The following is a 49441-nucleotide window of genomic DNA, read 5'->3' as shown; positions in this document are numbered from 1 at the left end:
TGTTCGAGACCTACCTGCGCGAGGTCCTATGCCCCACGCTTTCGGAGGGCCAGGTGGTGGTGATGGACAACCTCTCTGCGCACAAGGGAGAGAGGGTCAGGGAGCTGATCGAAGGGAGGGGCTGCGAGCTGATCTACCTGCCGCCGTACTCGCCGGACTTCAACCCCATCGAGCAAGCCTTCAGTAAGCTCAAGGGCTACCTCAGAGAAGCGTGCGCCCGTAGCCATGAGACACTCATGGAGGTCATCGGCGAAGCCCTGCGTACGATCAGCGCTTCGGATGCCGAGAGCTTCTTCGATCATTGTGGCTACCGCACAGTGGTTCAATCTCTATGACAGCTGCTCTAGTCTGCATACGATGTATGTGGACAAACCCATGCGTGCCCACGGGCTCATGCAGGCGATCGCGCGGGTGAACCGGGTGTTCAAGGACAAGCCGGGCGGACTCATCGTGGACTACCTCGGCCTCGCCCACGAGCTGCGCCACGCGCTTGAGACTTACACCCAGAGCGGAGGCACCGGGGAGACCGCTATCGACCAGCAAAAGGCGGTTGACAAGATGCTGGAGAAGTACGAGGTGTGCTGCGGGATCTTCCACGGCTTCGACTGGTCGAAGTGGACGATGGGGACACCGGCGGAGCGCCTGGGACTTTTGCCCCAGGCACAAGAACACGTTCTCGCGCAAGAGGATGGCAAGGAAAGGTTCCTCAACGCCGTGCAGGAGCTCTCCAAAGCCTTTGCGCTGGCCGTTCCTCATGAGGCAGCAATGCGCATCCGGGACGACGTGGCCTTCTTCCAGGCGGTACGGTCCGCACTGGCAAAGCGCGCTCCGGGAGAAGCCCGCGCTGATGAGGAACTGGACCACGCCGTGCGCCAGATCGTCTCGCGGGCGCTCGCTCCGGAAGGCGTGGTCGACATCTTCGCCGCCGCCGGCATCGAGAGGCCGGACGTCTCCGTTCTCTCCGAGGAGTTTCTGGCCGAGGTGCGCGGCATGCCGCAGAAGAACCTGGCCGTCGAGATGCTGAACAAGCTGCTCTCTGGCGAGATAAAGACTCGTCGGAGCAAGAACGTCGTGCAGGCTCGCTCCTTCGCCGAGATGTTGGAGCAAACCATCCGCCGCTACCAGAACCGCGCGATCGAGGCCGCGCAAGTGATCGAGGAGCTGATCAAGCTAGCACGCGAGATACGCGAGGCTGAAGCCCGTGGAGAAAAACTGGGCCTCTCCGAAGAAGAGCTGGCTTTCTACGACGCTCTGGCCGTGAACGAGAGCGCGGTGGAGTTTCTCGGGGATAAAGCCCTGCGAGAGATCGCCCGAGAGCTGGTGGAGACGCTTCGAAAGAGCGTGACGATAGACTGGACGATGCGCGAAAGCGTGCGCGCGCAACTGCGGGTGAAGGTGAAGAGGATCCTGCGCAAGAGGGGTTACCCCCCGGACGGGCAGGAAGCGGCTACACAAACGGTACTCGAGCAGGCAGAAACCCTCTCGCGGGAGTGGCTAGCGGCGTAATCCAAAAGGTGCAGCGTCACCCGCTGGCGGGACTTTAGGGGAAGCACGATGGAACTCTACGCCTGACCTCGGCCTTGTCTCTCTTTTGCGTTGTTAGGGTAACTTTACTGAGCTATTATCTGTTCCATGAACGGATATCCGAAGCTGGTGGGTCTCAGACGGGCGAGGGTTCGCAAGGCGCTCACCCAGGAGGATCTGGAGCGCATGACCGGCGTAGCCCGGGCGACGATAAGCGCTTTGGAGCTTGGCAAACGGCCGCCGCGGCCTTCTACGGTGAGAAGGCTGGCGGAGGCTCTCTGCGTGGAGCCGGAGGAGCTTATGGAGAGTCGGGAGGTGAGCAGGTAGTGGAGCGCTACATAACCGACGAGAGGGGCAACAGGACGGCGGTTGTGTTGTCCATCGAGGAGTACGAGCGTCTCAGGGAGGCTGCGGAGGAGCTGGAGGACATCCGTCTGTTCGATGAGGCCAAGGAAGCCGTAGAGCGCGGAGAGGACGAGCTGGTTCCCTGGGAGGAGGTTCGGGATCACATCGGTGAAGAACGGTGAGGTACCGGATCCTCATCAGCAGACGAGCCAGCCGTTCTCTGATGAGAAGGATCCACCCCGATCACGCTGAGCGCATACGAGAGGCCATAGACCGTCTGGCAGAAGACCCGAGACCCCATCCTCAGAGCAAACAGTTGGCCGGGAGGGAAGGAAGAAGGCTCAGGGTAGGGAATTACCGGGTGCTCTACGAAGTGGACGACGAAGAACGCGAGGTGCGGATACTCGAAGTGTGGCCCCGGCAACAGGACTACAGGAGCTGAGCCCCTGATGAACAGGGCTCTTCCTTCTCTACGCACAACACGACCCTAAGGAGTGGCATTGGGCAAGCGCGGTAACGGAGAGGGCTCGATAACCCGCCACAAGAAGAGCGGGCTGTACATGGCCCGCTACACGGTGCAGACGGCCGCTGGGCCGAAGAGAAAGACGATCTACGGCAAGACGCGTGAAGACGTCGCCGACAAGCTAGCCGAAGCCCTCGCCAACCGCAGCAAGGGCCTTCTCTTCGACGCCGGCAATATGACGCTGGGCGAATATCTCGGGCGGTGGCTTACCGAGTGCGTTCGAGAGACGGTTAGAGAGTGTACCTACAGGCGTTATGAGAGCATCGTTCGCGTGAATCTGGTGCCGGATATCGGGCGCATCAAACTCAAAAGCCTTACCCCCGCTCATGTACGGGCTTTTTACCGTGAGAAGCTCGACGGCGGGCTATCTCCTCAGACCGTGCTGCACATCCACAGGGTTCTCAGCAGAGCCCTGAAGCAAGCTGTAGATGACGGCCTCATACCACGCAATCCTACTGGGTCTGTGAAGCCGCCGCGGCCCCGCAGAGACGAGATACGTCCTCTATCCGCGGATCAGGCGCGGAGGTTTTTAGACACCGTTTCCGGAGAAAGGCTCGAAGCTCTGTACGTACTGGCCGTCACCACTGGTATGCGGCAGGGGGAGCTTTTGGGACTCAAATGGGAGGACATCGACCTCGACGCCGGGACGCTTTCGGTGCGCCGGACTCTCTCGGAGGTGCGTGGAGGACGGAAGTTCGAAGCGCCCAAAAGCGGTAAGGGGCGCCGCATCAGGCTCAGCGGACGCGCCATTACTGCCCTCAGAGCGCATCGCAAGGCTCTGCTTGAGGAGAGGATGCAGAGGGCCGGGCTCTGGCAGGAGCAGGATCTTGTGTTTCCCTCAGGCGTCGGCACCCCTATGAGCGGCCGCAACCTCTACCGCGAGTTCAAGACCCTCCTCAAGCGTGCTGATCTGCCGGACATTCGTTTTCATGACCTGCGGCATACGTGCGCTACGCTCTTGCTGAGACAGGGCGTAAACCCTAAGTTCGTCCAGGAGCTTTTGGGCCACGCAGATATCAGCCTCACCCTCAACACTTACAGCCACATATTGCCTGATATGGGCGATGCCGCCGCCAGTGCCATGGACGCCGCTTTGGGGTAGAAAAACCCGCGTTGGTGTAGTGGTTGGTGTACCATGGGCCCGGTAAGTGACCAGGACTCTTTCTTTTGTCGCGATTTGCAGGCAAAAAAGAAGTGCGCCTGGAAGGATTCGAACCTCCGACACGGGGTTTAGGAAACCCCTGCTCTATCCCCTGAGCTACAGGCGCACGACGAACCAACGCCCTCCGACGAAGCATTTTACCCCACGCTGGCGGCTGAGCAACCCCGGGAAGACGCTACCCTTCGTAGTAGGCGTAGATGGCACGCTGCTGGGCCTCGTCTGGTGCCTCCGCCTGATCGAAGAGCGGGGATTTCTTTATCTTCTCGAAGTCCAGCGCCAGGACCACGCCCTCGCTGCCCTTGACGTCGCTGATCTTCTCGAAGGGGATTATGAAGTGGCGCTTCGGTGAGCCCAGAAGCCCCCCACCCGAGCTCACGTTCAGAAAGCGCGCCTCTCCCTCCCGGTCCACGTAGAGGTCTTCTACCTTTCCCACCTGCTCTCCACCCCTGTCGTAGACCTTGTGTCCCCGGACGTCCCGGAAGGGATCCTTCAGCGTGGCTTCTTCCACGCTCAGCCTGCCCAGCTCCGTCGTCTTCTTCTGCCGGCTCTCTTCGTCCATGTCGCTCCTTCCCTGCTCTCTTTCCGAAGGTTAACGCCCGGTGACGTCTCCCGGCAACCTTGAAAACATAGCAACAAATAATATTTCCTAACGAACGAACCCTTGAATCGAGTGAGTGAGACGGTACCATTAATCACTCATATGCTGGGGATTGCCTCTTCATGCTTTCGAGTACGGGGCATCCCGGCGATGTACCGTGGGCGGAAGATGCTCCCGGTAAGCAACTGGCGGCTAGCAAAGGAGCTGACCACGGAGGGTAGCATTACCGGAAACGAGGCGGTGATCCGGGCGGAGAAGCTGACCAAGGTCTTCGGCCGTGGGGCTTCCGAGGCGCTGAGGCTGCGCCGGGAGGGCAGGAGCAAGGCGGAGATAGAGAAGGCTACCGGGGCCACGATCGGGGTCCTGGAGGCGAATTTCGAGGTTTATCCCGGTGAGATCTTCGTGATCATCGGGCTTTCTGGTAGCGGTAAGTCCACGCTTCTGAGGCTGCTGAACCGCCTCATAGAGCCGACGGAGGGTGAGGTCTATCTGGATGGCAGGCCGACCTCCCGGATGAGCGCCCGGCAGATAAGGGATCTCAGGCGCAAAAAGATGGGGATGGTCTTCCAGCATTTCGGGCTTCTTCCGAACCGCAGCGTGCTGGGCAACGTTGTCTTCGGGCTGGAGGTGCAGGGGGTCTCCGCGTCGGAGAGGGAGAGGCGTGGTTTGGAGGCTCTCGAGATGGTCGGGCTCGAAGGGCAGGGAGAGAAGAGGATAACCGAGCTCTCCGGCGGGATGCAGCAGCGGGTGGGGCTCGCGCGGGCGCTCGCGACCGAGCAGGAGATCCTTTTGATGGACGAGCCCTTCAGCGCGCTCGACCCGCTGATAAGGCGGGAGATGCAGAACCTCTTCCTGGACATCCAGGGGGAGATAAAGCGCACGGTGGTCTTCGTGACCCACGATCTCGACGAGGCGCTGAGGCTGGGCAACCGGGTTGCGATCATGCGTGATGGGGAGATCGTCCAGATGGGCAACCCCGAGGAGATCCTGACCAACCCGGCCAACGAGTACGTCGAGCGCTTCATAGAGGACGTGGACTACACCAAGGTGCGAAAGGTGGAGGTCGCGATGGTCGACCCCAAGGAGGTCGCCTACCGGAGCGAGGGGCCGCGGGTGGTCCTGAGGAGGATGCAGAAGGCGGGCCTCTCGACGATCTTCGTGCTGGATTCCGAGAGGAAGCTCGTGGGATTGTGCGAGGCGGAGGCGGTCTCCAGGCTCGCGCAGAGGGGAGAGGGTTCGCTGGAGAGCGCGATAGATCGGGACGTCTGCCGGGTCGAGCTCGGCACGCCGCTGCGCAAGGTTCTGCCGCTGTTCGTCGGGGGCAACCTGCCGGTGGCGGTCACCGACGAGCGGGAGCGCCTGATGGGCGTGGTGGTCAAGGGCTCGCTCATAGCCGCGCTCACCACCGAGAGCGAGGTGGAGGAGGCTCAGGAAGAGGTGGCTCCCGAGGCCGGCGATGATTCTGCCGGGCTCTCGTCCTCGGCGGCCGCCGAGGAAGGGGCTTCCCGCTGATGATCGCCTTACTGCAGCAGGGGAGTGGCTACGTGCCGCGCATCCCCATAGGAAGTTGGGTATCCGACTTCGTCAACTACGTAACCAACAACTTCAGCGGGTTCTTCGACGGGCTCTCCAAGGTGCTCGGCGGGCTGGTCGGCGCCTTCGATTTCGTCCTGACCATCCTGCCGCCCTGGGCGATGGTCCTCATCTTCATGGCCATAGCGCTGTGGCTCGGCGGATGGCGGGTGATGCTGCTCACGCTGGTGGGGTTCGGGCTCATCCTCGGGATGAAGCTCTGGGACGACGCGATGACGACGCTCGCGCTCGTGACGGCCTCGACGGCCGTGGCCCTCATCATCGGCATCCCGGTCGGGATACTCTCGGCGCAATACAGGAGCGTGGAGACGGTGGTGCGTCCGATCCTGGACTTCATGCAGACGCTGCCGGCCTTCGTGTATCTGGTGCCCGCGATCATCCTGCTCGGGCTCGGCAACGCGCCGGGGCTGCTCTCGGTCGTGATCTTCGCGATGCCGCCGGCGGTGAGGCTCACGCTGCTCGGGCTGCAGCAGGTGCCCAAGGAGACGCTCGAGGCCGCGAAGGCTTTCGGTTCGACCCGCTGGCAGACGCTGGTGAAGGTAGAGCTGCCACAGGCGTTCACCACGATCATGGCCGGGGTCAACCAGGTGATCATGCTCGCGCTCTCGATGGTCGTGATAGCCGCCCTGATCGGGGCCGGGGGCCTCGGGACCGTGGTCTACAAGGGCCTTAGCACGCTCGATGTCGGCACCAGCTTCGAGGGCGGGCTCGGGATCGTGATAATAGCGATCATTCTCGACCGCATCACCCGGAACATCGGGAGGGGACGGCAGAAGTCCGGCGGCAAGGGCGGGCTCGCCTGAGATTCGAGGGTGGAGGGTCTCTGTAGGGCCGGGGGATTCCCCGGGCGCCGCTTCCCCGTTTTCAACTGCAGGCGAACGGAAGGAGGGTCTGCGTGACCCAGAAGAGGCCGAACATAGGGTTCGGGAGGAGGATGAGCCGCAGGGAGGCGCTGGGCCTCGGAGCCGCGGGCGCCGGTGCGATCCTGCTCGGCGGCTGCGGTGGAGGGGCAGGCTCCTCCGGCGGGACCTCGGGTTCGTCGGGGACGGGAGGGGCCCTGGGCTCGAACAAGAACAAGAAGATCACCTTCGGTAGCATAGGCTGGACCGAGGACGTGGCGCTCTCCAACCTCTCCAAGGTCGTGATGGAGAAGGATCTCGGCTACGGCAGCGTCGACATCAAGGGCCCGCTCGAGCTGGGGCCACTGTTCCTGGGGGTAGCGGGTGGTGGGCTGACGGCCTTCCAGGACGTCTGGATGCCGAACAACAAGAACTACCTCAACAGCGCCAAAGTCAAGCCCAAGGTCGAGCTTCTGCCGCCCTGGTTCGAGGGTAAGACGAAATACGGGCTCGCGGTGCCCATGTACATGAAGAAGAAGGGCATAGTGAGCATCGCGGACCTCAACAAAGCCGGGACTAACGTGATCACCGGCATCGAGCCGAGCGCTTCTTTCATGCCGGTGATCCGGAACAAGGTGATCCCCGGCTACAACCTGCACATGAAGCTCGTCACCTCGAGCACCGCGGCGATGCTCGCCGAGCTGCAGAAGAAGTACAGCGCGAAGCAGCCGATCGTGATCCCGGCCTGGTCGCCGCACTGGATGAACAAGAAGTACGACCTCTGGTACCTCAAGGACCCCAAAGGTCTGGAGAAGCCCTTCAGCAACTCCTCCAAACTCCAGACGGTCGTCAACAAGAACCTGAAGAACGACGATCCGGTGACCTACGCCTTCCTCAAGGCGGTGAGGCTCACTGCGGATCAGGTAAACTCCCTGGAGCTGGAGATAAAAAAAGCCGGCTCGGACAACCCCATAAAGGGCGTGAACAACTGGCTCGCCAAGGGTAACCACAAGGTGGTCGAGCCCTGGATAAAGGCCGCCAGGAAGGCGGCCGGACAGGCCTGATAGTATTTTTCCCGCGCGGCGGGGTCGTGAGGCCCCGCCGCGCGTTCCTTTGTCTTGAATGTCTCTGGCAGTCTCGTGGAAGGAGGTTCATGCAGGACGAAGCACACGAAAGAGGGATGAGCCGCCGGGAGTTCCTCGGGCTCGGGGCGGCCGGAGCCGGGGCGGTTCTCCTCGGGGGCTGCGGGGCGGCCTCCGGTGGAGCCGGCAAGACCCTCAAGGTGGGCAACATCGGCTGGGACGAGGATGTTGCGGTCGCGAACCTGACCAAAATCCTGCTGCAGGAGCACCTGGGCTACGGCGAAGTGACGCTGAAGACGCTCGAGGCCGGGGCGCTGTTTCAGGGGGTCGCGGGCGGAGACCTCGATACCTTTCAGGATGTGTGGCTGCCGAAGACCCACGCCAGCTACTGGAAGAAGTTCGGCGATGAGGTGACCCGGCTTCCATCCTGGTACGAGGGAGCCGGCACGCTCGGTCTCGCCGTCCCGGATTACGTCGAGGCCAAGAGCATCGCCGACCTGAACAAATACAGGAGCCGATTCGGCGGCAGGATCACCGGCATAGAGTCCGGGGCGGGGGAGATGTCCATCGTGCAGAACAAGGTCATCCCCGCCTACGGCCTGAACTACAAGCTGGTGGCCTCGAGCACCCCCGCGATGCTCGCCGCGCTCAAGAAGGCCATATCGGCCAAAAAGCCCATCGTCGTCACGCTGTGGAAGCCGCACTGGGCCTTCACCGCCTTCCCGATAAGGTACCTGGAAGATCCGAAGGACGCTTTCGGGAAGCCGGACCACATCTACACGATAGTCCGCAAGGGGCTGAAGAAAGACCAGCCCGAAGCCTACGCGTTGCTCGATGCGATGAAGCTCTCTCCAGAACAGCTAGGCAAGCTGGAGCTCTCCATCCGCAAGCACGGCCAGAACACTCCGACGAAGGGCGTCAGGGCGTGGCTCAAGGACAACCGGCGCGTCGTCGACCCCTGGATAAAGGCGGCGAAGAAGGCCGGGAAGGGCTCCTGAGCGAGGGAGGGGTTCGCCCCTCCCTACCCGATATCCGCCACAACCGTCTTCAGCTCGGTGAAGGTCTCCATCGGATGGCGTCCACCCACCCTCCCTATCCCCGAGCGTGAGCCGGACCTCCCCCCGAAGGGGAGGTGGCTCTCCCAGTGGTTCGAGGAGGCGTTGATGTTGACCCAGCCGGTGCGCACCGCCTCGGCGAAGCGCAGCCCCCGGGCGAGGTCCCGGGTCCACACCGAGGAGAGGAGCCCGTAGGGCGAGCGGTTGACGACGTCGAGCGCCTCCGACTCGTGGGTTATCGTCGCGACCGGGACGACCGGGCCGAAGGTCTCCTCGCGGGCTATCTGCATCTCTTGCGTGACGCCGTCGAGCACGGTCGGCCGGTAGTAGAGCCGGGTCGGAAACCCTTCGGCGCGGCCGCCGCCGCAGAGCAGCCGGGCGCCCTTCTCCAGCGCGTCCGCGATGTGACGGTCGGTCTTCTGCGCGGTGGGCTCGTTGTTGAGCGGGCCCATGGTCGTCGCCGGGTCGAACGGATCGCCGAGCCTGACCTTTCGTGTGATCTCTGCTTCGAGCCTCTCCAGGAACTCCTCGCGCACCCGCTCGTGGACGAGGAAGAGCTCCCCGGCGGTGCAGCTCTGCCCGGCGCACAGGAACGCCGAGAAGATGCTCTCCCGGGCGGCTCGTTCTAGGTCGGCGTCCTCCAGCACGACGACGGGGCCGTTGCCGCCCATCTCCAGGAGCAGCGCCTTGCCGGCGGCGCGGCGCGCGACCTGCTCGCCGGTCGCGATCGAACCGATGAACGCGACGGCGTCGGTGCCGGGGTTCGCCGCGACCTCGTCGCCGACGACCGGGCCGTAGCCGGTCACGAGGTTGAACAGCCCTGGTGGCAGCCCCGCCTCGGCGATGCATTCGGCGAGCCTGACGGCGCAGATGGACGTGGAGGGGGCCGGGGTCCACACGACGGCATTGCCGGAGGCGAGGGCCGGGGCTATGACCTCGGCGGGCATGGTGTAGGGCCAGTTCCAGGGGGTTATCGTCCCGACGACCCCGCGCGGGACGCGGTAGAGGAAGATGCGCTTGTTACCATCGACCGAGGGTGGCATCGCGCCGTCGAGCCGGGTCGCGTCCGCGGCGGCCATCCTGAAGTAGACGACGAGCTCGTCCACCTCGTCGTACGCCTCGGCCTCGAGCGGCTTGCCCTGATCCAGCGCGAGGATGCGGGCCAGGTCTTCTCTGCGCTCCTCGATGGTATCTGCGATCCTCTCCATCGCCCGCGCCCGCTCGAAGGCGGAGCGCGCGGCCCAGATGGGCCACGCCTTTTGCGCCGCCTCGACCGCCCGGCGCACGTCCTCGCGGGTACCCTCGGGGAAGGTGCCTATCTCCTCGCCGGTCGCGGGGCTCGTGGCGGGGATGCGGGATTCGGTGGCCCCGCCGGTCCACTCGCCCGCGACGTACATCCGGTAGTCTTCCGTCTTCTTTTGGGTGTACATCATTCCCTCCCGGAGAACGCCCGGCGGTAGATCTCCTCGTAGTCGGAGACGTCGAGCTCGCGTGGGTTGCCGATCGTCTGGGGGTCTTCGTGGGCTATCTGCGCGAGCATCGGGATCTCGTCCTCCGAGAAGCCCATCTGCTGCAGGGTGGGGATCCCCACCGCCTCGGTGAGCCTGTAGATCTCCTCGACCCCGGCGCGGGCGGCCTCTTCCTCGGTGAGGCCGTCCGTCTTCACGCCGAGCGCCCGGGCGATCCTGGCGTAGCGTCCGGGCGCGGCTTCGGCGTTGTACTCGCAGACGGGTCCTAGCACCCGGGCTGTGAGCGCGCCGTGCGGGCACTCGTGGACGCCGCCCGCGGACTGGCTCATCGCGTGGGCGGCGCCGGCGCTCTCGGTCCCGTAGGCGAGCCCGCCGAAGTTGGCCGCGTAGGCCATCCCGGTGCGGGCTTCCAGGTTTTTGCCGTCTTGGCAGGCGGTCTCCAGCCAGCGGGCGCACAGTTCGATCCCGGCGATGCAGAAGGCGTCGGTGAAGGGCTGGTGGTAGTCGCAGGTGTAGCACTCGATGCAGTGTGAGAGCGCGTCCATCCCGGTGGCCGCGGTGATCGCCGGCGGGAGCCCGAGGGTGAGCTCGGGGTCGACGACCGCCACGTGCGCCCCGATGAGCGGGGTGCCTCCGACGTTGAACTTTATCTTCCTCTCGTGGTCGGTTATGACCGCCCACAGCGTGACCTCGCTCCCGGTCCCGGCGGTGGTCGGGACGGTGACGAGCGGCGGGATGCGGCGGGTGATTGGTTTTCTGCCGTACTCGTAGTCGAGGATGGAGTCTGCTCCATGGGCGAGCAGGACGCCCGCGGCCTTCGCCGTGTCCATCGAGCTCCCGCCACCCAGAGCCACCATCCCGTCGCAGCCCTCCTCCTGGAAGGCCTCTCTCGCTTCCGAGACGAGCTCCACGTCGGGGTTCGCCCTCACCCTGTCGAAGAGAAAGGCTCCCTCCAGGTGTTCGAGTGCCCTCTCGGCGAGCCCGGCCGAGACGACGCCGGGGTCGGTGACGAGCATCGGACGCCTCGTCCCGAGCTCCCGCACCAGCGCGCCGAGCTCGCCGATGGCCCCGGGGCCGTGCACGATCCTGGTCGGCACCTCCACGGACCTCACCTGTTCTACCTCTACGCTCATCCCGCCTCCTTGCTGATGTCTGCCGGGTATCTGCCGCCGGTGTACTTCACGAGCACCGCCCGTCGGGGGGTGAGGTGCTTCTCGGGGGTGCCCTGCTCCTCCAGGAACTCTATCGCCCGGGCGAGGAGATGCGTGCCTTCTCCGGTCGCCGTCTCCCAGATGTTGTGTCGCTCCGCCGGGTCCTGCGCGAGGTCGTAGAGCTCCGGGGTCTCCTGCGGGCCGCCGACGAGGAGCGAGCGCTCCCGGGTTGTCACGGTGAGCGGCATGTAGCTCGAGATGCGCCGGGGCCGCGAGTCTACGGCGACCGTGATCTCTCCCTCCGCGAAGTACAGCGGCCACGAGCTTACCACGAATGGCCGGTGTTCTTCCTTCTTGCCCTCCACGACGTCGAGGAAGGAGATGCCCCGCATCGAGGATGGCTTCTCCACGCCGACGAGATCGAGGATGGTAGGCGCGAGGTCCGGGGCGCAGGTGAGCGCGCTCCTCCTGCCCGGCGCAACCCCCGGCATCCTCACTATCAGGGGGATCCGGGTGACCTCGCCGTAGAGCGGCGACCAGCCGACCGTGAGCAGCCACGACCTTCTGAGCCAGTCGGGAAGCCTTGCCCCCTCCGAGATTTCGGCCTCCGGAGCGTGCACCCACTCGGCCTTGCCGAAGTAGCCGTGCTCTCCGAAGTAGAAGCCGTGGTCGGAGAGGAAGAAGACGACCGTCTTTTCCGCGATGCCCAGCACCTCGAGCTTCTCGAGCAGCCACCCCACCCACCTGTCGACCATCGTGACCTCGCCGCAGTAGGTGGCGTGCGCGAGCTCGACGTCGTCCTCTGTCAGCCCGGCCTCGCGCCACCTGCCGTAGGCCGGGTAGATCTTCTTCCCGTCGTAACCCGGACGGTAGAGCCGGGTGTAGTACTCCGGAGCGTCCCACGGCTCGTGCGGATCCCAGGTGTCCACGTACAGAAAGAACGGCTCCTCGTAATGCCGCTCCAGCCACCGCTCGGCTTCGGTCATCGTGCGCGCCACCATCCGGTCCGACTCGCGGCGCCAGCTCGCGCGAGCATCCGCCCTTTCCTCAGGTCGGGTGTCGTCCCCCTGCCCCCGCACCCAGATGAAGTCGTCGAACCCCCGGTCGTACCCGTAGCCGCCCCGGATGAAGAAGGGCGTGTCGACCACCCCCATAGTCGTGTACCCGGCGCGCGAGAGCACCTCCGGGAGCGTCGGCAGATGATGCGGCAGCGGTTCCCACCCCATGTGCGTGCAGGAAAAGGTTCCGGTCAGGATGTCCGCCCTCGCCGGCATCGTCGGAAAAGACGCCACCAGATGGTTCTCGAAGACCACGCTCGAGCGCGCGAAGGCGTCCAGATGTGGCGTGCGGATGTACGCGTTGCCGTAGATGCCCAGATGGTCCCTGCGGAAGGTGTCCGAGACCACCACGAGTATGTTCGGACGGGCCTGCATGGCTCTCTCCTCCTGATCTTTCTTCCAGCTTCCTGCGAAGCGCTTCGAGATCAGAGCGAAGAGGGCGGCGCCCGACGTCCTGCACGGTACTGTCCACCCTCGAGCTCACCCCAACTCCCGAACGCCCCGAACGACCACCACGGAAGCCCGACGAACAACCCGAGTAGAAAGAGACGCATCATCTGCTGCGAGGCCCGGCGCAGAAAGAGCAACCCCCATCGGAAAATGCGACCGACGGACCTTGCCCCGATTGCCCGGAGAAGCCCCTCCCGAATGCCAGCCCACCTCACCGCTTCGTTGCGCATGACGCTACCCTTTCTTGATGATGAAACAAATAGCACAGATGAGTGGCCGGTGCAACGTGCCTGAAGGTGCTCCGCCGGGCTTGTATACTGCGGCGGAAGCATTCTCGATGCATGGTAAGGTGGTTGCGCTGTACAGAACGGTTGTAGTATATAATACAAGAATCGCACGCCGGAGGGTTGCATGTTGGCGGCGAGAGGTGGGAATGGATGGGTGACATCCGAGCCGGGGTGGTAGAAGAAGCTCTGCGCGTGGTCGAAGAGGCGGGGCGCGGGGGGCTGGAGCTCAGGGTGCTCGGGGGGGTGGCGGTCAGGCTGCGAGCCCGGGATGGGTTTGCAACGGTGTTCGAGCGGGAGTATGCGGATCTCGACTTCATCGCACCGAAGGGGACCTCTGCGGAGGCGCAGCGTTTCTTCGAGGGGCAGGGCTACAGGCCGCAGCGGCGCTTCAACACCATCTATGGCAAGGAGCGGCTGTTGTTCTTCGACGAGGAGCACGGGCGGCAGGTGGACGTGCTCGTCGGGAGGTTTCGGATGTGTCACGAGATCCCGCTCGGGGAGAGGATGACGCTCGAGCCCTTGACGATCCCGCTCGCCGAGCTTCTGTTGAGCAAGCTCCAGATCGTGGAGCTCAACGAGAAGGATGTTCGGGACGCGCTCGCGCTGCTCTTCGGGCACCCGGTGGAGGACGAGGACGGCGATTCCATAAACGGGGCTCAGGTGGCGCGGCTGTGCGCCGCCGACTGGGGGCTCTGGCGCACCATCACGGCCAACCTCGAGGTGCTCGAGGAGCATCTCGGGCGCTACGGGCTCCCCGAAGAGGGCAAGGAGAGGGTGTTGCGGGGCATCCGGCGGCTCGAGGAGAGGATAGAAGAAGAGCCGAAGACCCTCGGCTGGAGGATGCGCGCCAGGATCGGGGAACGCAAGCGCTGGTACGAGCTGCCCGAAGAGGTAGCGGGAGGACCCTGAAAGACGATGATATCCAGGCTGTTTTCGAGGAAGCCGACGACCAGGCTCTTCTTCGCCACCGACATCCACGGCTCCGAGGTATGCTGGAGGAAGTTCCTCAACGCGGCGAAGCACTACAAGGCCGACGTGCTGGTTCTGGGGGGAGACATGACCGGCAAGGCGCTCGTTCCGGTCGTCCAGGAAGGCGGGCGCTGGCGTGCCACGCTGCTCGAGAACAAACGCGAGTTCGAGAGCGAGGAAGAGGTGGAAGAGTTCGAGCGGCTGGTGCGCAGGAGAGGCTACTACCCGTTTCGCACCACCCCGGAGGAGGTGGCCCGGCTCGAGGCCGACGACACGCTGCGCGAGAGGCTGTTCCACGAGCAGATGCTCGGGACCATCGAGCGCTGGATGCGCCTCGCCGACGAGCGGCTCGCGCGGGAGGGCGTGGAGTGCTTCGTCTGTCCGGGCAACGACGACCAGTTCGAGGTCGACGAGATCATCGCTTCCGCGGAGAAGGTCCACCTGGCCGAGGGGAGGGTGGTCTCCTTCGGGGAATTTCAGATGGTCTCGACCGGCTGGTCCAACCGCACGCCGTGGGACACATACCGCGAGGAGGACGAGGAGGCTCTGGCGAAGAGGCTGCGCGAGATGATCTCGCAACTCGAGGTGCCGCCGGAGAGGGCGATCTACAACTTCCACTGCCCGCCTTATCACTCGGGGCTCGACGACGCGCCGGAGCTCACCGAAGACATGAGGCCCAAAGACGCCGGGCGCTCCACTGTGCCGGTCGGATCTCGGGCGGTGCGCGAGGCGATAGAAGAGGGGCAACCCGCGCTCTCGCTGCACGGGCACATCCACGAGGCCCGGGGCAACACCCGCATCGGGAGGACGCTGTGCATCAACCCCGGCAGCTCCTACGAGCAGGGGCAGCTCCTTGGCGCGGTCGTCGACCTCGACGGGGGGAAGAAAGTGAAGCGGTTCGTGCTGACCAGCGGATAAGAAAGGATTTTGAGAGATGGCTAGCGAAGACACCGCCAAGCCGCAGACCTCGGGCGATCTCTTCCAGCGGAGGGCCACGGGGCTTTTGCGCGGCTGGTCCGTGTGGGACGCGTTCATCTACTCGGCGTTCTCGATCAACCTGATCACACTCGGGCTCTACATCTTCTCCTCGGCCCCGTTCATCCCCAAGGGCGGTTTGATCTGGGCGATAGTACTCTCGGGGCTCTATCTGGTGTTCCAGGCGATAACCTACGCCTCGCTGATCGCGGTGATGCCGCGGGCGGGCGGCGACTACGTGTGGACGAGCCGCATCCTCGGGGGCGGTCCCGGGTTCGTGCTCGCGGTGACGGGCTGGTGGTTCATCCTCTGGCACTGGGTGCCGATCTACGCGAACATCCTCAACATCGAGGTGTTCATCCCGCTCTCGACGATCCTCGGGCTCGGCGGGATCGCGGGGTTCTTCGCCACCAAGACCGGGCTCTTCGTCTCCTCGCTCATCGTCGCCGCGCTCGCCTCGCTCTACATCTCGCTCGGGATGCGCACCTACGCCCGCATCCAGAAGTACTGCTTCTACGGCGGGCTCGTCGGGCTCGCGGTGATGATGTTGGTTCTGCTCTTCCACTCGCACGCGGACTTCGTCTCGGCGTTCAACGCGCAGGCCAGGCAGCTCTACGGGGCTTCCGGGGACGCCTACCAGAAGACGCTTTCCGCCGGGAAGGTGCCGGGGGCCTCGCCGGGCGGCTCGGCGTTCTACCCGACGCTCCTGCTCATCCCGATGGTCGTCTTCTTCAACCTCTGGTCCAACTGGGGGGCGACGCTCTACGGCGAGGTGCGCGGGGCCTCGGACTTCCGCAAGAACATCTACGCTATGGGCGGGGCGCTGCTCGCGACGACGGTCGCGGCGGTCGTGTTGCTCCTGCTGTTCGCCAAGACCTTCGGGTGGGGCTTCTACTACGCGGCCAACAACGCCTACTGGTCCGGCAAGGGGCCCGTCTCCGACTGGCCCTACCCGGGGATGCTCGCGGCGTTCTTCTTCGACAACCCGGTGTTGCAGTTCATCCTGGTCGGGCTTCTGGCGCTGTGGTTCTTCGGCTGGGTGGGGACGGTGTTCCTCTCCTCGACCCGCGTCGTCTTCGCCACCGCCTTCGACCGGTTGCTTCCGGAGGCGGTCGCCAGGACCTCGCGCAACGGCGTGCCCTACGTGGCGCTGCTGCTGATGCTCGTCCCCTCTATCGTGGTGAGCTACTTCTACGCCTTCGGGAAGAACTTCGCCGGCTACACCCTGGACGCGACGCTCGTGATCTCCATAACCTTCCTCGGCTCCGCGGTCGCGGCGGCGATTTTGCCCTGGCGCAGACCCGAGATCTACAACGCCTCCCCGATAGCCCGCTACAGGATCTTCGGGATCCCCCTCATCACGGTCTCGGCCACGGCGTTCGCGGTCTTCCTGCTCTTCTGCCTCTACGAGTGGGTGGTCCGACCGGTCTACGCCGTGAACAGCACCTCGTCCATCATCTACATGCTCATCCTCTACGCCGTCGCGCTCGTGCTCTACGTGGGGTTCCGCATCTACCGCCGCTCGCAGGGGATAGACATGAGCATGGTCTACAGTGAGATCCCGGAGGACTGATGTCCGTCTCCCGAGAGGGATGAGGCTGCTCGTTGACGCCGGGCTCTATTAGCGGACCTCCCGACCGGACTTTACGCGGGCTGCGATGTGGTCCCCACCGAGGTGGTAGGCGAGGTAGCGCCAGTCCGGGTCGTCGAGGAGCAGGATGTCCGCCCGGTAGCCGGGGGCGAGACGGCCGATCTGCTGGTGAAGTCCGAGTACATACGCGGCGTTGACCGTACACGCCGCGAGCGCCTGCGCCGGGGTGAGCCCGAGCCGGGTGCACCCCAGGTTCATCACGACCGGGAGCGAGGAGCAGAACGAGCTTCCGGGGTTGAAGTCCGTGGCGAGCGCTATGATGGCCCCCTCTTCGACCAGGAGTTTCACCGGAGGGTTCGGCAAACCGAGGAAGAGCCCGCAGCCCGGGAGAAGCACGGCGGCTGTGTCGCTTCTTGCAAGTAGCCTCGCACCCTCGTCGGAGGTGCTCTCCAGGTGGTCGGCGCTGCGTGCCCCCATCTCGAGCGCGAGGGGGAGTGCACCGCGCTCTGAGAACTGGTCGGCGTGCATCCGGAGCACGAGTCCATGCTCCCGGCACGCCGCAAGGTAGGGCCTCGCTTCCGGAACCTCGAACGAACCACGTTCGACGAAGATGTCCGCCGCTCTGGCGAGCTCTGCGGCCGCGGGCAAGACCTCACGGATCACGAACCCGAGGTATCCTCTGGCATCCTCGAACTCCGGGGGGACGGTGTGGGCGCCGAGGAAGGTGGGGTGCAGGTCTACCGGGTGGCGCTGGTCTACTTCCCGGATCGCCCGGAGCATCCTGAGCTCGGTCTCTCGGTCGAGCCCGTAGCCGCTCTTCACCTCGGCGGTCGTCGTCCCGCAGCAGAGCATCCAGTCCAGATGGCGTTCGAGCGCCGCCTCGAGCTCCTGCTGCGTGCCCCGGCGGGTCGCTTCCACCGTCGATAGGATGCCGCCGCCGGAGGCCTGTATCTCCTCGTAGGTTGCACCTCGACAGCGCAGCTCGAACTCATCGGCCCGGCTGCCGAGGAAGACCGCGTGGGTGTGGCAGTCGACGAGCCCTGGGACGGCGGACTTCCCCCTGCCGTCTACCGTCCTCGTGTTCTTCTGCGGCGGAAAGTCGCGCAGCACCTCCTCAGGTGGACCTACCGCGAGGATCCTCTCTCCGGAGACGGCGATCGAGGCCGGAGAATGGACCTCGAGTTTTCCGAACTCTTCCCTTCCTCTCTGGGGGCCTTTCCCTGCCGGGGAGACGGCGGATGCGAGGTCGTGGATGAGGAGTGTGGGACGGGTCATCGCTCCTCCCTGCGGTAGACCTGCTTCCCGGCGACCCAGGTCGCCGAGACCACCGAGGCGTCCGCTCCGAAGACGAGCGCCGAGGTCAGATCTTCGGGTTCGATGTATGCCAGCGCCGGGTGGTCAAGATCTATCTCGATGAAGTCCGCCGGAGAGCCTGGCTCGAGCGCCTCCTTTTGCCAACCCACTTGCAGCAGCCACGCCGCCGTGGAGGGGTCGTCTTCTCTCACCAGCACGCCCCTCCTCTGTGAGATGCGGCGGGCGTTGGTCTCCAGCTCTCTTAGCTCTTCAAAGGGGTCTATCCTGACCTGCGAGTCGGAACCGATCGAGAGATCGATGCCCCGCTCGAAGATCTGCCGGGCCGGTAGAAAGCCGTCCCCGAGGTTGCCTTCGGTCGTGGGGCAGGCGCAAACCCGCGAGTCGTACTCTGAGAGCAGGTCCAGCTCGCGCTCGCTCGCGTGGGTGGCGTGGATCACGGTGGTGCGCGGTCCGAGGGATCCCGTCTTCACGAGTAGTTCGATCGGCGTCAGCCCGTGCTCTGTTTTGCACTCCTCTACCTCGCGCACCTGCTCGCAGGCGTGGATGTGGAGGGGGAGCCCGTGCTCTTTTGCGTAGGCTGCGAGGTCTTCCAACCATTCTCGTGGCACCGCGCGCACGCTGTGGGCGGCGATCCCCACCTCGAGGAGCGGCCTCTGCGACGCCCAGATCGACAGCTCCTCGACCCGTTTTAGGAAGACCTCCGGTTTCGGGTCTCGGAAGCGGGGGATGCCGCCGCGAGCGTAAGCTGCAGGCAGGAGGAGCAGCCTGATCCCTGCTTCCCCGGCCGCCTCCGCTACGACCTCCGCCGACGCTTTGGGGTCTTCGTAGAGCGTGCCGTCGGGCCGGTGGTGAAGGTAGTGGAACTCCGAGACCGATGTGTAGCCGGCGCGCAGCATCTCGCGGTAACAAGCGAGGGAGATCCCCTTAAGCTCCTGGAGCGTGAGGTCTTGCGCCAGACCGTACATGGTCTCCCGCCAGGACCAGAAGTCCCCGGTTCGCTCGGAGCGGCCGCGCAGCGCCCTCTGGAAGGCGTGACTGTGGTCATTGACGAAGCCGGGGGCGAGCGCACGACCCGGGAGGCGCTCCCCCTCCCCGGACGGGCCGAGCCGGGTTATGATCCCGCCCTCGAAGCTCACCCCAATCCCGGAGCGGACTCCGCGAGAGTCCAGGATGAGATCCGGAAGCAGCGTGGTGCTCAAGGTTGCTCCCGCATCGGCAGGCGCACGCCACGCTCGTCGGCCACCTCTACCGCACGCTCGTAGCCGGCGTCGGCGTGCCGGATCACACCGGTCGCCGGGTCGTTGGTGAGCACCCGCTCGAGCTTCTGCGCCCCGAGGCGCGTGCCGTCGGCAACGGTGACCTGCCCGGCGTGTATCGAGCGGCCGATCCCGACGCCGCCTCCGTCGTGGATCGAGACCCAGGCGGCGCCGCTCGCGACGTTTGCCATCGCGTTCAAGAGCGGCCAGTCGGCGATGGCGTCCGATCCGTCGCGCATCCCTTCGGTTTCCCGGTAGGGGGAGGCGACCGAGCCGGCATCCAGGTGGTCGCGTCCGATGACGATGGGGGCCGAGAGCTCCCCTCTCTCTACCATCTCGTTGAAGCGCAGCCCGGCGAGATGCCGCTCACCGTAGCCGAGCCAGCAGATCCTCGCCGGAAGCCCCTGGAAGCGCACCTTCTCTTCCGCCATTCGTATCCAGCGCGAGAGCGATTCGTTCTCGGGGAAGAGCTCCAGTACCGCCCGGTCGGTCTTCATTATGTCCTGTGCCTCACCGGAGAGCGCGACCCAGCGGAATGGTCCCTTACCCTCGCAGAAGAGCGGCCTTATATAGGCCGGGACGAAGCCGGGGAAGTCGAATGCCCGCTCGTATCCGGCCCTACGGGCCTCCTCGCGGATCGAGTTGCCGTAGTCGAAGACCTCGGCCCCCGCGTCCAGAAAGCCGACCATCGCCTCTACGTGGCGGGCCATCGACTCCCTGGCGCGCTCCACCAGGCCCTCAGGGTCGCGCCTTCTCTCCTCCTCCCACTCCTCGAATGCGATCCCGGTGGGCAGGTAGCGCAGCGGGTCGTGCGCGGAGGTCTGGTCGGTCACCACGTCGACCTCGAACCCGCGCCGCAATACCTCCGGGATCAACTCGGAGGCGTTCCCGAGCACGCCTATGGAGAGCGGTCGCCGCTCGTGCCTCGCCTCGTCGGCGAGCCGGAGGGCGTGGTCGAGGTCGTCGGCCTTGACGTCCAGGTACCCATGCTCCACGCGCCGTTCGATGCGCGAGGGGTCGCACTCGACGCAGATCGCCACCCCTCCGTTCATCGTTATCGCGAGCGGCTGGGCACCACCCATCCCGCCGAGGCCCGCTGTAAGCGAGACGGTGCCTTCGAGGGAGCCCCCGAAGCGCTTGCGGGCCACCGCGGCGAAGGTCTCGTAGGTTCCCTGCAGGATGCCCTGGGTGCCGATGTAGATCCAGGAACCCGCGGTCATCTGGCCGTACATCGTGAGCCCGAGCCGCTCCAGCCTGCGAAACTCCTCCCAACTCGCCCACTCCCCGACCAGGTTGGCGTTGGCGATGAGGACCCGCGGCGCCCACTCGTGGGTCTTCAGCACCCCGACCGGCTTCCCGGACTGCACGAGCAGGGTCTCGTCGTCCCGCAGCTCCTGCAGCGTGGCGATGATCGCGCGCAGGCAATCCCGGTTGCGGGCGGCCTTGCCCGACCCGCCGTAGACGACGAGGTCTTCCGGGCGCTCGGCCACCTCGGGGTCGAGGTTGTTCATGAGCATCCGCATCGCAGCCTCCTGCGGCCATCCCTTGCAGGAGAGTTCGGACCCTCTCGGTGCCCGGACGAATTTGGTCCGCTGGCTCATCTGTTTATTCCCTCCTAGCCCGTCTTGTACCGAAGAAGTTTCGGCAACAGCTTGATCAGGACCTCGAAGCAGCTCTCCACGTCTTTCCAGGCCACCTCCTCTTCGGGAGCGTGGCTCACGCCGTTGGTCGAGGGTACGAAGAGAAGGGCGGTCGGTGCGAGCTCCGCCAGGTGCTGGGCGTCATGACCGGCGAAGCTTGGCACCCGGGCGAACTTCACCCCGGCCTCCCGGCACGACGCCTCAACCGCGTCCACCACGTCCCGATCCATAATCTTTGGTTCGGCATAGGATAACTTCTTACAATACAACCCAACCCCGCGACGGGACGCGGCGTCTTCCGCGCCACGAAGCAGCCGCTGTGTCACTTTATCCCTCTCCGTGACATCCGTGGAGCGCAGGTCCACCCCCAACGCCACCTCTCCCGGCACGGCCGTCAGAGAGTTGGGGTGTACCTCTATCCTGCCGGCGGTGACGATGGTCGAGGAAGACTCCTTCGAGAGACGCTCGGCGAGCAGAACGGCTTCGGCGGCCGCGCACAGGGCGTCTCTGCGCTCCTGAGGAGGCAGCTCTCCAGAGTGCCCGGTGGCGCCGGAGAAGCGGAGCTCGTAGCGCACCGGACCGGCCACCACGGTTGCCACACCCAGCTGTGCACCAAGGTTGGCCAGATGGCGACGCTGCTCTATGTGAACCTCGGCGTGTGCTCTGAGCCTCCCGAGCACGTTCCTGTCCTCCAGACGTGGGATGTCGGAGAGTTTCTGCAGGAAGTCCGCCCTTGCCTCATGGGCGCTCACCCCCTTCGCATCCAGCATTTCGGCCAGATCCGCCTCCGAGAGCTTGCCGGCCAGCGAACGAGAACCCAGGGTTCCAGCGCCGAACCGGGGTGCCTCCTCGGCCGCACAGATCAGCACCCCGAAGGGGCCTCTGAGCTCCTCCGTTGCTTCGATGGCGAGCAGCGTGCCCAGGGCGCCGTCGAACCTGCCGCCATCTGGAACGGTATCTACGTGTGAGCCGCTGGTCACGAACGGGCCTTCGGCTTCGGGTAATCCCCAAAGGTTGCCGAAACGATCGAGCCTCGCCTGCAGGGAAGCTTCTTCCAACCAGCTCGCTACCAGGCGCATGGCCTCGGCTTCGGCCAGAGAGTAGGCTGGTCTGTTCGCTCCCGAAGATCCTCTGGCAAGCTCAAACAGCTGCTGTATCCGCTTCCGGAAGCGTTCCAGGTCCACTTACATGGTCCCTTCGGCCCGTTCGAGACCGGGATCTGTTGGGTTTTGAGTGATATCCGGCACCGTCCTGTCGGCCACCAGGTAGTAAAGACCACCGGCCAGGATGATCCCCACCAACCAGGAGATGTCCGCACCCCCCATGTATTTGGACAGAGGACCCGTATAGAGCGCAGAGTTCATGAACGGCACCTGGATGACTATGGTCAGGATATAGACGGCGATAGTCTTCCAGTTGATCGCCTTGTATATGCCGTTTTTCTTGAAAAGTTCGGGTATCGAATACGAGCCGTGCTTGACGAAGTAGAAGTCCACGAGGTTGATCGCCGTCCAGGGGATAAGGAAGAACGCCAGGAGGAGGATGAACTCCTCGAAGAGGCCAAGGAAGTTGCCCTGACCCCAGATCGCTATGGCGCTCCCAATGGCTGCGGCTACCGAGGAGATGATGATTCGCAGGGTTCTGCCGGCAACCCTCAGGTTCACAAAGGATGTTAGCGTGGTGGTAAGCGACATGAACGACCCGTAGAGGTTCATCACGTTCACTGCGAATATGCCTAGAGCTATGACTATGAGGATCAGCCAGGAGAAGGAAGCCCCCAACAAGTGACTCAAATATCCCGAAGTGTTGGCTGAGATCTCCTTGAGCGCGATCGTCCCGGCCATCGCCCCCATGATCATCATCCAGGAGGTGCCTATCACCGATCCCAGATACGTCCACCAGAAGGTGCTGCTTATCGAGGTGTCTTCCGGAAGATACCTCGAGTAGTCGGCTACGTACGGTGCGTAGGTGATCTGCCAGGTGGCCGGGATGGATATCGCCAGCAGGATGTTGCCGGCCGTTATGCCGTGTGCTGCGTAATGTTCCGGCAGGGAACCGATGAGTTTGATCGTCACGATCGCGAATATTACCGCGAATATATAGGCAACCACTCGGTCGTAACGATGCACCATGTCGTAGCCGAAGACGGCCAGAACGAGGGTGAGCGCGTTGCAGATTATTATGCCGGGCGCGATGGGGATGTGGAGCAGCCCCGCTATCGCCTGGCCACCGAGGACCGCGCTGCTGGAGAAGAACCCTATGTACATCAGGATAACGAGTATCAAGGGCAGAACGGCCCCGAACATCCCAAACTGTGCCCGGCTTTGGATCATCTGTGGAAGCCCCAGCTTGGGTCCCTGCGCCGAATGGTAGGCCATGAATATGGCCCCTATGAGGTTCCCGACGATGATGGTGATGATTGCCCAGGTGAGGTTGAGACCGAGCGATATGGCAATGATGCCGGTCGCCACGGCGGTCACCTGCATGTTGGCCGAAAACCATACCGTGAACAGAGAATTCGCCCGCCCATGGCGCTCGCTGCTCGGTATGTGCTCGATGCTTCTTCGCTCTATGTTCATAACGCCACTTCCTCCTCGCCCTCTTACTATGTTGTGAATAATATTATTCTTAAACGGCGTATGTCAAGCGCTTTTTGTATAATTTTATTTAGAGCTGGATCTCCAATTTGATAGGATCTTCGTCGTGTAGACATGAGATCATGGAGTTCTTGCATTGGGGAAGAAGGACGAGATGGAGGAGCGCATACCGGGTGAGCATACTGCCGTGGCAAGATCTCGGCTCAGCAAGCTGTCGGCTCTATTCAGCCAACGCAGGTTAACGCCGGCGCAACGTCGTATAGCGCGTTATATCATGGACCATCCGAAAGAGGCTACTTTCCTTTCTAGTTCCGAGCTGGCAATGCGGGTGGGGGTGAGTCAACCTTCCGTCGTGCGGCTCTCGGCGGCGCTCGGATTCAGTGGTTATACAGAGTTTCAAGAAGAGCTACGAAAGATAGCATTGAGCGAAGACGTTGAGAATAGAGAAGAGAATAAGTTTCAGGCCGCTGCTACGGCTGAGATCTCCAACCTGTATGCTCTCAGAGAATTTTTGCGAAACGAGAAGGTGATTCGCGAGGTAGGGGAAAGACTTTCTAGATCCCGGCCTCTCGTAGTGCTTGGATTGCGGGCTTCGGCGCCGGTAGCCGGCTATTTCGCATATTTCGCGTCCAAGATCCATCCCGAGGTGGTGCTTTTGACGACCGGCGGAAGCACGGCCATGGACCGTCTTGCTCACGCCAGCCAGGCGGGGGCCAGTTGGATGCTTTGTTTCCTGATGCCCCGGCATCCTAGAGAGACCCTTGAGATCATGCTGTACGCCAAGAGGTTGGGTATGAGCATGGCGACCGTAACGGATAGAGCTCCTGAGTCCATAGTCAGCGTGAGCGACATGATTCTGCCGGCGGAAGTTGGTACGAGGCTCGTCTTCGACTCACAGGCTGCAGCGATGGTGCTTGCAGGAGCACTGCTGGAAGCAGTGTCCGATGCGGCTCCACGCCGTTCTCAAAAGCGCCTGGAAGATTTCGAGCGGAGGGCGGCCGAGTTTAAGTGGTTTGTAACCGAGTAGAACGCCGGTGTGTTTTAGGGCAGGGTTTATCTTCACCTTCCATCTTTTCCGACAGGCTCGTCGGCTTTCTCCACGGCCTCGAGGAGTTCCCCCGAGCGGACTATCTCCGAGAGCCTCTTCAGGTGCGTGTGCAGCGGGAAGTCGTGCCGCATAAAGGGCACCTCTCTCCGAATGCGACGTCGGGCGGCCTCGGTGGCCGCTGCGGGTTTCAGGGGGGAGCGCAGATCGAGGGCCTGCGCGGCGCAGAGTGCCTCGACGGCCAGGATGCCACACAGGTTGTCCAGAACCCTGCGCAGCTTGCGCCCGGCGCTCCAGCCCATCGAGACGTGGTCCTCCTGCATCGCCGAGGTGGGGAGCGAGCCGGTACTCGCGGGACCGGCGAGACGGCGGTTCTCCTCGGCGAGCGAGGCGGCGGTGTAGTGGGCTACCATGAAGCCGGAGTCGGTGCCGGCGTGTGGGGCGAGAAACGGTGGGAGCCCCTGCGAGCGTGCGGGATCCAGCATGCGGTCGATCCTGCGCTCGGTGATCGCACCGACCTCCGAGGCCGCTATCGCGAGGAAGTCGAGCGCGAAGGCCACCGGTTCCCCGTGGAAGTGCCCGCAGCTCTCGACCGAGCCGTCCTCGAGCACGAGCGGGTTGTCCGTGACGGAGGAGAGCTCCCTCTCGGCGACCTCCCGGCAGAAGCGCAGCGTATCCCGCGCGGCCCCGTAGACCTGCGGGGTGCACCTTAGCGAGTAGGCATCCTGCACCAGGTGGGGCGAGGCGCGGTGGGAGGCGACGATCTCGCTCCCCGCGAGCAGCCGATATATGTGCCGGGCGCTCTCGAGCTGCCCGGGGTGGGGACGCAGCCGGTGCAACTCCTCCCGGTAGACCCTGTCGGTTCCCAGAAGAGCCTCGATGGACATCGCCGCCGTCAGCTCGGCCGTCTCCACGAGCAGGGTGAGATCTTCGAGGGCGAGCGTGAGCATCCCGAGCATCCCGTCGGTACCGTTGACGAGCGCGAGCCCCTCCTTGACCTCGAGGGAGACCGGCTCGAGACCGGCTCTGCGCAGCGCGTCGGCCGCAGGGGCCACCTCTTCGTCGTCGAGTACCCATCCTTCGCCCGTGAGGCACAGCCCGACGTGGGCCAGGGGGGCCAGGTCCCCGCTCGCCCCGAGCGAGCCGTGCTCGGGGACGGCCGGTACGATCCCGGAGTTGAGGAGCTCTACGAGCGCCCGGGCGATCTCCACCCTCACGCCCGAGTAACCCGCGCACAAAGTCTTTGCCCGGATCGCCATCATCGCCCGGACGACCTCCGGCTCGACGTACGGACCCATCCCTGCGGCGTGGCTCCGTAGCAACGCGTGCTGCAGCTGACGGCGCTCTTCTGGGGGGATGCGGGTTGTGGCGAGGGCCCCAAAGCCGGTCGTCACCCCGTAGACTGCCTCCTCGCCAGAGGCGATCCGCTCGACGCGCACCCGTGAGCTTTGCATCCTCTCGCGTGCATTTTTGGAGAGGGTAAGCCTCGCTCCGCGCCGGGCGACGTCCGCCACGCCCCCGAGATCGAGCGCCTCTGCAGCTATCTCTCGGGTGCCCGCAGATCTCCGGTCCATCCTCTGCAGGTCCTCCTTCCCCGATGCTCCCGCAGTAATTCTAAGCCCGTTCAGGGGATCGGGAGGGTGAGGCCGCCGTCGATGCGGATGGTCTGGCCCCGGATCATCTCGGCCTCCTTCGAGCAGAGGAAGAGCGCCAGGTTCGCCACGTCGTCCGCGGTGAGCATCCGGTGGTAGGGGAGCCGGCGCTCTATCTCGGCCCACTGCTCCTCTATACCGGGGAAATGCTTGTGGGCGTCGGTGGCTATCGCCCCGGCGGAGATGGCGTTCGCGTTGATGTTGCGCTCCGCTAGTTCGACCGCGAGGTAGCGCACGAGCGACTCCACGGCCGCCTTGCTCGGCCCGACGCTCCCGTAGTTCGGGAAGACCCGCTCCGAGCCGAAGGAGGAGAGCGCCAGGATCGCCCCGCCCTCTTCGGGCATGAGCCTCGAGGCGTGCTGGGCCCCGAGCAGGAGCGCCCGGGTGTTGACGTTCATCGTCCAGTCGAAGCCTTTGGCGTCTATCTCGCTCACGGGCCGGTTGCGCCCGGAGGCGGCGTTGTGGACGAAGACGTCGAGCCGGCCGAAGCCTTCCCCGACCTGATCGAAGAGATGCTCTATCTGTTCTTCCCTGGAGAGGTTCGCCCGCACGAGCAGCGCCCTGCGCCCGAGTCTCTCGACCTCCGCGGCGACCCCGCGGGCCTCCTTCGCGCTCCTGAAGTAGTGGACGACGACGTCCGCGCCCTCCCCGGCGAACCGGACGGCGAGCCGGCTCCCGATCCCGCGCGAGCTTCCCGTAACCAGGACGACCTTCCCCGCGTAGCGCTCCACTCTACACCTCCGGCCTGATCACGACGCGCCCCGTGCGCCCCGGCTGGCGGAAGACTTCCTCTATCTCCGCGAGCGGGCGCACCTCCGCGACCATCGCCTCCAGCAGGGCGGGCTCTATCCGCCCCGAGCCCGCCCACCCGACCAGCGTCCTCGCGTCCTCGACGGTCGCGGCGTAGCTCCCGGCGACCACGATCCCCCGCCTCACCCAGTGCGAGATGGGGGGGAGGGGGCCTCCTCCCTCGTCCTCCATCCCGACGACGCAGAGCCTCCCCCCCGGCCGCAGGAGCCCCATCGCGAGCCCGACGCTCCGCACGCTCCCGGCCGTATCCAGGACGACGTCCACCCCGCCGCCGGACCACCGCCGGACCTGGCGTACGAGAGAGCGCTCCGTCCCCTCCGCGGTACTCCACAGCTCCTGCGCCCCGAGGCGTTCCGCGAGCCCGCGCAGGACCCCATCCGGTTTCCTGCGGGTGACGAGGGCCGTGGCCCCGGCCCCCATCGCCCGGGCGCCCAGCAGTGCACCGAGCCCGAGCCCGCCGCCTCCGACGACGGCGACGCTCTCGCCCGCCTCGAGGTGCACGACCGAGCGCAGGGCGTGAAACGGGGTCGCCACCGCGTCCATGAGGAGCCCGGCGGCGAGGAGCGGGACGTCCTGCGGCAGCGGGATCACCCGGTCCTCCGGCACCGCGACCCGCTCGGCGTAGCCCCCGGGGCGGTGGTAGCCTATGACCTGCTGCGCCAGGCACAGGCTCTCCTGGCCGGACGAGCACAGCCGGCAGGAGCCGCACGGTACGATCGGGAAGACCGCGACCGACCTGCCGTCGACGTATCCCGAGATCTCGTGCCCGAAGACCGCGGGGAAGACGGTCCCGGTAGGAGCCGTCGCCCCGGCGGCGATCTGACGGTCCGACCCGCAGACCCCGCAGCCGGCGACCTCGACGACGATTTCCCCCTCGTCCGGTTCGGGTTCGGGTACCTCCCCGAGCCGGAATCCTCCCTCGGGGTCGAAGAGGGCAGCCCTCACCGGCTCTCTTCGCGCTCGCGGCGGCGCGCCTCGGCGAGGAGCCGCTCGGCGATCGTCATCTTCTGCATCTCCGCCGTCCCTTCCTCGAACCACAGCGAGCGGGCGTCGCGGTAGAGGCGCTCCACCGGGCTGCCGGAGAGGTAGCCCACGCCGCCGAAGGTCATGAGCGCGCCGTCGGTCACCCTGCCGACCATCTCTATCGCGTAGGCCTTCGCCCGCGCGGCCTCCCGGGCTATCTCCTCCCCCGCGTCGAACTTCCTGGCGGCCTCCAGGCACAGGAGGCGTCCGGCGGCGACCGCGACGTCCATCTCCGCCAGGCGCATCTGGATCGCCTGCCGGCTCGCTATCGCCTTTCCGAAGGTCCTGCGCCGGCGGGCGTATGAGACCGCCCGGTCGAGCGCCTCCTGCGCGAGCCCGACCGCGCTCTGGGCGATGCACGCCCGGCTCTGGTCCAGAAAGCCCCTGACAGCGACCTCGAAGCCGCCGCCGACCTCGCCGAGGACGGCCTCCTCCGGAACGGCGCACTCTTCGAAGGTGATCACGGCGTGGTCGCAGCCGTGGTCGCCCATCATCTCGGGCATCTCCTCGATGCGCATCCCCGGCTGATCTCTGGGGACGAGGAAGGCGGTGAGACCCGCCCTGCCGACCTCGGCGTCGGTCTTCGCGACGACGGCGAAGACGCTCGCGCGCCGGGCGAAGGTGATGAGGTGCTTTTTGCCCCGCAGGACGTAGCGGCCGTTCTCGTATGTGGCGGTCGTCTTCAGGTCTATCCCGGTCCCGGCGTCGGGTTCGGTGAGCGCGAAGGCGACGAGCTTCTCGCCGCGGGCTATCTGCGGGAGCCACTTTCGCCGCTGCTCCTCGCGGCCCTGGCCCACCGTGCGCCAGATGCTGTTGAACGCGTGGCAGGCCATCCGGATCGCACCGTGGCAGCGTGAGATCTCCTCCAGGATGGGGAAGTAGAGCGAGAGCGGAAGCCCTTCCCCGCCGGCCCACCGCGGCTGGGTGAGGCTGAAGAAGCCGAGCTCCCTGAGCCTCTCCCACAGCCCGTCGGGGATCTCACCGGTGCGCTCTATCTCTTCGCCCCACGCCTCGGCCTCCCCGAGCCGGAAGGCCCTGGCCCGCTCGCGCAGCTCCCCGGCCCGCCGGGCGAGGTCTTCGGTGGCCGCCTGGCTCAACGGCTGCCCGCCTCCACCACGAGCGGCATCTGCCTGAGGTCCTTGCGTTTGGTCTTGCCGGAGTGGGTCATGGGGAACTCCTCCATGAAGACGAGCCCGTCGGGGAGCTGGAAGCGCGCGAGACCCCGTTCCCTCAGGAACTCGTGCAGTTCCTCGAGCGAGAACTCCTCTGCGCCCTCGTTCAGGATCACGCACGCCACCGTGCGCTGCCCGAGCGTGGGGTCCGGCGCGCCGACGACGACGGCCTGGTCTATGGCCTCGTGCTCGCCGAGGACGTCCTCTATCTGCTTGGGGTCTATCTTGGTCCCGCCGCGGTTGATGATGTCGTCCGCGCGGCCCATGAAGGTGTAGCGGCCCTCCTCGTCTTTGCGCAAGAGATCCCCGGAGTGGAACCAGCCCTCCGAATCCCACCGCTCGGCGGCGGCCTTCGGGTTGTTGTAGTAGCCGGCGCAGAAGGAGGGGCCGCGGCAGAGCATCTCGCCCGGCTCCCCGACGGGCACCTCGTTGCCGTCGTCGTCCACCAGCCGCACCTCCATCCCCGGCAGCGGCCGTCCGACGGTCTTGCTTATCGCCTCTATCGGGTCGTCGGGGAGGGTGATGGACATCCCGAGCCCTTCGGTCCAGCCGAACATGCAGCTCACCGTGATCCCGGAGTCCTCCTGCAGACGCCGCAGGATGGGGCTCGGCACCGGCCCGCCGGCGTAGATGAACAGCCGGGCGTTCGTGGTGTCTATCTCCTTGAGGCGCGGGGCGTTGGCGACGTGGATGACGTGCGGCGGCGCCCCGACGAGGTAGGTCGGCTTCTCCTCCTCCATCCAGCGCATCACCCGCGAGGCTGCGAAGTGCTCCATCAGGAGCATCCTGCCCCCGGTGTAGACCGGGAGGTTCACCCCGACGAGCATCCCGGTCTGGTGGCTTATCGGGGCGAGACACAGCGTCGCCTCACCGGCTTTGTGCCCGTAGAGCTTCTCGTAGGAGCGGTCGCCGTAGATGTAGTTGGCGTGCAGGTGCAGCGTCTCCTTCGGCGAGCCGGTCGTCCCGGAGGTGAAGACCATCACGAACGGGTCGAGTGCCTCCGGCCGGTTGGCCCGCTCGACGTCCTCCGGCGGCCGCTCGCCGGAGGATCGTACCTCCTCGAAGGAGAGGACGTCCTTCGGGTAGTCCTCTCCGCCCTGCACGATGACGTGTTCGAGCGTGGGGCTGGCGTCGCGGATAGCCCGGGCGTTCTCGGCCGTCGGCTCCCCGCGATAGTTCTCGGTGACGACGAGTACCCTCGCCCCGGCCTTCTCGATGCTCTGGGCGACGGCATCCCGGCTGAGGTCCACCTGCAGCTGCACCCCGACCGCCCCGATCCTGACGGCCCCGTAGAGCGCGACGACGTAGTCGAGGCTCGTCGGCAGCTGCAGCGCGACCCGGTCGCCTTTTCGCACCCCGAGCTCGAGTAGCTTCGCCGCGACCGCCCCGGCCTCCTCCCACAGCTCCCGGTAGGTGAGGGTGCGCCACTCGTCGCGGTGGACGAAATCGGGGTACTCGCGCGCGTTGCGCTCCATCTTCTCGGCGAAGGTCTCCTCCGTCCAGTACCCGGCTTTCTGGTACTCCCGGATCCTCTCCTCGGTCAGGACCATCCCGGGGAAGCGCTCTACCATCTGCAAACCACCCCCTTGCGTCCTTACTGGAGCTGGGACTCTACGTAGTCCGCGACCCGCGAGACCGTCATCACCCGGTTGAACTCCGACTCGGGGATCTCGATCCCGAACTCCTCCTCTAGCGCGGCCGCGAGCTCGGTGAGGTCGAGCGAGTCCGCCCCGAGGTCGTAGACGAAGTTGTCCTCGTCTTTGACCTCGTCGGCCGCGACCTGCAGGTTCGCCCCCACAACCTCGCGGACCTTCTTCTCGATCCAGGCCCGATCCGGCCTCTGCTTCTCCTGTGCCAAGATGAACCTACCTCCTGCTTCGGCTCGTGCCCGCGGAAGACCAGCGGCCCTGCCGCCGGCCTCCCGTCTATTGAAGCAGATTACACCGGCGGGGAGCGGGGCACAAACGCTCTAGCCGCGCCCGACCCCGTACTCGAGCCCGTCGACGAGCGCCTGCCAGCTCGCCTCGATGATGTTCTCTCCGACCCCGACCGCGCCCCAGACCCGCTTGCCGTCGGTCGAGTCGATCAGGACGCGCGTGGTGGCGGCGGTCGCCCGGTGCTCGTCCAGGATGCGCACCTTGTAGTTGGAGAGGTGTATGCCCGCGAGCTGCGGGTAGTGGGGCTCTATCGCCTGCCGCAGCGCCCGGTCGAGCGCGTTGACCGGCCCGTTGCCCTCGGCGGTCGAGATGACCCGCTCCCCGCCGACGCGGAGCTTTATCGTCGCCTCGACGGTGGTCTCCCCGTCGGCGCGCTTCTCGGAGATGATCCTGAAGCTCTCCAGCTCGAAGAGCGGCTCGTGCTTCCCGGAGGTCCGCTCTATGAGCAGGGCGAGCGAGGCGTCGGCGGCCTCGTAGTGGTACCCCGCGTGCTCCCGGCGTTTTATCTCGGCGAGAACCGCAGAGACGTCCCCAACCTCGAGCCCGAGCTCTTTCGCCTTCGCCCGCAGCGAGTTCTTCCCGGCCAGCTCCCCGACCGGTGTGCGCCTGCGGTTGCCGACCGCCTCGGGGGGGACGTGCTCGTAGGTCGAAGGATCCCGCGAGACGCCGTCCACGTGCAGCCCGCCCTTGTGCGCGAAGGCGCTGTGGCCCACGTATGGCCGGTGGGCGTCCGGGGTGAGGTTCATGACCTCCGAGACGAAGTTCGAGACCTCGGTGAGCCGGGACAGGTTCTCCGGCGGGAGCACCTCGAGCCCCATCTTGAGCTGCAGGTCGGCTATCGTGGTGATGAGGTCACAGTTGCCGCAGCGCTCCCCGACCCCGTTTATCGTGCCCTGCACCTGCGTCGCCCCGGCCTCGACCGCAAGTAGCGCGTTCGCCACCCCGCATCCGGCGTCGTTGTGGGTGTGGATGCCTATCTCGACGTCGGAAAACTCCTTTACGGTGCGCGATACGATCGCCTTTAGCTCGGTCGGGAGCGTCCCGCCGTTGGTGTCGCACAAGACGAGCGAGGAGGCCCCGGCCTCGGCCGCCGCCCGGAGCACCGAGAGCGCGTGTTCGGGATCGTCGCGGAACCCGTCGAAGTAGTGCTCGGCGTCGAAGATGACCTCCTTGCCCGCCTCGACGAGGTAGGAGACGGTGTCCCTGATCGCCTCCAGGTTCTCCTCCGGCGTGATCCCGAGCACCTTCTCCACGTGCAGCCGCCAGCTCTTGGCGACGATGCACGCCGCCGGGGCGGAGAGGCGCGGCAGGAGCGAGACCGCCGGGTCGTCCTTGGCCCGGCTGCTGGCCCGGCGGGTGCGGGTGAAGGCGACGAGCCTCGCGTTCTCGAGCTCTGCGGCGTCGAAGTTCTCGAAGAGCTCCAGGTCCTTGGGGTTCGAGGCGGGGAATCCGGCCTCTATGTAGTGGATGCCCAAAGAGTCCAGGACGCGCGCGATGCGCAGCTTGTCCTCGCTGGTGAGGCTCACCCCCTCGCGCTGGGTGCCGTCGCGCAGCGTCGTGTCGAAGAGCTTTATGCTCATCGTGCCACCGCCTGCTTCAGGTGCCGGATCACGGCCTCCTTCGCCTCCTGCGTCGTCGCCTGTCCGCCGAGATCGGACGTGAGCACGCCCTCCTCCATCGCGGAGCGGACCGCTCCCTCGATCGCCCCGGCCGCCTCGGGGCTGCCGAGCGAGTAGCGGAGCATCATCGCCGCCGAGAGGATCGTCGCGTAGGGGTTCGCCCTGCCGGTCCCGGCGATGTCCGGGGCCGAACCGTGCACCGGCTCGAAGAGCCCCGGCGAGCCCTCCTCGCCCAGGGAGGCGCTCGGGAGCATCCCCATCGATCCGGGCAGCACCGCCGCCTCGTCGGAGAGGATGTCGCCGAACATGTTCTCGGTCAGGATCACGTCGAAGCGGGAGGGCTCGCGCACCAGGAACATCGCCGCCGCGTCGACGAGCAGGTTGTCGAGCTCCACGTCCGGGTATTCCTTCGCGACCTCCGCGACCACCCGACGCCACATCCGGCTCGTGGCGAGCACGTTCGCCTTGTCGACCGAGGTCACGCGCCCCTTTCGCAGCCTCGCGGCCTCGAATGCGACCCGCGCGACCCGCTCGACCTCCTCCCGGCTGTAGAGGCACAGGTCGCTCGCCCTCTCGGTCCCCTCCTCTTTCTCGCCGAAGTAGATCCCGCCGGTCAGCTCCCGGACGATGAGGAGGTCCACCCCCTCGACCAGCTCCGGCTTGAGCGGCGAGGAGGACAGCAGGGAGGGGAGGGCCGAGACGGGCCTGAGGTTCGCGAAGACGCCGAGCTCCCGACGCAGCGCGAGGAGCCCCGCCTCCGGACGTACCTCGGCCCCGTCGAAGTCCGGGTGACCCACCGCGCCGAGCAGCACCGCGTCGGACTCGCGCGCCAGACGGGCGGTCTCTTCGGGCAGGGGCTCCCCGGACGAGCGGATCGCGGCCGCCCCGATCTCACCCTCCTCGAAGGCGAGCTCCAGGTCGAAGGCAGAGGATGCCGCCTCGAGCACCTCGCGGGCCGCCCCGACGACCTCGGGGCCTATCCCGTCCCCGGGCAGCAGCAGTACGCGCCTCACCTCGCCGCCCATTCCGCCCCCACCCGGCTCGCCGCGTGGACGTTGACCGCCCGCACGTACGCCTTCGCCGCGCCCTCGACCACGTCCTGCGAGAGCCCGCGGCCCGAGTACTCGGAGCCGTCGATCTCCACCGTGACCCGCACCTCGCCGAGGGCGTCCTTCCCGCCGGTCACGGCGTCTATCCGGAACTCCTTCAGGCGTCCCCGGATCCCGGTCGCCGCGTCTATCGCCCGGAAGACCGCGTCGACCGGCCCCTCGCCCTCGGCCTCGGCTTCGAAGATGCCCTCGTCCTCGTGCGAGATCTTCACCGCCGCCCGGCTCTGGCGCCCGGTGGCCGCGACGACCCGCATCGACTCCAGGACGAACTTGCCGGTGAAAGAGCCCACCTCGTCCGCCGCTATCGCCTCGAGGTCGGCGGCCGTGACGGTCTTCTTGTGGTCGGCGACCTCCTTGAAGCGCTCGAAGGCCCGCTTGAGCGCCTCACCCTCGAGTGTGTAGCCGAGCTCGGCGAGCGCCTCCTTGAGGGCGTGCCGACCGGAGTGCTTGCCGAGGAAGATGTTGTTCCCCTCGATCCCGATGTCCTGGGGTTTCATGATCTCGAAGGTCCTGCGGTCCTTGAGCACGCCGTCCTGGTGTATCCCCGACTCGTGCAGAAACGCGTTGCGCCCGACCACGGCCTTGTTCGGCGGCACCTCGTAACCTGTTATGTTCGAGACCATCCGGCTGGTGTTGGCGAGCTGGCGTGTCTCCACGCCGACCTCGACGCCGTAGTGGTCGCGCCGGGTCACGAGCGCCATCACCACCTCCTCGAGCGAGGTGTTGCCGGCCCGCTCCCCGATCCCGTTGACCGCGACTTCGACCTGCGTCGCCCCGGCCTCGACCCCGGCGAGCGAGTTGGCTACGGCCATCCCGAGGTCGTCGTGGCAGTGCACCGAGAGGACCCTCTCCTCGAGATGCGGTACCCGCCGCCTGAGCTCGGTGAGGAAGGTCGCGAACTCCGGCGGGGTGGTGTAGCCGACGGTGTCGGCGATGTTTATCACGTCGGCCCCGGCCTCCACGGCCGCCGCGACCACCTCGGAGAGGTAGCCGATGTCCGTGCGGGTGGCGTCCATCGGGGAGAACTCGACCTCGGGGCAGAGGGACTTCGCGAACGCGACGGCCTCGGCGGCGCGGCGCAGGATCTCCTCGCGACTCGAGCGCATCTGGTGCTCTATGTGCAGGTCGGAGGTTCCAACGAACGTGTGCACCCGCGGCCTCTCGGCCCACCGCACGGCCTCCCAGGCTCGCTCGATGTCCGCCTGATGGATGCGGGCGAGCCCGGCTATCACGGGGCCTCTGACCTCCGAGGCGATCCGGCTCACCGCCTCGAAATCCCCCTCCGAGGTGATGGGAAAGCCGGCCTCTATCACGTCTACCCTGAGACGCCCGAGCTGGTGGGCGATCTCTACCTTCTCCTCGACGGAGAGCGAGATCCCGGGCGACTGCTCGCCGTCCCTGAGGGTGGTGTCGAAGATCTGTATGCGGCGCATCTCTTTCGCCTCCTGCTCTTTCGCTGGATCATCCTTGGTTCCTGTCGGGGGCTCGTCGGTGGAGGGTGGCCGCCTGCGCCCCCTTCTTCGGGGTGCCCGGCCCTAGCGGCCGGGGCTGGTAATTCGCCCGGCGGCCACCCTGGTTAGTCGCCGTAGGATGTCGAAAGAGATGCCCAAGAAGTCTCCCTCTAGCGGTGGCCTCTCATCTGGCGGCCCCGTGCACGACCTCGACCGGCACGGTCCAGCCCTCGTACTCGGGCCACTCGCCCCGGGCGGCCCGGAAGTACATCTCCTGCAGCCTCTCCGCCACGGGGCCGACCCGTCCGCTCCCGATGGGGTGGTCGTCTATCTCGACGACCGGGGCTATCTGGAAGCCGGTGCCGGTGAAGAAGACCTCCTCCGCAGCGTAGAGCTCGGTGCGCCCGACGTCGCGCTCGACGACCGGCATCCCGAGCTCCTTCTCGGCGAGCTCCATCACCGCCGCCCGCGTTATCCCCTCCAGGATGTCCGCGGTGGGCGGCGGGGTGATGAGGTTCCCCTTGCGCACGAGGAAGATGTTCGCCGCGCTCGCCTCCGAGACGTAGCCGCTCTGGGTGAGGAAGATCGCCTCGTCGTATCCCGCCCGGTGGGCCGCGTCCACCGCGAGCGCCGTGTTGATGTACGAGCCGGTGGTCTTGGCGCGCGGCGGGATCGCGTTGTCCGAGACCCGCCTCCAGGAGGAGACGCAGCACCTGAGCCCGGTGAGCTCGACGTAGTTCGCCATCGGGGCCGTGAAGATCGAGAGCTCCGATGGCAGCGCGAGCTTCACCCCGATCGACTCCGCCGCCTTGTACGCCAGCGGCCTTATGTAGGTGTCCTCGCGCGGGGCGTTGCGCCGCAGGATCTCGAGCGTGATCTCGCAGAGCTCCTCTACCGTGTGACCGCAGTCTATGTGCAGCAGCTCGCAGGAGTTGAGGAAGCGCTCGTAGTGCTCGCGCAGCTTGAGGACCTGCAGCGTCCCCCGACTCTCGTTCCAGTAAGCCCGGATGCCCTCGAAGACCCCCGTGCCGTAGTTGAGCGCGTGGGTGGCGGGGGAGAGCCGGACTTCACCCAGGCGCACGAACTCCCCGCCGTGGTAGATCCACTGCTCGTCCGAGACCTCGAACCCTTTCCTGCTCATCCCTTCTCACCCCCCGGCGCCCCGGTTCCTTCGGCGGCGAGCGCTCTCAACTGTGCCCCCACCTTCTCGACCTGCGAGGCCGCCTCCCGCCGGCGCATCGCGAGGAAGCTCGGGGTGCCGGCCTGGTTCTCGAGCACCCACTGCTTGGCGAAGCGCCCGCTCTGGATGTCGGAGAGGATCTCGCGCATCCTCTCCTTCACCGACTCGTCTATGAGCCTCGGCCCCGCGGTGTAGTCGCCGTACTCGGCGGTGTTGGATATAGAATAGCGCATCCGGGCGAGCCCGCCCTCGTAGATGAGGTCGGTGATGAGCTTGAGCTCGTTGACACACTCGTAGTAGGCGAGCTCGGGCTGGTAGCCGGCCTCTACCAGCGTCTCGAAGCCGGCCTTGAGTAGCGCCGAGAGCCCGCCGCAGAGCACCGCCTGCTCCCCGAAGAGGTCGGTCTCGGTCTCCTCGGCGAAGGTGGTCTCCAAAACCCCGGCCCGCGCGCACCCGATGCCCTTGGCGTAGGAGAGTACGAGATCGCGTGCTGTCCCGCTCGCGTCGTTGGCGACGGCGAAGAGCGCCGGCAGGCCCTTGCCCTCGGTGTAGAGCTGCCTCAGGACGTGACCGGGGCCTTTGGGCGCGACGAGCCCGAGGTCCACCTCGGGCGGTACCGAGACCTGGTTGAAGTGTACGTTGAAGCCGTGGGCGAAGAGCATCAGGTTCCCCTCTTCGAGGTTCGGCGCGACCTCGCTCTCGAAGACCCTGGGCTGCTTCTCGTCGGGTAGCAGGATCATCACGACGTCCGCCCAGCGGGTCGCCTCGGCGACGGAGGCCACCTTGAGCCCGTCGGCCTCGGCCTTCTTCCAGCTTCCAGAGCCCTCGTACAGCCCGACGGTCACCTCGCAGCCGGAGTCTTTGAGGTTCAGCGCGTGGGCATGCCCCTGGCTTCCGTAGCCCAGGACCGCGATGCGGCGGCGCCTTATCTCGTCCCCGATGTCCCCTTCACGGTATACGCGAGCCATCTGTACCTCCTCCCGGCCGGACCAGCGGACCGACCCTCAACACGACCTCTCCTCCACTCTTCCTGTCCTTGAGCCAGGACTCGACGCTCTGCGGCGTCCCGCAGGCGAGAACCAGCTCCCCGCAACTCGTGTGGGTTATGCCCTCCGCTGCGGGGCCGATCCCGCCGGAAGCCACGACCACCTCCACGGTCTCCCCGGCTACCGTCGCCTCCTCGACGTCCTCGAGCCCCGAGAGCAGCACGGCGTAGCGACGGGCCGCCTCCTCTCCGCAACCCAAAGAGAGCGCGGCGTGCGTCCTGCCCTCCCCGTCGCGGGCGAGGGTGAGGCTCTCCAGCGGCATCCTCTTGCCGGTTATCGTCGTGATAAGCCGCGAGATCGGGTAGACCCCGGCGGCGAGCCGGACCTCGAGGACGGTCTCTTCCTCAGGAGGCGTCATCTTCCTCGATCATCTCGGCGACGCTCATGCCGGCGGGGATCATCGGGTAGACGTTGGCCTCGGGGTCTATGTGGAAGTCGAGCACCACGCAACCTTCCTGTTCCTGCGCCCACCGGACGGCCTCCTCGACGTCGTCCCCCTCGCGCACCGTCCTGCCGGCGATGCCGTAGGCCCGGGCGAGGTGCTCGTAGTCGGGGCCGGTGATAGGGGTCTCCGAGTAGCGGCGGTCGTGGAAGAACTCCTGCCACTGGCGCACCATGCCGAGGTAGCCGTTGTTCATGATGGCGACCTTGATGTCGAGCCCGAGGTCGCGGATGGTCGCGAGCTCCTGCAGGTTCATCTGGAAGCCGCCGTCTCCGGCGACGACCCACACCGGCTCGCCGGGGCAGCCGAGCGCCACCCCCATCGCCGCCGGAAGCGCGAACCCCATCGTCCCGAGCCCCCCGCTCGTTATGTGGCTGTTGTGTCGGGTGAACTCGAAGAAACGGGCGGCCCACATCTGGTGCTGGCCCACGTCGGTGACGAGCCGCACCTCCTCCCCGGCGGCCCGCTTTATGGCGCGCAGGATCCTGATCGGCCCGAACTTTTCGCTGGCCTCCTCCTCCCGCGCCCTCTCCGGCCGCTGGCTCTCTTCTATCTCCTCGCGCCAGCGCGCCCGCTCGCGGAACCTCTCGTCGGGGATCTCGCGCAGGTGCGAGAGGACGCCGCGCAGCGCGAGCTTCGCGTCGGCGGTGATGCCCACCGTGGGCCTTATGACCTTGCCCATCTCCGAAGGGTCTATGTCGACGTGGACGACCTTCGCGTTCGGCGCGAATCGCTTCGGGTCGCCCGTGATCCTGTCGTCGAAGCGCATCCCCACCGCGAACAGCAGATCCGCGCGGTCTATCGCCCGGTTGACGCTCGCCGCCCCGTGCATCCCGGGCCACCCGATGTAGAGCGGATGGTCCTCGGGGATGGCGCTGATCCCGAGCAGGGTCGTCACGACCGGGGCGCCGGTGCGCTCGGCGAGCAGCATCAGCTCCCTCTCCGCCCCGGAGAGGATGACGCCGTGCCCGGCCAGGATGATCGGCCGGCGGGCGTTGCGCAGCAGGAGCGCGGCGGCCTCGAGCGCGGGCTCCGTGATCGGCGGCGGCGCCTCACGCAGTCGGCGGTACCAGTTGCCGCCCCCGCAGGTGGCGAGCTGCACGTCCTTCGGCACGTCGACCAGGACCGGCCCGGGCCGCCCGGAGCGGGCTATGGCGAAGGCCCGCCGGATCGTCTCGTAGAGCTCTTCGGGCTCCTCGACCAGAAAGCAGTGCTTGGTGAAGGGCATCGCCATGCCCATCACGTTGGTCTCCTGGAAGGAGTCCTTGCCCATCGCTCCCCGGCCGACCTGCCCGGTTATCGCCACCACCGGCACCGAGTCCATCTGCGCCGTCGCGAGCCCTGTGACCAGGTTGGTCGCCCCGGGGCCGCTGGTCGCCACGCACACCCCGACCCTCCCCGTCGCCCGCGCGTAGCCGTCGGCAGCGTGCGCGGCGGCCTGCTCGTGACGCACCAGCACGTGCCTGAGCGGGTACTCGGGGAGCGCGTCGTAGAACGGCATGATCGCCCCGCCCGGGTACCCGAAGAGATGCTCGACCCCCTCGTCGAGCAGCGCCTCACACATCGCCTCGCTGCCGGTGCGGGGCCTGTACTCTATCTGATGGGCGGTATTCTCCACGGTGCTCCTGTTCTCTTTCGTTTTCTCGGCCTTGCTCGTTGGTTTTGGGAACCCTTCGGCCGGAGGATGGAGCAGGGTGCTCCCCGCCGGCTCTCTAGGCGGACCGGAGGACGCCGCTCCGGCCCGCCCGGCTAATTAGTCGTAGGACGGACGGAGCGGACACCGTGGATACTCGAGGATGGATGGGCGGGGCGAGCCAGAAGACGGAGGCGGGCCTGTACCCCTCCGCCGCCTGCAACCTTTGAAGCGTTTCGCTCAAAGTATCCCTTCGCTCGCCTGCAACCTTACCGTAAAACTGTGCGAAGGATAGAACAGCTTGTAGCAGTTTGTCAAGCGGATGGGGTGAACTTCGGAAGATTGGAGATGGCCGGGCGGGGGAGGGGTGCGTCCCGGCCACCTTCTGGGCGTAATGTTACGGCGTGGCGGGGCTTTTCACATCCCCCGACCGGAGGATATTCTGGAGTTCGGGACCCACCGGACAGCCCTCATCCTACGGCACGGGTTCGAGCACGGGGGAGCCTACCTCGCCCGGGGGTTCCACCCGGGCTCCGGCGAGGTCCACCTCCAGCGCCCACGCTCGTGCTTCGACGCCCCTTTTGCCGAAGGCCGCGCGCATCGCGGAGGCCACCCGCACGGCCACCTCCTCCGGGACGAAGGCTATGACGGTCGGTCCCGAGCCGGAGAGGGAGGCGCCGTAGGCCCCGGCTTCGAGGGCGGCTTCGATGACCTCCTCGAGCCCCGGGATGAGGTGCGCGCGGTAGGGCTGGTGCAGCCGGTCCTGCATCGCGACCCGCAACAGATGGTACTCTCCGGTGGCGAGCGCCCCGAGCAGCAGCCCGGAGCGCCCGACGTTGAAGACCGCGTCGCGGTGGGGGACCTTCTCCGGGAGGGCCCGCCGGGCGGCGGTCGTCGAGACGGTGAAATCGGGCACCGCGACGGCCGCCCGGAGGCCTTCGGGCTCGAGCCGGACGCTCTTTATCCCCTCCGGGGTGAGGGTGCCGATGACGAGCCCGCCGAGCAGCGCGGGTGCGGCGTTGTCCGGGTGACCGTCGAGCTCGCAGACCAGGTTCAGGAGGTCCGGGGCGGCGAGCGCCCGCCCGAGCAGGTCGTTCGCCGCCACCGCTCCCCCGACGAGCGCCGCGGCGCTCCCGCCGAGCCCCCGCGAGGGCGGGATGTCGTTGTGCTGCACGAGGTGGAAGTGCAGCTCGGCCTCGTCGGCCATCTCGGCGACGAAGCGGGCCGCGCGATAGGCCGGGTGCTCGGGGCCCTGCGGGATCATCCGCGCCCCCTCCCCGTGCACCTCGACGACCGGCTCGGGGGAGATGTCCAGGCTGATCCTGGTGCCCAAAGAGAGCGCGAGCCCCACGGCGTCGAAGGCCGGGCCCAGGTTGGCCGAGGTCGCGGGTACCCGGACCGAGATCACGCGAGCACCCTCCCCACGCGCCGGACGACGGCCTCGAAGCTCGCCGCCACGGGCTCCGGGAGCCGCGCCCGTTCGACCACCGCCTGCGGGTCCTTGAGGCCGTGACCGGTCAGCACGCAGACGACGGTCCCCTCCGGGGCGCGTCCCTCCCGGGCCAGCTTGAGGAGGCCCGCCACCCCCGCCGCCGAGGCCGGCTCGCAGAAGACGCCCTCCTCGCGGGCGACGAGGTTCTGGGCAGAGAGGATCTCCTCGTCCGTGACGCTCTCGATCGACCCTCCGGACTCCCGCGCCGCCGCGAGCGCCCCCTCCCGGCTCGCGGGGGAGCCGATCCTGATCGCGCTCGCCACCGTCTCCGGGTTCTCGACGTCGTGCCCCAGGACGAGCGGGGCCGCTCCGGCAGCCTGGAAGCCGAGCATCCTCGGGGTCTTCTCCGCCCGGCCCGCCTCGCGCCACTCGACGAAGCCCTTCCAGTAGGCGGTGATGTTGCCTGCGTTCCCGACCGGAAGCGCGAGCGCGTCCGGCACCCGGCCCAGCGCCCGCGCGATCTCGAAGGCCGCCGTCTTCTGACCCTCGATGCGGTCGGGGTTCACCGAGTTGACCAGCGCGATCTCCTCCACCTCCTGCGCGAGGCGGCGGCAGATGGCGAGCGCCGCGTCGAAGTTCCCTTCGATCTGGATGATCCGTGCCCCGTGCGCCAGGATCTGGACGGACTTGCCCGAGGCTATCTTCCCGGCCGGGACGACGACGAAGCACGCCATGCCCGCCCTCCCCGCGTAGGCCGCCGCGGAGGCCGCCGTGTTGCCCGTCGAGGCGCAGACGCAGGCCTCTCTCCCGGCTGCCTTCGCCCGGCTCATCGCCACGGTCATCCCGCGGTCCTTGAACGAACCCGTCGGGTTAGCACCCTCGAACTTGAGGTAGACCTCCGCTCCGACCCGCTCCGAGAGACGCGGCGCCGGAACCAGGGGGGTCTCCCCCTCGCCCAGCGTGACCACCGCTTCGTCCGGTATCTCCGGCAGCCACCCGCGCCACGCGGCGATCACGCCGCCTCTTCTGTCGGATTCTCTCTCGATGCTCAAGCGTTCCCCGCCTTTCCGAGATGGGATCTCACGCAGCCGCTCACCGGGGTGCCCCGAGGAGACATCGTCCGGGGCCCGTGGTGGTTCGCGGCCGGTGGGGGGCGGGAAACATACGACCGGGAAAGTAGCATACCGGGAGAACCCCTTTCAAGGTGTGCCGGGGCTGCGAGAGACCCGCTCGTGCGCTAGCATGGGCGGCCATGGAGGTGTACGGGTGAAGGGCATAATCCTGGCCGGGGGATCGGGGACGAGGCTCTACCCGCTGACCCACGTCGTCAGCAAGCAGCTTCTGCCGGTCTACGACAAGCCTCTCGTCTATTATCCTCTCAGTACGCTGATGCTCGCAGGGATAAGGGAGATCCTCGTGATCTCGACCCCGCAGGACCTGCCGCGCTTCCGCCAGCTCCTCGGGGACGGCTCGCAGTGGGGCATCACGCTCAGCTACGCCGAGCAGCCCCGTCCGGAGGGGCTCGCGCAGGCGTTCATCATCGGGCGCGGGTTCGTCGGGGACGGGCCGGTCGCGCTCATCCTCGGAGACAACATCTTCTACGGGCAGGGTTTCGGGAGCACGCTGCGCGAGGCGGCCTCGAGGGAGGAGGGGGCGACCGTCTTCGGCTACTACGTGCGCGACCCGGAACGCTACGGGGTGATCGAATTCGACGAGGAGCGGCGGGTGGTGAGCATCGAGGAGAAGCCGGAGAGGCCCCGCTCGCACTACGCGGTGACCGGGCTCTACTTCTACGACAACCAGGTCCTGGACATCGCCGCGAACCTGAAGCCCTCGGCGCGGGGGGAGCTTGAGATCACCGACGTCAACGTCGAGTACCTCAGGCGCGGGCAGCTCAGGGTCGAGCTCTTGGGTCGGGGGATGGCGTGGCTGGATACCGGCACCCACGAGACGCTGCAGCAGGCGACGAACTTCATCGAGACCATCGAGCACCGGCAGGGGCTGAAGATCGGCTGCCCGGAGGAGGTGGCCTACCGCATGGGGTACATATCCGCGGAGGATCTCGTCCGGCTGGCCGAACCCATGAGGAAGAACAGCTACGGGCGCTACCTGCTCGACATAGCCGGGGAGGAACCTCTCGCGTGAGGGTCGTGGAGACGCCGCTTCCGGGCGTGCTGATAGTCGAACCCGATGTCTTCGGGGACGAGCGCGGGTTCTTCATGGAGACCTGGAACCGCCGCCGCTACGAGGAGGCTGGCCTGCCGGGCGTCTTCGTCCAGGACAACCTCTCCTTCTCGCGCCGCGGCGTGCTGCGCGGGCTGCACTACCAGAACCCGGACCAGCAGGGCAAGCTGGTCTACGTCCTTACCGGGGAGGTCTTCGACGTGGCGGTGGACATCCGCCGGGGCTCGCCGCACTTCGGGCGCTGGACCGGGGTGGTGCTCTCCTCGGAGAACAGGCGCCAGCTCTGGGTGCCGGAGGGCTTCGCCCACGGTTTCGTGGTGCTGAGCGAGACGGCGCTCTTCGCGTACAAGTGCACCGCACCCTACAACCGGGAGGCCGAGGGCTCCGTTCTCTGGAACGACCCGGAGATCGGGATAGACTGGCCCCTCGAAGACCCCATCCTCTCCGAGAAAGACGCCGCTGCTCCGCCGCTCTCCGGCGTTCCCGCGGGGAGGCTGCCCGTCTACTCGCCCTGAGGCCGGAGCGTACCCGCCAGCCGCACCCCCGCCCGGGCGCACAGCCCGAGCAGGACGAGCAGGTCGTAGATCCCGAAGGGACCGTGCGGGCCGTGCTTGCGGTGGTAGAGGAAGGCGCTCTTGTGCAGCCTCAGGATCGCGCGGGTCCTGTCGCCGCTGCTCGCCCCGGTGTGGTGGACGACCTGCACCCGGGGCAGGTAGAAGACCTTCCAGCCCGCCTGACGGGCGCGGCGGCAGAGGTCGGCGTCCTCGAAGTACATGAAGAACCGTTCGTCGAAGCCCCCCAGCTCCTCCAGTACCTCCCGCCTCGCCGCCAGGCAGGCCCCGGAGACCCAGTCGACCGCGACCGGGGCCCCGGGCTCCCCGGCTGCCGGGAACATCCGCCGCACGAGGCGGCTTTTGGGAAACGCACGGGTCAGGAGGGAGGTGCGACCGAGGAGCCCGGAGGCGAGGTTCACCTCCCGGCGGGCCGAGAGCTGCAGGGCGCCCGTGCCGTCGACGATCCTGGGCCCCGCGACCCCGGCCTGCGGGGCACCGCAGAAGAACTCACCGAGGCGCTCGAAGAAGTCCCGCTCGACGATGACGTCGGGGTTCACGAACACCACGATCTCGCCGCTCGAGGTGCGGAGGCCCCGGTTGCAGGCGCGGGCGAAGCCGAGGTTCTCGGGGTTTCGCAGGAGGCGTACCCCTTCCGGGAGTTCCGGTGGCTCCTCGCGGTCGTTGTCCACCACTACGATCTCCGGGTCCCCCGCCCCGAGCAGGCTCTCGACGCACCGCAGGGTGTGCGGCCAGGAGGCGTAGTTGACGATCACCGCCGAGAACCTCATCCGCCGATCCTCGGCAACACCCGGTCCTTCGCCCGGCGCAGCAGGCTCCTGCGAGCCTCCCGCGAGGATGCCTCGAGCAACCTTTCCACGTACTCCACCTCCACCCGGCGCAGTTTCTGCACCCTGCGGCGCTTGCGCAGCATCGCGGGGACCATCGCGGGCACCTCCGAGAGCCCGGCCAGGTGCGCCGGCAGGGTCCCCGTGGCCGCGGAGGTCGCGAGACGGAGCATCTGCCCGGCGAGGAATGCGGGCAGGATCGCGGGGACGAGCGGTGCCGGCAGGTCCTTCACGAGCAGCAGGATGCTGTTGCGGGTGCCCAGGCGGGTCGCGGTCGGGCTGCGTCCCCCGCCGCTCGAGGCCCCGCCGGCGTGATAGACCACGGCGTCCGGCACGTAGAGGCAGCGGTAGCCGGCGAGCTGCGCCCGGAACGAGAGGTCTCCGTCCTCGCAGTAGGCGAAGAAGTCCTCGTCGAAGAGCCCTACATCCTCGAGCATCCTGCGGCGGTAGAGGGCGGCGGCGGCGCACGCCCCGAAGACGTAGCGTTTTACGGAGTACTGCCCGCGGTCCACCTCGCCGTGGCCGACGCGGTAGGGGAGCCCGCTCGCGCGCAGCGCATCCCCCGCGCCGTCGAGGACGCGGCGGTCGTGGAGCGAGAGCATCCTGCTCGCGAACATCCCCGCCTCCGGGTGGGCGTCGGAGGCTGCGACGAGCGCCGAGAGCCATCCGACGTCCTGCTCGGTGTCGCTGTTGAGCAGGGCGACGAGCTCCGAATCCGTGGCCTCGATGCCGGCGTTCGCCGCCCCGGAGAACCCCCGGTTCTCACCGAGGGCCACCACCCGCGCCTCCGGAAAATCCTGCTCCACCATCTCAACCGAGCCGTCGGTGGAGCCGCTGTCGACGACCACCACCTCGAAGTCCCGGAAACTCTGGCGGCTCAGCGAGGCCAGGCAGGCCCGCAAGAAGCCGCGGGTGTTCCAGCTCGGGACCACGACCGAAACCCTGGGCATCGTCCTCTAAGAGGCGCCGCGGCGGGCCAGGCTGTGGACGGCCACCTCGGTCGGCAGGTGGAAGAGGCCCGGGATCTGACGTCGCTCCTGCGGTTTCCCGACCTCGAAGACCGCCGCGACGTCCACCCAATCCAGGAAGACGTGCCCCCCCGCGGGCGGGGAGACGAAGGCGCCCACGCTGTAGAGCCCCGGTCTCAGAGCAGGCTGGAAGGAGAAGTCCGCGATGAGGCGCTCCTCCTTTGTTTTGGGCCCGATCTTCCGCCCCTCGAGCGCGGTGGAGGTCGAGAAGACGTCGAGGCCGCTGTTGTTGCGCAGCGTGATCCCGACCGCGCTCGCCGGCACCGGCTGCTCGTACTCCACGTGCACCCGGACCGTCACACGCTCCTCCGGGCTCACCTCCTCAGTAGGCCGGCCCTGTTCGTCCAGGACCTCGACGTGTGAGATCCTCGCTTCCCCTGTGCCGTGGCGCAGGCGCTTCGCCCGGCGGGCGAGATCCGGGTTCTCCTTGAAGGTCGGGGCGAAGTCGTTCTCTTCCTCCTGGAGCTGATACCCGTTCTGCGCCCCGCCCTTCTCCGAGGCCCGGATGCTCGCCAGCAGCGCCTGGTAGCGGTCCGCCACCTCCGCTACGTCCCCGGAGGCGATCATCCTGCCCTCGTGCAGCAGCACCCCCTTCTCGCAGAAGTCCTTTATCTGGGAGGTGCTGTGCGAGACGAAGAGGATGGTCGTCCCCCGGTCGCGCAGCTCGCGCATCTTCTGCAGCCCCTTCGCCCGGAAGAGGGCGTCGCCGACCGAGAGGCTCTCGTCGACGATCAGGATGTCCGGCTCGACGTTGACCGCGACCGCGAAACCCAGCCGCGAGCGCATGCCGCTCGAGTAGTTCTTCACCGGCTGGTCCATGAAATCTCCGAGGTCGGCGAACTCCTCGATCTCGTCGAAGCGCTCTAGCATCTTCTTGCGGTCTATGCCGAGGATGAGGCCGGTGAGCATCACGTTCTCCCGGCCGGTGAACTGCGGGTTGATCCCGGCGCCTATCTGCAGGAGCACGATCTGACCGTTGGTCTCAACCGTGCCGGTGGTCGGTTGCAGAATGCCGGCGACGATCTCGAGCATGGTGCTCTTGCCGGCCCCGTTGCGCCCCAGGACGCCCAGGGAGGTGCCGGCCTCCACGTCGAGGTTTATGTCCCTGAGCGCCCAGAAGTCCTGGCTGTAGCGCAGCCTGCCGAAGGTGATCGCCTCGAGGATGCGCTCGCGCTGCCTCGGGTAGATCCGGAAGCTCTTGGAGACGTTCCTGAGTCTTACAGCCAGGCTCATATCAGGTCGGGGAAGCGGTGCTTGGCGCGGACGAAGAGCATCAGGCCTCCGGCGAACAGGAGGATCGAGAACACCGTGAACCCGAGCGTCGGAATCGCGCCGGGGAGGGTGTGGGAGATTATGAGGTCCCGGTAGGCCTCGACGAAGTAGGCTATCGGGTTGAGCGAGACTATGTAGTGAAATACGCCCTTTGCTTTGTCGGCCGGCCAGATCACCGGGGTGACGAAGAACGAGGCCCTGACGATCGAGCGCACCGTCTCCTTGATGTCCGGCAGATACGCCCCTATCACCGAGAACAGGTAGCTCAGCCCCAGGATGAACAGGAGCTGTATGACGAAGATTGCCGGCAGCAGCGCTATCGTCCAGCCCGGCGGGTGCCCGAAGGCGACCAGGAGGGCGAGGAGCACCACCAGCTCGAAGAGGCGCTCGGCGAGCGTAGAGGTGGCCGAGACGAACGGCAGTATCTCGGTCGGGAAGACCATCTTCTTCACCAGCATCGAGTTGCTCTGGATGATGCCGGTGGCCGAGTTGAGCGTGTTGGCGTACATCTGGTAGGGGATGAGCCCGCAGTAGAGGTAGAGCCCGAAGTTGAGCGAAGGGTCCCCCGCGACCGGGTGGAAACGAAACCCGAGGATCTTCGAGAAGACTATGGTGTAGAGGGCTATCAGGAGCAGCGGCCCGAGGAACGCCCAGGCGAACCCGAGCACCGACCCCCGGTAGGACTTTGAGACGTCGCGCTGGATCATGTACCAGAGCAGCCAGCGGCGCTGGTAGAGCGTGCGCAGCGCCTCGAAGGTCGAGCGGAGCGCCTTCGGGGGTTCTTTCAATGTCTCCGCGGCGAACAACGCAAGCCACCTGCCCTGTGATGGTCCGTTCTCCGAACCCGGCTAGTTTAACGCAAGCCATCGGGGGCGACCAAGGGCGTTGTTTGCCCTCTCCGCCTGAGGGGTATGGTGCACAGCACATGGATACCGGAGCACGAAAATCTTGGAAAGATGATGCAGTAGCCGGAGGGCCGGGTTCCGGCGGGGAGTGCGAGGCGGCCGCCGGGTACCCGCGGTCCGGGGAGGTGAGGTGAGGGTGAGGGGCAGGCTGAAACCCGTGGAGGTCGTCAAGCAGACCCTCAAGGAGGTCAACGAGGACCACGTGATGGCCTTCGCGGGCAACCTGACCTACAGGATCTTCTTCGCGCTGTTCCCGTTCTTCGTCTTCCTGCTCTCCCTGCTCGGCATATTCGGGGCGGAGAACCTGGTGAACACCCTGATCAGGAACCTCTCCGGCGTGATGCCCGCCTCGGCGACCCAGCTCATAAAGACCCAGCTCCTCTCGATAGCGCGGAGCAGGGCGAGCGGGGCGTTCACCTTCGGAGCCATCGTCTCGGTGCTTCTGGCCCTGTGGGGCGTCTCCGGCGCCTTTCGCTCGGTGATGGAGGCGATGAACGTGATGTACGAGGTGGAGGAGAACCGCCCCTTCTGGAAGGTCTACGGGATATCGATCTTCATCTCGCTCGCCGTGATAGTCCTTCTGGTGGTGTCGCTCGGCATCGTGGTCTTCGGGGCCTCCGTGGGAGGTGGGCTCGCGGGGGTGGTCGGTTTGAGCGGGGTGTTTCGTACGGTATGGGCCGTGATCCAATGGCCGATACTCGCCGGCTTCGTGCTCTTCGCCTTCGCGCTCGTCTACTATTACGCCCCGGCCGTGACGCAGAGGTGGCGTTGGATCAGCCCGGGAGCGGTGGTGGCGCTCCTTTTCTGGGTGGGGTTCTCGCTCCTTTTCTCCGTTTACGTCTCGACCTTCGGCTCATACAATGCGACCTACGGGTCCTTCGCCGGGATCATAATCCTCCTGCTCTACATCTACTACTCGACGGTCATCCTGCTCGTGGGGGCGGAACTCAACCAGGTCATAGAGGAGCGCATCCCGGAGGGCAAGGACGAGGGCGAGAGAGAGCCCACGGACGAGCTGCGAAGCGAGGCTGATAACCCAAAAGAGGAGAAGACATGAGCCAGGAGCGAGCGCACCGTGACCGTCCGCGGGCAGATGCTGCGACCAGCGGGGTCGAGGCGGATGCGGCCCGGCTCCTCGAGGCGATCTACGACATAGCGGGCGGGCGCCCGAACGTCCCGGTCCCGCTCGGCGGAGAGGGTGTGCCGCGGGAGGAGGGGGCGGCGACGCGCGCCGGGTTCGACCCCACCTCGCCGGCGTGCGCCGTCGCCGTGAGGTATCTGCTCAACAAGGGATACATCGGCCGGCCCGAGGGAGTGCCGCGCGGGTCCTACGTGCTGGGCGCGCCAGGGGCGGAAGAAGTGAGCAGGCGCAGGGGCGAGAACGTACCTCGGGAGGAGGGTCACGCGATGAGCGAGAAGATGCAGCGGAGGCTGGTCACCATTCTGGCTATGGGGTTGGCGATGGGCCTCAGCCGTCCGGTGAACCGCTACATAGAGCGTCGGATCCCCGAGAGACGGGGCATCAAAGACGACCTCACCGAGGCCGTGCTGCAGGGGGCCGTCAGGATGACCGCCCTCTTCGGGGCCTCGGTCATCGTGCGCCGGATCGCCCGGCGCCGCCGCG

At 66.4% G+C, this 49441-nt stretch carries 45 protein-coding genes, 1 tRNA gene and 2 pseudogenes (1 of these 48 cut by a window edge); 18 read left to right on the top strand and 30 right to left on the bottom strand.

What is annotated here, in order from left to right; genetic code table 11:
* The 6 genes and pseudogenes from AC6EKW_RS11330 to AC6EKW_RS11305 all read left to right on the top strand — a co-directional run.
* A partial coding sequence (locus AC6EKW_RS11330) for a transposase (RefSeq protein ID WP_498514435.1) occupies nt 1-335 on the top strand: 335 nt, incomplete at its 5' end.
* Nucleotides 336-339: 4 nt separating this feature from the next.
* Nucleotides 340-1506: pseudogene (locus tag AC6EKW_RS11325) on the top strand (type I restriction enzyme endonuclease domain-containing protein); the annotation flags it as partial.
* Between the two features lie 147 nt (nt 1507-1653).
* Nucleotides 1654-1851: a helix-turn-helix transcriptional regulator gene (locus AC6EKW_RS11320; protein WP_498514434.1), complete on the top strand. Its 198-nt coding sequence runs from the start codon at nt 1654-1656 to the stop codon at nt 1849-1851.
* Nucleotides 1851-2051, top strand: coding sequence for a RelB antitoxin-like protein (locus AC6EKW_RS11315; protein WP_498514433.1), 201 nt, complete (start codon nt 1851-1853; stop codon nt 2049-2051). Before AC6EKW_RS11320 ends, AC6EKW_RS11315 begins: the two co-directional genes overlap by 1 nt.
* Nucleotides 2052-2092: 41 nt before the next feature.
* Nucleotides 2093-2311: a type II toxin-antitoxin system RelE family toxin gene (locus AC6EKW_RS11310; protein ID WP_498514432.1), complete on the top strand. Its 219-nt coding sequence runs from the start codon at nt 2093-2095 to the stop codon at nt 2309-2311.
* 52 nt (nt 2312-2363) lie between these two features.
* Entirely contained in the window at nt 2364-3494 is a 1131-nt protein-coding gene (locus tag AC6EKW_RS11305) for a tyrosine-type recombinase/integrase (protein WP_498514431.1), read from the top strand.
* Between the two features lie 93 nt (nt 3495-3587).
* Here AC6EKW_RS11305 and AC6EKW_RS11300 read toward each other — a convergent pair.
* A tRNA-Arg gene (locus AC6EKW_RS11300) sits at nt 3588-3660 on the bottom strand.
* Between the two features lie 69 nt (nt 3661-3729).
* Entirely contained in the window at nt 3730-4113 is a 384-nt protein-coding gene (locus AC6EKW_RS11295) for a PRC-barrel domain-containing protein (RefSeq protein WP_273886631.1), read from the bottom strand.
* A 207-nt stretch (nt 4114-4320) separates the two neighbouring features.
* Here AC6EKW_RS11295 and AC6EKW_RS11290 point away from each other — a divergent pair, with 207 nt between their 5' ends.
* The 4 genes from AC6EKW_RS11290 to AC6EKW_RS11275 all read left to right on the top strand — a co-directional run bounded on the left by AC6EKW_RS11290 (nt 4321) and on the right by AC6EKW_RS11275 (nt 8664).
* The gene (locus AC6EKW_RS11290) at nt 4321-5664 is read left to right on the top strand and encodes a quaternary amine ABC transporter ATP-binding protein (protein ID WP_273886632.1); all 1344 of its coding nucleotides are present in this window, start codon (nt 4321-4323) and stop codon (nt 5662-5664) included.
* On the top strand, nt 5664-6548 hold the full coding sequence (locus AC6EKW_RS11285) for an ABC transporter permease (protein WP_498514430.1): 885 nt from the start codon (nt 5664-5666) through the stop codon (nt 6546-6548). The genes AC6EKW_RS11290 and AC6EKW_RS11285 overlap by 1 nt, the downstream gene beginning before the upstream one ends.
* 92 nt (nt 6549-6640) lie before the next feature.
* A complete protein-coding gene (locus AC6EKW_RS11280) occupies nt 6641-7648 on the top strand; it encodes a glycine betaine ABC transporter substrate-binding protein (RefSeq protein WP_273886635.1) in 1008 nt (335 codons plus the stop codon).
* An 89-nt stretch (nt 7649-7737) separates the two neighbouring features.
* On the top strand, nt 7738-8664 hold the full coding sequence (locus AC6EKW_RS11275; protein ID WP_498514429.1) for a glycine betaine ABC transporter substrate-binding protein: 927 nt from the start codon (nt 7738-7740) through the stop codon (nt 8662-8664).
* Between the two features lie 23 nt (nt 8665-8687).
* Here the strand turns inward: AC6EKW_RS11275 and AC6EKW_RS11270 are convergent, their stop codons facing one another.
* Genes AC6EKW_RS11270 through AC6EKW_RS11255 form a run of 4 tightly spaced genes read right to left on the bottom strand, consistent with a single transcriptional unit; the run spans nt 8688 to nt 12986 of the window.
* On the bottom strand, nt 8688-10151 hold the full coding sequence (locus AC6EKW_RS11270; protein WP_273886637.1) for an aldehyde dehydrogenase family protein: 1464 nt from the start codon (nt 10149-10151) through the stop codon (nt 8688-8690).
* A complete protein-coding gene (gbsB, locus tag AC6EKW_RS11265) occupies nt 10151-11323 on the bottom strand; it encodes a choline dehydrogenase (RefSeq protein ID WP_498514428.1) in 1173 nt (390 codons plus the stop codon). The genes AC6EKW_RS11270 and gbsB overlap by 1 nt, the downstream gene beginning before the upstream one ends.
* A complete protein-coding gene (locus AC6EKW_RS11260) occupies nt 11320-12774 on the bottom strand; it encodes a sulfatase (RefSeq protein WP_498514427.1) in 1455 nt (484 codons plus the stop codon). Before AC6EKW_RS11260 ends, gbsB begins: the two co-directional genes overlap by 4 nt.
* A 50-nt stretch (nt 12775-12824) precedes the next feature.
* The gene (locus tag AC6EKW_RS11255; protein ID WP_498514426.1) at nt 12825-12986 is read right to left on the bottom strand and encodes a hypothetical protein; all 162 of its coding nucleotides are present in this window, start codon (nt 12984-12986) and stop codon (nt 12825-12827) included.
* Between the two features lie 300 nt (nt 12987-13286).
* On the opposite strand from AC6EKW_RS11255, the gene AC6EKW_RS11250 reads away from it, so the two are divergent.
* The 3 genes from AC6EKW_RS11250 to AC6EKW_RS11240 are packed head-to-tail and all read left to right on the top strand — an operon-like array spanning nt 13287 to nt 16653.
* Complete coding sequence (locus AC6EKW_RS11250; protein WP_273886641.1) at nt 13287-14045, top strand: hypothetical protein; 759 nt, start codon at nt 13287-13289, stop codon at nt 14043-14045.
* 6 nt (nt 14046-14051) lie between these two features.
* A complete protein-coding gene (locus AC6EKW_RS11245; protein WP_498514425.1) occupies nt 14052-15023 on the top strand; it encodes a metallophosphoesterase family protein in 972 nt (323 codons plus the stop codon).
* Nucleotides 15024-15039: 16 nt separating this feature from the next.
* The gene (locus AC6EKW_RS11240; protein ID WP_498514424.1) at nt 15040-16653 is read left to right on the top strand and encodes an APC family permease; all 1614 of its coding nucleotides are present in this window, start codon (nt 15040-15042) and stop codon (nt 16651-16653) included.
* 48 nt (nt 16654-16701) lie between these two features.
* On the opposite strand, the gene hutI is transcribed toward AC6EKW_RS11240, so the two are convergent.
* The 5 genes from hutI to AC6EKW_RS11215 are packed head-to-tail and all read right to left on the bottom strand — an operon-like array spanning nt 16702 to nt 23460.
* Nucleotides 16702-17946 carry an imidazolonepropionase gene (hutI, locus tag AC6EKW_RS11235; protein ID WP_498514423.1) on the bottom strand — a complete coding sequence of 415 codons (1245 nt, stop codon included), beginning with the start codon at nt 17944-17946 and terminating at the stop codon, nt 16702-16704.
* The gene (locus AC6EKW_RS11230) at nt 17943-19184 is read right to left on the bottom strand and encodes a formimidoylglutamate deiminase (protein ID WP_498514422.1); all 1242 of its coding nucleotides are present in this window, start codon (nt 19182-19184) and stop codon (nt 17943-17945) included. The genes hutI and AC6EKW_RS11230 overlap by 4 nt, the downstream gene beginning before the upstream one ends.
* Nucleotides 19181-20842, bottom strand: a complete 1662-nt coding sequence (gene hutU / locus AC6EKW_RS11225; protein ID WP_498514421.1) for a urocanate hydratase — start codon at nt 20840-20842, stop codon at nt 19181-19183. Before hutU ends, AC6EKW_RS11230 begins: the two co-directional genes overlap by 4 nt.
* A 14-nt stretch (nt 20843-20856) precedes the next feature.
* A complete protein-coding gene (locus AC6EKW_RS11220; RefSeq protein WP_498514420.1) occupies nt 20857-22065 on the bottom strand; it encodes a hydantoinase/carbamoylase family amidase in 1209 nt (402 codons plus the stop codon).
* The gene (locus tag AC6EKW_RS11215; protein ID WP_273886648.1) at nt 22066-23460 is read right to left on the bottom strand and encodes a purine-cytosine permease family protein; all 1395 of its coding nucleotides are present in this window, start codon (nt 23458-23460) and stop codon (nt 22066-22068) included.
* 172 nt (nt 23461-23632) lie between these two features.
* Here AC6EKW_RS11215 and AC6EKW_RS11210 point away from each other — a divergent pair, with 172 nt between their 5' ends.
* Complete coding sequence (locus AC6EKW_RS11210) at nt 23633-24505, top strand: MurR/RpiR family transcriptional regulator (protein WP_498514419.1); 873 nt, start codon at nt 23633-23635, stop codon at nt 24503-24505.
* A 32-nt stretch (nt 24506-24537) separates the two neighbouring features.
* On the opposite strand, the gene hutH is transcribed toward AC6EKW_RS11210, so the two are convergent.
* The 15 genes and pseudogenes from hutH to thrC form a co-directional block, all read right to left on the bottom strand.
* Nucleotides 24538-26097 (bottom strand): histidine ammonia-lyase, encoded by a 1560-nt coding sequence (hutH, locus tag AC6EKW_RS11205; protein WP_498514418.1) that lies wholly within the window; start codon nt 26095-26097, stop codon nt 24538-24540.
* Between the two features lie 50 nt (nt 26098-26147).
* A complete protein-coding gene (fabL, locus tag AC6EKW_RS11200; protein ID WP_498514417.1) occupies nt 26148-26906 on the bottom strand; it encodes an enoyl-[acyl-carrier-protein] reductase FabL in 759 nt (252 codons plus the stop codon).
* A 1-nt stretch (nt 26907) separates the two neighbouring features.
* Complete coding sequence (locus AC6EKW_RS11195) at nt 26908-27930, bottom strand: alcohol dehydrogenase catalytic domain-containing protein (RefSeq protein WP_273886652.1); 1023 nt, start codon at nt 27928-27930, stop codon at nt 26908-26910.
* Nucleotides 27927-29105 (bottom strand): acyl-CoA dehydrogenase family protein, encoded by a 1179-nt coding sequence (locus AC6EKW_RS11190; RefSeq protein WP_273843450.1) that lies wholly within the window; start codon nt 29103-29105, stop codon nt 27927-27929. The genes AC6EKW_RS11195 and AC6EKW_RS11190 overlap by 4 nt, the downstream gene beginning before the upstream one ends.
* A complete protein-coding gene (locus AC6EKW_RS11185; RefSeq protein WP_498514437.1) occupies nt 29102-30751 on the bottom strand; it encodes a class I adenylate-forming enzyme family protein in 1650 nt (549 codons plus the stop codon). Before AC6EKW_RS11185 ends, AC6EKW_RS11190 begins: the two co-directional genes overlap by 4 nt.
* A 23-nt stretch (nt 30752-30774) precedes the next feature.
* Nucleotides 30775-31038 carry an acyl carrier protein gene (acpP, locus tag AC6EKW_RS11180; protein ID WP_337958714.1) on the bottom strand — a complete coding sequence of 88 codons (264 nt, stop codon included), beginning with the start codon at nt 31036-31038 and terminating at the stop codon, nt 30775-30777.
* Between the two features lie 111 nt (nt 31039-31149).
* Complete coding sequence (gene cimA, locus AC6EKW_RS11175) at nt 31150-32697, bottom strand: citramalate synthase (RefSeq protein WP_498514416.1); 1548 nt, start codon at nt 32695-32697, stop codon at nt 31150-31152.
* Nucleotides 32694-33749 carry a 3-isopropylmalate dehydrogenase gene (gene leuB, locus AC6EKW_RS11170; RefSeq protein ID WP_498514415.1) on the bottom strand — a complete coding sequence of 352 codons (1056 nt, stop codon included), beginning with the start codon at nt 33747-33749 and terminating at the stop codon, nt 32694-32696. The genes cimA and leuB overlap by 4 nt, the downstream gene beginning before the upstream one ends.
* Nucleotides 33746-35284: pseudogene (locus AC6EKW_RS11165) on the bottom strand (2-isopropylmalate synthase); the annotation flags it as partial. The gene leuB and the pseudogene AC6EKW_RS11165, both read right to left, overlap by 4 nt.
* A gap of 196 nt (nt 35285-35480) precedes the next feature.
* Nucleotides 35481-36437 (bottom strand): branched-chain amino acid transaminase, encoded by a 957-nt coding sequence (locus AC6EKW_RS11160; protein ID WP_498514414.1) that lies wholly within the window; start codon nt 36435-36437, stop codon nt 35481-35483.
* A complete protein-coding gene (ilvC, locus tag AC6EKW_RS11155) occupies nt 36434-37444 on the bottom strand; it encodes a ketol-acid reductoisomerase (RefSeq protein WP_273843440.1) in 1011 nt (336 codons plus the stop codon). The genes AC6EKW_RS11160 and ilvC overlap by 4 nt, the downstream gene beginning before the upstream one ends.
* Nucleotides 37425-37880: a hypothetical protein gene (locus AC6EKW_RS11150; protein WP_498514413.1), complete on the bottom strand. Its 456-nt coding sequence runs from the start codon at nt 37878-37880 to the stop codon at nt 37425-37427. The genes ilvC and AC6EKW_RS11150 overlap by 20 nt, the downstream gene beginning before the upstream one ends.
* Entirely contained in the window at nt 37867-39582 is a 1716-nt protein-coding gene (ilvB, locus tag AC6EKW_RS11145; RefSeq protein ID WP_273843437.1) for a biosynthetic-type acetolactate synthase large subunit, read from the bottom strand. Before ilvB ends, AC6EKW_RS11150 begins: the two co-directional genes overlap by 14 nt.
* A 490-nt stretch (nt 39583-40072) precedes the next feature.
* Nucleotides 40073-41005 carry a homoserine kinase gene (gene thrB / locus AC6EKW_RS11140; RefSeq protein WP_498514412.1) on the bottom strand — a complete coding sequence of 311 codons (933 nt, stop codon included), beginning with the start codon at nt 41003-41005 and terminating at the stop codon, nt 40073-40075.
* The gene (gene thrC, locus AC6EKW_RS11135) at nt 41002-42081 is read right to left on the bottom strand and encodes a threonine synthase (protein WP_273886659.1); all 1080 of its coding nucleotides are present in this window, start codon (nt 42079-42081) and stop codon (nt 41002-41004) included. Before thrC ends, thrB begins: the two co-directional genes overlap by 4 nt.
* Nucleotides 42082-42295: 214 nt before the next feature.
* On the opposite strand from thrC, the gene rfbA reads away from it, so the two are divergent.
* The gene (rfbA, locus tag AC6EKW_RS11130) at nt 42296-43174 is read left to right on the top strand and encodes a glucose-1-phosphate thymidylyltransferase RfbA (RefSeq protein ID WP_273843430.1); all 879 of its coding nucleotides are present in this window, start codon (nt 42296-42298) and stop codon (nt 43172-43174) included.
* Complete coding sequence (rfbC, locus tag AC6EKW_RS11125; protein WP_273886660.1) at nt 43171-43728, top strand: dTDP-4-dehydrorhamnose 3,5-epimerase; 558 nt, start codon at nt 43171-43173, stop codon at nt 43726-43728. The genes rfbA and rfbC overlap by 4 nt, the downstream gene beginning before the upstream one ends.
* Here the strand turns inward: rfbC and AC6EKW_RS11120 are convergent.
* From AC6EKW_RS11120 to AC6EKW_RS11105, 4 genes are read right to left on the bottom strand one after another with little or no spacing between them, the layout of a single operon-like run.
* Nucleotides 43716-44555 carry a glycosyltransferase family 2 protein gene (locus AC6EKW_RS11120; protein ID WP_273886661.1) on the bottom strand — a complete coding sequence of 280 codons (840 nt, stop codon included), beginning with the start codon at nt 44553-44555 and terminating at the stop codon, nt 43716-43718. The genes rfbC and AC6EKW_RS11120 overlap by 13 nt on opposite strands.
* Nucleotides 44552-45562 carry a glycosyltransferase family 2 protein gene (locus tag AC6EKW_RS11115; protein ID WP_273886662.1) on the bottom strand — a complete coding sequence of 337 codons (1011 nt, stop codon included), beginning with the start codon at nt 45560-45562 and terminating at the stop codon, nt 44552-44554. The genes AC6EKW_RS11120 and AC6EKW_RS11115 overlap by 4 nt, the downstream gene beginning before the upstream one ends.
* A 6-nt stretch (nt 45563-45568) precedes the next feature.
* Nucleotides 45569-46873, bottom strand: coding sequence for an ABC transporter ATP-binding protein (locus tag AC6EKW_RS11110; protein WP_273886663.1), 1305 nt, complete (start codon nt 46871-46873; stop codon nt 45569-45571).
* On the bottom strand, nt 46870-47700 hold the full coding sequence (locus tag AC6EKW_RS11105; protein ID WP_273886664.1) for an ABC transporter permease: 831 nt from the start codon (nt 47698-47700) through the stop codon (nt 46870-46872). The genes AC6EKW_RS11110 and AC6EKW_RS11105 overlap by 4 nt, the downstream gene beginning before the upstream one ends.
* Before the next feature lie 247 nt (nt 47701-47947).
* Between AC6EKW_RS11105 and AC6EKW_RS11100 the strand changes: the two genes are divergently transcribed.
* Together AC6EKW_RS11100 and AC6EKW_RS11095 are read left to right on the top strand one after the other, a co-directional pair.
* Nucleotides 47948-48874, top strand: a complete 927-nt coding sequence (locus AC6EKW_RS11100; RefSeq protein ID WP_273886665.1) for a YihY/virulence factor BrkB family protein — start codon at nt 47948-47950, stop codon at nt 48872-48874.
* Nucleotides 48871-49441, top strand: partial view of a hypothetical protein gene (locus AC6EKW_RS11095; protein ID WP_273886666.1) — the 5' portion only. 8 nt of this gene lie beyond the right edge of the window; only the first 571 of its 579 coding nucleotides appear in the window; the start codon lies at nt 48871-48873; its stop codon lies beyond the right edge, outside the window. The genes AC6EKW_RS11100 and AC6EKW_RS11095 overlap by 4 nt, the downstream gene beginning before the upstream one ends.

This window comes from Rubrobacter sp. M3-4, assembly GCF_059772285.1.
The sequence above is the reverse complement of the archived record's forward strand: the minus strand, read 5'-3'. Positions and strand labels throughout refer to the sequence as shown.

Bases quoted from the DNA above. Each gene is read 5' to 3' on its own strand.
- AC6EKW_RS11115 (WP_273886662.1), bottom strand. From the start codon at position 45,562: ATGCCCAGGGTTTCGGTCGTGGTCCCGAGCTGGAACACCCGCGGCTTC.
- AC6EKW_RS11290 (WP_273886632.1), top strand. From the start codon at position 4,321: ATGCTCCCGGTAAGCAACTGGCGGCTAGCAAAGGAGCTGACCACGGAG.
- AC6EKW_RS11160 (WP_498514414.1), bottom strand. From the start codon at position 36,437: ATGAGCAGGAAAGGGTTCGAGGTCTCGGACGAGCAGTGGATCTACCAC.
- ilvC (WP_273843440.1), bottom strand. From the start codon at position 37,444: ATGGCTCGCGTATACCGTGAAGGGGACATCGGGGACGAGATAAGGCGC.
- AC6EKW_RS11295 (WP_273886631.1), bottom strand. From the start codon at position 4,113: ATGGACGAAGAGAGCCGGCAGAAGAAGACGACGGAGCTGGGCAGGCTG.
- gbsB (WP_498514428.1), bottom strand. From the start codon at position 11,323: ATGAGCGTAGAGGTAGAACAGGTGAGGTCCGTGGAGGTGCCGACCAGG.
- AC6EKW_RS11310 (WP_498514432.1), top strand. From the start codon at position 2,093: ATGAGAAGGATCCACCCCGATCACGCTGAGCGCATACGAGAGGCCATA.
- AC6EKW_RS11285 (WP_498514430.1), top strand. From the start codon at position 5,664: ATGATCGCCTTACTGCAGCAGGGGAGTGGCTACGTGCCGCGCATCCCC.
- hutH (WP_498514418.1), bottom strand. From the start codon at position 26,097: ATGGACCGGAGATCTGCGGGCACCCGAGAGATAGCTGCAGAGGCGCTC.
- hutU (WP_498514421.1), bottom strand. From the start codon at position 20,842: ATGAGCCAGCGGACCAAATTCGTCCGGGCACCGAGAGGGTCCGAACTC.
- AC6EKW_RS11275 (WP_498514429.1), top strand. From the start codon at position 7,738: ATGCAGGACGAAGCACACGAAAGAGGGATGAGCCGCCGGGAGTTCCTC.
- AC6EKW_RS11260 (WP_498514427.1), bottom strand. From the start codon at position 12,774: ATGCAGGCCCGTCCGAACATACTCGTGGTGGTCTCGGACACCTTCCGC.
- AC6EKW_RS11120 (WP_273886661.1), bottom strand. From the start codon at position 44,555: ATGAGGTTCTCGGCGGTGATCGTCAACTACGCCTCCTGGCCGCACACC.
- AC6EKW_RS11250 (WP_273886641.1), top strand. From the start codon at position 13,287: ATGGGTGACATCCGAGCCGGGGTGGTAGAAGAAGCTCTGCGCGTGGTC.
- AC6EKW_RS11215 (WP_273886648.1), bottom strand. From the start codon at position 23,460: ATGAACATAGAGCGAAGAAGCATCGAGCACATACCGAGCAGCGAGCGC.
- AC6EKW_RS11270 (WP_273886637.1), bottom strand. From the start codon at position 10,151: ATGTACACCCAAAAGAAGACGGAAGACTACCGGATGTACGTCGCGGGC.
- AC6EKW_RS11245 (WP_498514425.1), top strand. From the start codon at position 14,052: ATGATATCCAGGCTGTTTTCGAGGAAGCCGACGACCAGGCTCTTCTTC.
- AC6EKW_RS11210 (WP_498514419.1), top strand. From the start codon at position 23,633: ATGGAGGAGCGCATACCGGGTGAGCATACTGCCGTGGCAAGATCTCGG.
- cimA (WP_498514416.1), bottom strand. From the start codon at position 32,697: ATGAGCATAAAGCTCTTCGACACGACGCTGCGCGACGGCACCCAGCGC.
- hutI (WP_498514423.1), bottom strand. From the start codon at position 17,946: ATGACCCGTCCCACACTCCTCATCCACGACCTCGCATCCGCCGTCTCC.
- AC6EKW_RS11185 (WP_498514437.1), bottom strand. From the start codon at position 30,751: ATGGTAGAGCGCTTCCCCGGGATGGTCCTGACCGAGGAGAGGATCCGG.
- AC6EKW_RS11240 (WP_498514424.1), top strand. From the start codon at position 15,040: ATGGCTAGCGAAGACACCGCCAAGCCGCAGACCTCGGGCGATCTCTTC.
- AC6EKW_RS11150 (WP_498514413.1), bottom strand. From the start codon at position 37,880: ATGACGCCTCCTGAGGAAGAGACCGTCCTCGAGGTCCGGCTCGCCGCC.
- AC6EKW_RS11110 (WP_273886663.1), bottom strand. From the start codon at position 46,873: ATGAGCCTGGCTGTAAGACTCAGGAACGTCTCCAAGAGCTTCCGGATC.